The organism is Rhodococcus sp. 15-725-2-2b, from assembly GCF_002259075.1.
GTDB lineage: Bacteria > Actinomycetota > Actinomycetes > Mycobacteriales > Mycobacteriaceae > Rhodococcoides.
In genome coordinates, this window is record NZ_NPFL01000015.1 from 1 (window position 1) to 57,671 (window position 57,671).

General features: G+C 64.7%; 42 protein-coding genes and 2 pseudogenes (1 of these 44 running past the window's edge). 25 read left to right on the plus strand and 19 right to left on the minus strand.

Translation table 11 applies throughout. From position 1 onward, the window contains the following. Nucleotides 1-116: 116 nt before the first annotated feature. Nucleotides 117-368, minus strand: coding sequence for a DUF3253 domain-containing protein (locus CH306_RS29500; RefSeq protein WP_230596286.1), 252 nt, complete (start codon nucleotides 366-368; stop codon nucleotides 117-119). 15 nt (nucleotides 369-383) lie between these two features. Then, nucleotides 384-536, minus strand: a pseudogene (locus CH306_RS29505) (DUF2256 domain-containing protein); the annotation flags it as partial. Between CH306_RS29505 and CH306_RS16225 the strand changes: the two are divergent. Continuing rightward, a pseudogene (locus CH306_RS16225) lies at nucleotides 535-1,100 on the plus strand (peptide deformylase). The pseudogenes CH306_RS29505 and CH306_RS16225 sit on opposite strands and share 2 nt — an antisense overlap. A gap of 13 nt (nucleotides 1,101-1,113) precedes the next feature. Here the strand turns inward: CH306_RS16225 and CH306_RS16230 are convergent. Next, nucleotides 1,114-1,554 carry a hypothetical protein gene (locus tag CH306_RS16230; RefSeq protein WP_094647126.1) on the minus strand — a complete coding sequence of 147 codons (441 nt, stop codon included), beginning with the start codon at nucleotides 1,552-1,554 and terminating at the stop codon, nucleotides 1,114-1,116. Next, entirely contained in the window at nucleotides 1,554-1,886 is a 333-nt protein-coding gene (locus CH306_RS16235) for a hypothetical protein (protein WP_094647348.1), read from the minus strand. The genes CH306_RS16230 and CH306_RS16235 overlap by 1 nt, the downstream gene beginning before the upstream one ends. A gap of 39 nt (nucleotides 1,887-1,925) precedes the next feature. Between CH306_RS16235 and CH306_RS16240 the strand changes: the two genes are divergently transcribed. Both CH306_RS16240 and CH306_RS16245 read left to right on the plus strand, forming a co-directional pair. After that, nucleotides 1,926-2,408 (plus strand): DUF6992 family protein, encoded by a 483-nt coding sequence (locus CH306_RS16240; protein WP_218829219.1) that lies wholly within the window; start codon nucleotides 1,926-1,928, stop codon nucleotides 2,406-2,408. Nucleotides 2,409-2,550: 142 nt separating this feature from the next. Then, nucleotides 2,551-3,819 carry a DUF4185 domain-containing protein gene (locus tag CH306_RS16245; protein ID WP_094630884.1) on the plus strand — a complete coding sequence of 423 codons (1,269 nt, stop codon included), beginning with the start codon at nucleotides 2,551-2,553 and terminating at the stop codon, nucleotides 3,817-3,819. Here the strand turns inward: CH306_RS16245 and CH306_RS16250 are convergent. After that, on the minus strand, nucleotides 3,752-4,414 hold the full coding sequence (locus CH306_RS16250) for a hypothetical protein (protein WP_094647127.1): 663 nt from the start codon (nucleotides 4,412-4,414) through the stop codon (nucleotides 3,752-3,754). The two genes, CH306_RS16245 and CH306_RS16250, sit on opposite strands and share 68 nt — an antisense overlap. Continuing rightward, nucleotides 4,411-5,367, minus strand: a complete 957-nt coding sequence (locus tag CH306_RS29510; RefSeq protein ID WP_256981180.1) for a hypothetical protein — start codon at nucleotides 5,365-5,367, stop codon at nucleotides 4,411-4,413. Before CH306_RS29510 ends, CH306_RS16250 begins: the two co-directional genes overlap by 4 nt. A gap of 320 nt (nucleotides 5,368-5,687) precedes the next feature. Between CH306_RS29510 and CH306_RS16260 the strand changes: the two genes are divergently transcribed. The 6 genes from CH306_RS16260 (at nucleotide 5,688) to CH306_RS16285 (ending at nucleotide 13,352) form a co-directional block, all read left to right on the plus strand. Further along, nucleotides 5,688-6,668: an ABC transporter permease gene (locus tag CH306_RS16260; protein WP_094647128.1), complete on the plus strand. Its 981-nt coding sequence runs from the start codon at nucleotides 5,688-5,690 to the stop codon at nucleotides 6,666-6,668. Nucleotides 6,669-6,699: 31 nt separating this feature from the next. Next, entirely contained in the window at nucleotides 6,700-7,620 is a 921-nt protein-coding gene (locus CH306_RS16265; RefSeq protein WP_045199361.1) for an ABC transporter permease, read from the plus strand. Further along, nucleotides 7,613-9,514 carry a dipeptide ABC transporter ATP-binding protein gene (locus CH306_RS16270; RefSeq protein WP_094647129.1) on the plus strand — a complete coding sequence of 634 codons (1,902 nt, stop codon included), beginning with the start codon at nucleotides 7,613-7,615 and terminating at the stop codon, nucleotides 9,512-9,514. Before CH306_RS16265 ends, CH306_RS16270 begins: the two co-directional genes overlap by 8 nt. 37 nt (nucleotides 9,515-9,551) lie before the next feature. Then, nucleotides 9,552-11,240 carry an ABC transporter family substrate-binding protein gene (locus CH306_RS16275; RefSeq protein ID WP_141214702.1) on the plus strand — a complete coding sequence of 563 codons (1,689 nt, stop codon included), beginning with the start codon at nucleotides 9,552-9,554 and terminating at the stop codon, nucleotides 11,238-11,240. Nucleotides 11,241-11,452: 212 nt separating this feature from the next. Next, a complete protein-coding gene (locus tag CH306_RS16280) occupies nucleotides 11,453-11,893 on the plus strand; it encodes a hypothetical protein (protein ID WP_141214703.1) in 441 nt (146 codons plus the stop codon). 94 nt (nucleotides 11,894-11,987) lie between these two features. Beyond that, a complete protein-coding gene (locus CH306_RS16285) occupies nucleotides 11,988-13,352 on the plus strand; it encodes an acetamidase/formamidase family protein (protein ID WP_094630823.1) in 1,365 nt (454 codons plus the stop codon). 73 nt (nucleotides 13,353-13,425) lie between these two features. Here CH306_RS16285 and CH306_RS16290 read toward each other — a convergent pair whose 3' ends face one another. Then, complete coding sequence (locus CH306_RS16290; protein ID WP_032394963.1) at nucleotides 13,426-14,043, minus strand: TetR/AcrR family transcriptional regulator; 618 nt, start codon at nucleotides 14,041-14,043, stop codon at nucleotides 13,426-13,428. Nucleotides 14,044-14,128: 85 nt separating this feature from the next. Between CH306_RS16290 and CH306_RS16295 the strand changes: the two genes are divergently transcribed. Further along, on the plus strand, nucleotides 14,129-15,481 hold the full coding sequence (locus CH306_RS16295) for a cytochrome P450 (RefSeq protein ID WP_094630822.1): 1,353 nt from the start codon (nucleotides 14,129-14,131) through the stop codon (nucleotides 15,479-15,481). On the opposite strand, the gene CH306_RS16300 is transcribed toward CH306_RS16295, so the two are convergent. The 5 genes from CH306_RS16300 to CH306_RS16320 form a co-directional block, all read right to left on the minus strand. Then, nucleotides 15,478-16,347, minus strand: coding sequence for an alpha/beta fold hydrolase (locus tag CH306_RS16300; protein ID WP_094630820.1), 870 nt, complete (start codon nucleotides 16,345-16,347; stop codon nucleotides 15,478-15,480). The genes CH306_RS16295 and CH306_RS16300 overlap by 4 nt on opposite strands. A 47-nt stretch (nucleotides 16,348-16,394) precedes the next feature. Further along, nucleotides 16,395-16,691 (minus strand): antibiotic biosynthesis monooxygenase family protein, encoded by a 297-nt coding sequence (locus CH306_RS16305; protein ID WP_094647130.1) that lies wholly within the window; start codon nucleotides 16,689-16,691, stop codon nucleotides 16,395-16,397. 51 nt (nucleotides 16,692-16,742) lie between these two features. Further along, nucleotides 16,743-17,390, minus strand: a complete 648-nt coding sequence (locus CH306_RS16310) for a response regulator transcription factor (protein ID WP_032395107.1) — start codon at nucleotides 17,388-17,390, stop codon at nucleotides 16,743-16,745. After that, nucleotides 17,387-18,466, minus strand: coding sequence for a sensor histidine kinase (locus CH306_RS16315; protein ID WP_094630816.1), 1,080 nt, complete (start codon nucleotides 18,464-18,466; stop codon nucleotides 17,387-17,389). Before CH306_RS16315 ends, CH306_RS16310 begins: the two co-directional genes overlap by 4 nt. A 240-nt stretch (nucleotides 18,467-18,706) precedes the next feature. Further along, nucleotides 18,707-19,648, minus strand: coding sequence for a UbiA family prenyltransferase (locus tag CH306_RS16320; protein ID WP_179272870.1), 942 nt, complete (start codon nucleotides 19,646-19,648; stop codon nucleotides 18,707-18,709). A gap of 223 nt (nucleotides 19,649-19,871) precedes the next feature. On the opposite strand from CH306_RS16320, the gene CH306_RS29120 reads away from it, so the two are divergent. The 11 genes from CH306_RS29120 to CH306_RS16370 all read left to right on the plus strand — a co-directional run bounded on the left by CH306_RS29120 (nucleotide 19,872) and on the right by CH306_RS16370 (nucleotide 44,635). After that, nucleotides 19,872-20,036, plus strand: a complete 165-nt coding sequence (locus tag CH306_RS29120) for a hypothetical protein (protein ID WP_155290797.1) — start codon at nucleotides 19,872-19,874, stop codon at nucleotides 20,034-20,036. Nucleotides 20,037-20,133: 97 nt separating this feature from the next. Then, nucleotides 20,134-28,668: a non-ribosomal peptide synthetase gene (locus CH306_RS16325; RefSeq protein WP_094647132.1), complete on the plus strand. Its 8,535-nt coding sequence runs from the start codon at nucleotides 20,134-20,136 to the stop codon at nucleotides 28,666-28,668. Further along, nucleotides 28,665-29,582 (plus strand): TauD/TfdA family dioxygenase, encoded by a 918-nt coding sequence (locus CH306_RS16330; protein WP_052049417.1) that lies wholly within the window; start codon nucleotides 28,665-28,667, stop codon nucleotides 29,580-29,582. Before CH306_RS16325 ends, CH306_RS16330 begins: the two co-directional genes overlap by 4 nt. Further along, nucleotides 29,579-31,672 (plus strand): non-ribosomal peptide synthetase, encoded by a 2,094-nt coding sequence (locus CH306_RS16335; RefSeq protein ID WP_094647133.1) that lies wholly within the window; start codon nucleotides 29,579-29,581, stop codon nucleotides 31,670-31,672. Before CH306_RS16330 ends, CH306_RS16335 begins: the two co-directional genes overlap by 4 nt. Continuing rightward, nucleotides 31,669-36,003 carry a condensation domain-containing protein gene (locus CH306_RS16340; RefSeq protein WP_094647134.1) on the plus strand — a complete coding sequence of 1,445 codons (4,335 nt, stop codon included), beginning with the start codon at nucleotides 31,669-31,671 and terminating at the stop codon, nucleotides 36,001-36,003. The genes CH306_RS16335 and CH306_RS16340 overlap by 4 nt, the downstream gene beginning before the upstream one ends. Then, nucleotides 36,000-37,613, plus strand: coding sequence for a cyclic peptide export ABC transporter (locus CH306_RS16345; RefSeq protein ID WP_094647135.1), 1,614 nt, complete (start codon nucleotides 36,000-36,002; stop codon nucleotides 37,611-37,613). The genes CH306_RS16340 and CH306_RS16345 overlap by 4 nt, the downstream gene beginning before the upstream one ends. 42 nt (nucleotides 37,614-37,655) lie before the next feature. Further along, nucleotides 37,656-37,856, plus strand: a complete 201-nt coding sequence (locus CH306_RS16350) for an MbtH family protein (RefSeq protein ID WP_254924235.1) — start codon at nucleotides 37,656-37,658, stop codon at nucleotides 37,854-37,856. After that, entirely contained in the window at nucleotides 37,856-39,181 is a 1,326-nt protein-coding gene (locus CH306_RS16355) for an aminotransferase class III-fold pyridoxal phosphate-dependent enzyme (protein WP_094630801.1), read from the plus strand. Before CH306_RS16350 ends, CH306_RS16355 begins: the two co-directional genes overlap by 1 nt. Continuing rightward, the gene (locus CH306_RS16360; protein ID WP_179272871.1) at nucleotides 39,178-41,007 is read left to right on the plus strand and encodes a non-ribosomal peptide synthetase; all 1,830 of its coding nucleotides are present in this window, start codon (nucleotides 39,178-39,180) and stop codon (nucleotides 41,005-41,007) included. Before CH306_RS16355 ends, CH306_RS16360 begins: the two co-directional genes overlap by 4 nt. Continuing rightward, nucleotides 41,001-43,151, plus strand: coding sequence for an MMPL family transporter (locus tag CH306_RS16365; protein ID WP_094647137.1), 2,151 nt, complete (start codon nucleotides 41,001-41,003; stop codon nucleotides 43,149-43,151). Before CH306_RS16360 ends, CH306_RS16365 begins: the two co-directional genes overlap by 7 nt. A gap of 44 nt (nucleotides 43,152-43,195) precedes the next feature. After that, entirely contained in the window at nucleotides 43,196-44,635 is a 1,440-nt protein-coding gene (locus CH306_RS16370; RefSeq protein ID WP_256981181.1) for a serine hydrolase domain-containing protein, read from the plus strand. 74 nt (nucleotides 44,636-44,709) lie between these two features. Here the strand turns inward: CH306_RS16370 and CH306_RS16375 are convergent, their stop codons facing one another. The 5 genes from CH306_RS16375 to CH306_RS16395 form a co-directional block, all read right to left on the minus strand. Next, nucleotides 44,710-46,086: an NAD-dependent succinate-semialdehyde dehydrogenase gene (locus tag CH306_RS16375; protein ID WP_094647139.1), complete on the minus strand. Its 1,377-nt coding sequence runs from the start codon at nucleotides 46,084-46,086 to the stop codon at nucleotides 44,710-44,712. A 67-nt stretch (nucleotides 46,087-46,153) separates the two neighbouring features. Continuing rightward, entirely contained in the window at nucleotides 46,154-47,140 is a 987-nt protein-coding gene (locus CH306_RS16380) for a helix-turn-helix domain-containing protein (protein WP_256981182.1), read from the minus strand. Nucleotides 47,141-47,245: 105 nt separating this feature from the next. Further along, a complete protein-coding gene (locus CH306_RS16385) occupies nucleotides 47,246-47,728 on the minus strand; it encodes a hypothetical protein (RefSeq protein WP_094647140.1) in 483 nt (160 codons plus the stop codon). A 22-nt stretch (nucleotides 47,729-47,750) separates the two neighbouring features. After that, nucleotides 47,751-48,281: a flavin reductase family protein gene (locus CH306_RS16390; RefSeq protein ID WP_094647141.1), complete on the minus strand. Its 531-nt coding sequence runs from the start codon at nucleotides 48,279-48,281 to the stop codon at nucleotides 47,751-47,753. A gap of 105 nt (nucleotides 48,282-48,386) precedes the next feature. Further along, complete coding sequence (locus CH306_RS16395; protein ID WP_094647142.1) at nucleotides 48,387-49,811, minus strand: NtaA/DmoA family FMN-dependent monooxygenase; 1,425 nt, start codon at nucleotides 49,809-49,811, stop codon at nucleotides 48,387-48,389. A 607-nt stretch (nucleotides 49,812-50,418) separates the two neighbouring features. Here CH306_RS16395 and CH306_RS16400 point away from each other — a divergent pair. Further along, nucleotides 50,419-52,656 carry an NADP-dependent isocitrate dehydrogenase gene (locus CH306_RS16400; protein ID WP_032394973.1) on the plus strand — a complete coding sequence of 746 codons (2,238 nt, stop codon included), beginning with the start codon at nucleotides 50,419-50,421 and terminating at the stop codon, nucleotides 52,654-52,656. 185 nt (nucleotides 52,657-52,841) lie between these two features. Here CH306_RS16400 and CH306_RS16405 read toward each other — a convergent pair whose 3' ends face one another. Then, complete coding sequence (locus CH306_RS16405) at nucleotides 52,842-53,735, minus strand: LysR family transcriptional regulator (protein ID WP_094647352.1); 894 nt, start codon at nucleotides 53,733-53,735, stop codon at nucleotides 52,842-52,844. 82 nt (nucleotides 53,736-53,817) lie between these two features. On the opposite strand from CH306_RS16405, the gene CH306_RS16410 reads away from it, so the two are divergent. The 3 genes from CH306_RS16410 to CH306_RS16420 are packed head-to-tail and all read left to right on the plus strand — an operon-like array spanning nucleotide 53,818 to nucleotide 56,911. Then, complete coding sequence (locus CH306_RS16410; RefSeq protein ID WP_094647143.1) at nucleotides 53,818-55,251, plus strand: CitMHS family transporter; 1,434 nt, start codon at nucleotides 53,818-53,820, stop codon at nucleotides 55,249-55,251. Next, entirely contained in the window at nucleotides 55,248-56,600 is a 1,353-nt protein-coding gene (locus tag CH306_RS16415; protein WP_094647354.1) for an acyclic terpene utilization AtuA family protein, read from the plus strand. The genes CH306_RS16410 and CH306_RS16415 overlap by 4 nt, the downstream gene beginning before the upstream one ends. Beyond that, nucleotides 56,597-56,911 carry an AtuA-related protein gene (locus CH306_RS16420; RefSeq protein WP_094647144.1) on the plus strand — a complete coding sequence of 105 codons (315 nt, stop codon included), beginning with the start codon at nucleotides 56,597-56,599 and terminating at the stop codon, nucleotides 56,909-56,911. The genes CH306_RS16415 and CH306_RS16420 overlap by 4 nt, the downstream gene beginning before the upstream one ends. Here the strand turns inward: CH306_RS16420 and CH306_RS16425 are convergent. Then, a protein-coding gene (locus CH306_RS16425) for an adenylate/guanylate cyclase domain-containing protein (protein WP_179272872.1) crosses the window boundary here: on the minus strand, nucleotides 56,908-57,671 show its 3' portion. It continues 73 nt past the right edge of the window; only the last 764 of its 837 coding nucleotides appear in the window; its start codon lies off the right edge, out of view; the stop codon is at nucleotides 56,908-56,910. The two genes, CH306_RS16420 and CH306_RS16425, sit on opposite strands and share 4 nt — an antisense overlap.

A 57,671-nucleotide genomic window follows, 5' to 3' on the forward strand; every position in this document is an offset into this window, starting at 1 on the left:
ACGACACGTCGGCGAGCTTGGAGACCAATTCCTGGTCCTTGAGCTCGAACACATCCCCCCATGTCTTCACCCCACGAAAGCTATACCCACCCACCGACACGTTTCTGCGACGCCGGTCAACGCTTCCAACGAATACGGATTGGGCCCTTCGCAGTCGAGGGATCGACCACGGATCCCTTCTGGGTGATCTCGACCTCTCCCGCGTCGACCATCCGGCGGGCGGCGCGGCGGACCGGTTCCATCAACTCCCGCCATCCGTCGTCGGACAGGGCTCGTGCGACGTCGGACGGGCAGATCGTGGAGTCGCGGGACCGGGCGTCGAGCAGAGAACGGATCTTGTCTTCGAGTTCTTTGTCGGTGGTGCTCACCTTGTGCCGCCGGCAAGAGTCGCTGCAGTACTTGATGTCATCCCAGTTCTTCTCCCACTTCCTACGCCACTCGATTCGCCGCCCGCACGATGCGCAGACCTTGTCGGCGGGCTGCGCAGTGGAGGAGCGACGAGAATGAGCCATGCTTCGACAGTAACCTCGTTGCATGGCGATTCGACCCATCTCGTTGCCGGTGACCCGCGGCTGACGACGGTCGCCGAACCCGTCACCGTGTTCGACGCCGAGTTGGCGGCGTTCGTGAAGGACCTGTTCGAGACCAACACCGCGGCGCACGGGGCCGGACTCGCTGCCAACCAGGTCGGCGACCCGCGTGCAGTGTTCGTCTACGACCTCAGGGACGGCGGGGTCCGTCACCGCGGGCACGTGGTCAACCCAGTGCTCGAGACGTCGGCGATCCCGGAGACGATGCCGGACCCCGGAGACGGTGAAGGGTGTCTGTCGGTACCGGGGGAGCGGTACCCGACCGGCCGCGCGGACTGGGCCCGCGTGACCGGTGTCGATGTGGAGAACGCTCCCGTCTCGGTCGAGGGCCACGGTTACCTGGCTCGGTGTCTGCAGCACGAGTCCGACCATCTGGCCGGTCACCTGTACCTCGACCGCCTGATCGGCCGCAATCAGCGTGCTGCGAAGAAGATGATCAAGGCACGAGGATGGGTCCGCCCCGGCAACAGTTGGCTGCCCGGGTCCGATGCGGACCCGTTCGGCTGGTGAATCGAACCGGCGATCAACACGCGCCGGTGAGTGCGCATGCCGCTGCGCGTTCCAGCGTCCAACGGCCCTCGGAGACAACGAAACCGATCGAGGACACTCGCCCGACGGGAGTGCCGCTCGCCTCCACCCGTCCGGGTGCTACGGCGTCGACGCGGTCGAACGTCACGTCCGACATGACCCCGCCGCTGTCGAACAACGCTGCGTTCTCCTCGAGTGTGCCTTCGAGCGCGTCGGCGCGGTCGGACCGCTCTGCGGTCCAGTCGAAAACGGTACGGAAGATGGCGGTCGCTTCCTCCTGGGTAGGGATGGCTGTGGGCGCGACGGAGGGAGGAGGGGGCGGGAACGACGACGGCGCAACGTTTACCGCGGCGTCGATGCCCGGCTCGGGTTTCGTTGCGGTACAACCGGTGAGCATGACCAGAGTCAGTCCGCAGAGCACACGGCCGACGATCATCAGAACGGGTTGTAGACGTAGAGCATCCGGTAGTCCCACTCCGAGGATCCGGCCGGGATTCGGATCTCCGTCAGGACCCGGCCGTTCTGGGAGCACGAACCGCGGGCGTGAAACGACCAACAATCGATCTGCCGACTCGTGCCGAACGGGCTGACGATCAACGATTTTGTGCTCGCCGCACCGTATGCCGCAGGGTCGAAGGCGCTGACGAAACTCGAGGTGGAGTCCTTGGGCCCGAACGGGTTGTCGTCGGGAGCGGCGGAGGCTGTCGGCGCGACGAGCACTGCGCCGCCGATCGCCAGCGCGACTCCGGCGAGGATCTTTTTCGGCATGGTGGCTCCGTTCGTTTCGAGCACGACTACTCAGTGCTCATGGGATCGGCCGCAACCGACCGCGCGTTACGAACCGGCTCCTTCCTCGAACGCGGCACACTGGAGTCCATGACAGCACTCGAAGCGCCCATCGTTGCCCAGCGGCTCGGCCGTCGTCTCGCGATGTGGGGCGGTGGAAGTGTGCTCGTCGGAACGGTGTTGGCGTTGCGCGGGTCGTCGCCTGCCCGGCGGGCGTTCGGTCAGCAGACTGCGGGGTGGGGTGCGATCGATCTGGCGATCGCGGGTGTGGGCGCGCTGAGCTCGAAGCCTCCGACTGCCGCGAGCTTGAGCCGGCTGCTGTGGATCAATGCCGGTCTCGACGTCCTCTACGTCGCGACCGGCGCGCACATCGCCGTCAGAAAGCCTCGGTTCGGCGGCCGGATCACCGCTGACCAGGCGCTGGGCCACGGCTCTGCCGTCGTCGTGCAGGGCGCTGCGCTTCTCGCATTGGACACGACACACGCCCGCATGATTGCCGGCTAATCACACGAGTGTCATTCTCGCCGTTGGCGTTTTGTCAAGTACCGACACGTCTGATTTGTTGCGCGATCAGTAGATTTGCGTAACACTCGTCCCATCAGTCACATCAGTATCGTGGGTCACACGGGAAACGGTGGGTTCGTCCATGCGTGTACGTAGTCGGCAGATTGCTGTCGGGGCTGTCCTGGCACTGGCAGTGAGCGGACTCAGCGCTCTGACCGCGCCCACCGTGTCGGCCGAACCGTGCGGTGGGCTCGGTGGGCCGGGCTCGTCTCCGCTGTTCGGGTCGTCGGGCAGCGCCGGGATGTCGGGCAAGAACCCGCAAGGCCCTCAGGGGCCGCTGCCTCGGATCACCGGCAACACCCAGAGCATCGCCTGGGTCACCGGTCCGCAGAGCGTGAACAACACCTACAACGACCTCGCGATGTCCGGCACCGACCTCGGGATCAGTTGGGACAACGGGGCCGGCCAGATCCTGATGGCGTTCGGTGACACGTTCGGAGACTGCTCCTCCGGAAATGCGCAGTGGCGCAGCAACGCGCTCTTCCGGTCGGACAAGGCGTCGACGAATCTGGCGCAGGGAGTCGAGATCGGTCCAGCCGACCCCGCGGACAACACCTCCGGTGCCGTCGTGCGGGCCGGTAGTCCCAACTATGCAGCCGAGATCATCTCCAGCGCAAAGCTGCCCAGCGTCGAGGACACGACGATTCCCACGGCGGCCATAGCGATCGGCAACACCCAGTACATCAACTACATGTCGGTGCAGAGCTGGGGCAGCCCCGGGCGCTGGATCACGAACTACTCGGCGACGGCGAAATCCACTGACAACGGTCAGAATTGGTCGACCGACCCCAAGACGATCCGCGTCAACAAGGGTGTCACCATTCCGGGCTTCACCAACGTCCACGAAAGCCAGGGCAAGTTCCAGCAGAGCGCGTACGTGCTGGGTCGAGACGGCAAGTACCTGTATCAGTTCGGCACACCCAACGGACGATTCGGCGATGCCTTCGTCTCACGGGTGGCACCGAGCGAGATCGAGAATCTCGACGCGTACGAGTATTCGACGCAGGATCCGGATCCGACGAAGCAGTGGTCGAAGAACATCGGCGACACCGTTGCGATCGTCAAGGGCCCGGTCAGTGAGATGTCGGTTGCATGGAACGACTACCTCGGCCGCTACGTGATGATGTACGGGGACGAGAACACACGCACATTGGTCGCTCGCACTGCCGACAATCCCGAGGGGCCCTGGAGTGCGCCGAGGACCATCCTCGATGCCAATCAGACCGCCGGCGGAATCTACGCGCCGTTCATTCACCCGATGTCGAGCGGAAAAGACCTGTACTTCACTGCTTCTCGGTGGTCGGACTACAACGTGCTGCTGTTGAAGACGAATCTCGACGCGCTGAAGTGATCTCCGCGGAGCGTTCGATCGCCGCCTGCAGGTAGGCATCCACCTCGAGATCTTCCGGGGCGGAAAGTAATCCGCGCCGGATCGTCGAGAGATATCTGCTCGACGGTCCGCCGGGCTCTCGGGCGATCGAACTTGTCAGCGTGAACGCAGGTCGTCCGTCGATGTCCGGAAGTCGGAGTAGTGCATCGTATTTCCCACGGAAGCTCTCACCTTCGCGATCCACTGCCAGCTGCGACCATTGTCCGATGGCAAGTGTCTCCGTCCCCCCGACATCGATGGATGCGACGACGTTCTCGACGGCAGCCAGGTGAGCGAACTGGACGCGGTCGAGTAGATAGCCATGTGCTACAGACCGATTCGCGGCATCTGCCGTCGTCGAGACGAACGCGGACGCTCCGGTCCAGCGCCGCGAGACTCCGGCGAAGTACAGCGGATAGTCGATCCACAGCCATTTTTCCCCGGCAGGCAACGCTGTCGAGGGTGCCGGTGGGTGCGCACCGAATTCGGAGCTTTCCTCGGATCCCGTCAGGTAGCTGAAAAACCTCTCGCGCAGGAGATTCGACCCGTACGAGACGTACCAGAGCCGACCGTTCACTCGGTCTCGAACAGCTGCCGGTATGCCTCGGCGAGCAGGTCGGCCGCGAGGTCGTGGTTGTGTGACGCTGCGCCCGTCGAGTTGCCGGATCGCATCAGCCTGGCGTTGAGGCCGTAGGCGAGGTCGTCGAACGTGTCGTCGTCGATCCCCAGGTCGACGTCCACGTCTTCTTCCAGCAAGGCACCGAGGTCGATCGACCACGACCACACACGTTCGTCCCGGTAGGGGCCGCGCCCGGCGCTGACGGTCTCGTTGGAGACCTCGAGTTGCTCGTCGGTCCGGTCGCGCGGAACGTTGGTGTTGATGCGCAGGTCGAGTTCGATCGTGTCGTCGTCGTGCACGATCTCGTCGACGCGCAGCGTCTCGAAGCCGCCGCACGTCAGCGTCAGCAAGCGCCGAGGCCCGGTGTCGACGTGTTCGTCGGACAGGGCGGCGATCTGCCACAGGTACTTCGCGGTGTTCGCCGGGTCGGGGATCGAAGAGTTGATGTAGTCGGCCACGATGCTGCGGATGGCCGGGTATGCGATGTGGTCGGACAGTTCCCAGAACTGCTTGCGCGCCTTGCCGACGGACGTGTCGAGCAATGTCGCCCGCTTGGCCCTTTCCTTCGGCAGCGCAGATTTCGCGCTCGGAACGTCGCCCAGGGAGGCCGGCTCCGAGGGGCGTTCACGTAGACGGGTCAGGTGCGACACGAGATCTCGCAACTGCTCGAGCTGATCGGCAGTCCCGGCTGCGAAGTCGAGTGCTTCGATATCGGTCCACGCGTCGAGGTCGGCGATGAACTGTGCCGCCACCGAGTCGGAGTACCCGACGTAGGCCTCGTTGTCGGCGAAGTGCAGAACGTACAGCCCGGCTCGGTGTTCCTTGGCCGCGAAGACCGTGGCGATGGATCCGGCGTCGATGACGTCGTATCGCTCGAAGGTGAATCCGTCGGATGTGGAAGCTGTCGGCATGGCTGTGAATCTACCGATGTGCGTCGAAAGCACCTATTTTCGGCCGTGTCCGCAATGTCGGGAATTCGTTCCAGAAACCAATGATTTAGGTGAACCTTCGTAAACTGGATGTTCAGACTTGTTCTGGCACCGCGTGTTCCGCATTGTCCGATGTACCGGAAGTACTTCCGCTACCGTGAACGAAAGTTGAATTCGTGGTGCTATCTTGTGGAATGTCTGTTTCCATCGCTAACGAAACAAGCAGGTAACACGCGGTGTGAACAATGCCGAGAGCAGTGCCATCGGGCACGGCCGTGGTGCTCGATGGAAGGTGGTTGCGCGTGGGCGGTTATCTTGCGCGGAGGTTGCTGAACTACGTCGTCCTGCTGCTCATCGCGACGTTTCTGACCTACCTTCTGGCGTCGCTCACGTTCGATCCGCTGTCCAATCTCCTCAGTCGCAACCCGCCGCCGTCGAGCGCTGTACTCGACGCGAAACGCGCGGCGCTGCATCTCGACGACAACCCCGTGTTGCGCTACCTGAAGTGGCTGTGGGCTGTGCTTCATGGTGACTTCGGTCAGACCATCGCGGCCGGCTCCGTCAACGACGAGTTGTGGCGACGCATTCTCGTCTCGCTGCGTTTGGTGGTGCTCGGCACCGTCCTCGGCGCGGTACTGGGAACACTCGTAGGTGCGTACGGTGCCGTCCGGCAGTACAAGATCTTCGATCACGTCGCCACTGTCGTGACGTTCATCCTCATCAGCACCCCGATCCTGGTTCTGGCACCGGTACTCAAATACCTTGCTGTGCAGGTCAATCAGAGCACCGGTAGCCAGTTCTTCCAATACACCGGTGAGACGTCGACAACGCTCGCTCCCGGTCTGATGAACGAACTCATCGACCGTGCTCAGCATTTGCTGTTGCCGACCGTTGTCCTGATGTTGTTCACCATCGGTGGTTACAGCCGCTACATGCGTAGTTCCATGCTCGACGAACTGAACATGGACTACATCCGTACGGCCCGCGGCAAGGGCCTCACCCGCGGCCGCGCGATATTCAAGCATGGCTTTCGAACTGCATTGATCCCGATGGCGACGCTCTTCGCGTTCGGGATGGGCGCGGTGATCACCGGCGCGACCTTCACCGAGCGAGTTTTCGGGTGGTACGGCATGGGGGACTGGCTGATCTACGGCATCACCAGTCAGGACATCAACATCACGCTCGCGGTCTCGCTGTTCACCGCGCTGTCGGTCCTCGTCTCCGGAATGTTGACCGACATCTTCACGGCCGCATTGGATCCACGCGTTCGCTACGCGGACTGACCCACCACTTCGAGTAAGGAAAGGATCGGCGATGGCGACACCTGTGGTTCCCGAGATCGCTGCGGTCGAGGGCCCGAGCGACTCGACGGCTCCGATCACACGCAGGCGCTTGGTGCTGCGCCGGTTCCTGCGCAACCGGCCTGCGTTGGTGGGCATCGTGGTGCTGCTCGCGATGTTCGTCGGCGCATTCGTACTCCCGCACTTCATTCCCTTCACCTACGAGGAACTCGACGCGTACGCGCTCAACTCGCCCCCGACCACACGACACTGGTTCGGCACCAACCAGATCGGGCAGGATGTTCTGGCTCAGACGCTGCGTGGACTGCAGAAGTCGCTGATCATCGGCATGCTCGTCGCGCTCATTTCCACGGTGCTTGCCGGCGTCGTCGGCGCGGTGGCGGGGTACTTCGGCGGTTGGACCGACCGTGCGCTGATGTGGGTCGCCGATGTTCTGCTCGTCGTCCCGAGCTTCCTGGTCATCGCTATCTGCTCGCCGCTGTTCCGCGACAAGAGCTTCTTCATCCTGGTGTTGCTGCTCGCGGCGTTCGCGTGGATGATCACCTCCCGCATCATCCGTGCGATGACGCGGTCGTTGCGTGAGCGCGAATTCATCCGTGCCGCCAAGTACATGGGTGCGACGCCGACGAGTGTCATCGGGAAGCACGTGCTGCCGTCGATGGCGTCGATCCTCATCGTCGACGTCACGCTCAACGTGGGTATCGCCATCATCGGTGAGGCGTCGCTGAGCTATTTCGGTTTCGGTGTCCAGCGGCCCGACGTCTCGCTCGGAACCCTGATCGCGGACGGTACGTCGTCCGCGTTGACCTATCCGTGGCTGTTCGCGTTCTGCTGTGGCGCACTGGTCTTGATCGTGCTGGCAACGAACTTCGTCGGCGACGGCCTGCGCGACGCATTCGATCCGAACTCGACGAGGGGACAGGCACGTGGCTGAGACTGTGCCGGTGTTGAAGGTCAGCGGACTCGAAGTCAGCTTCCCGAGTGAGGAAGGCCGCGTCACCGCGGTCCGCGGACTGGACTATCAGGTCGACAAGGGCGAGGTCATGGCCATCGTCGGCGAATCCGGCTCCGGTAAGTCGGTGTCGTCCCTGGCCGTTATGGGGTTGCTTCCGCAGACCGCACGGGTCACCGGGTCCATCGAGCTGAACGGCCGTCAGCTACTCGGACTGTCCGACCGTGAGATGTCCCGTGAGCGTGGGCGTTCGGTGGCGATGATCTCGCAGGACCCGTTGACTGCGCTGACGCCCATCTACCGGATCGGTGATCAGATAGCCGAGGCGATCTCGGTACACAATCCGTCACTGAGCAAGGTGAAGGTCCAGGAGCGGACCCTGGAATTGCTCGATCTGGTCGGCATCGCCGATCCGAGAACACGGGCGAAATCGTATCCGCACGAGTTCTCCGGCGGTATGCGGCAACGCGTCGTCATCGCGATGGCCATCGCCAACGATCCCGACCTCATCATCGCCGACGAGCCCACCACTGCCCTCGACGTGACGATCCAGGCGCAGATCCTCGACCTGCTTCGGACCGCACGGGACGTGACCGGAGCCGGCGTCGTGTTCATCACCCACGACCTGGGAGTCGTTGCCGGCGTTGCCGATCGGGCCATGGTCATGTACGCCGGGCGAGCCGTCGAAAGTGCTCCAGTGGACGAGCTGTACGCGCACCCGTCCATGCCCTACACCGTCGGATTGCTCGGCTCGGTCCCTCGCCCGGATCGTCCCGCGCAGGAGCGCCTGGTGCCCATCGAGGGCACGCCGCCCGCTCTGGTGAATCTCCCTACGGGCTGCCCGTTCGGGCCCCGATGCCCGCTGCACACGGAGGCCTGCGACGAAGGCGAACCACCGTTGATTCAGGTTGCCCCGAATCACAGCGCGGCGTGCATCCGTATCGATGCGGCGACGGCCGAGTCGGTGGAGGCGGAGTTCGAGGGTGCTCCACGTTCGGAGGCACCGGCCGAATTGGTGGTGACCGTGCCGAAGGATGCTCCGGTATTGTCGGTGACCGATCTGCACAAGAGCTACCCCATGTTCAAGGGTTCGGTACTGCGTCGACGCGCGGGCGAAGTGCCTGCGGTGCAGGGTATCAGCTTCGATGTCCACGCAGGGTCCACCTTGGCGATCGTCGGCGAATCGGGCTGCGGCAAGTCGACGACCCTGCTCGAGATCATGGAGTTCGTGAAGCCGCAGCAGGGCTCGATCAGAATCAACGGAGTCGAGCCTTACGGCCTGAGCCGAGCCGAGCAACGAAAGCTGCGCGCGCACATCCAGATCGTGTTCCAGGACCCGATGGGCTCGCTCGATCCGCGAATGCCGGTGGGGGAGATCATCGCCGAGCCGTTGAAGATCAACGGCGTGCCGGTCGACGAGCGCACCCGCCGGGTTCGGGAACTGATGGACACCGTCGGAATGCGTCCCGAGCTCGCCGATCGGTATCCCACCCAGTTCTCCGGCGGGCAGCGTCAACGTGTCGGCATTGCACGGGCTTTGGCGCTCAAACCGTCGATCCTGGTGCTCGACGAGCCGGTGTCCGCGCTCGACGTGTCGATCCAGGCGGGCGTGCTGAACCTGCTCCAGGATCTGCAGGAGGAGCTCGGTCTGGCGTATCTGTTCGTCTCGCACGACCTGTCGGTGGTGCGTCATCTTGCCGACGAAGTAGCGGTGATGCGCAACGGGGTGTTCGTGGAGAAGGGCCCGACGGCGCAGATCTTCGACGCACCCGAGGACCCGTACACACGGGCTCTCCTGAAAGCCATCCCCATCCCCGATCCGGTGCTCCAACGAGCCCGAATCGCCGAGGCCGCACAGCTGGCCGACGCCATCTGACCTTGCAGGTTATGTGCACACTGAGAAAGGTGAATTGATGAGAGCCAAGCTATTTCGGGCACTGGTCCCGATCGCGGTGGCCGTGACTACCGTCGGACTGGTGGCGGGGTGCAGCTCCGGCGACACCGGGCCCAACGCCGATGCGCCTGCGTCGTTCGAGAGCGGAGCGCAGATAAACCCGCATCCCATCAGCGATCTCCAGCAGGGCGGAAACATGAACTTCCCGCTCTCGCAGGTGCCGACCAATTACAACTACTACCAAATCGATGGCACGACGGTCGATGCGGCACGGTACTACCTGGCATTGATGCCGAGAGCATTCAATGCTGCAGCCGATGCAAGCCTGACGGTCGCGACGGATTTCTTCACCGACATCACCGAGTCCGAGGTCGACGGCAAGCAGGTCATCACCTACAACATCAACCCAAAGGCGAAGTGGAGCACCGGGCGTCCGTTGGACTACACAGACCTCGTGGCAACGTGGACTGCAAACAACGGTAAGGATCCGGCGTACGAGGCGTCCAGCACCGCTGGCTGGGACAAGGTCGAGTCCGTCGTCCGCGGCGAGAATGACCAGCAGGTCATCCTGACCTTTGCCGAGAAGTTCGGTGACTGGCGATCGTTGTACGAGCCTCTGATGCCAGCTGAGTCCATGGCCAGTGTCGACGCATTCAACACCGGATCTGTGAGCACGATGCCTGCCACCGCAGGCCCGTTCCGGATCCGGACCATCGAGCCCGGTGGCAAGCGCATTGTTGCCGAGCGCAACCCGGACTGGTGGGGCGAAAATCCCGCAGTGCTCGACACCATCACTTACCTCCCACTCGATTCGACAGCGTCCGTCGGCGCATTGCAGAGCGGCGAGATCGACTACTACGAACTGGGGAGCAGCGCAGATGCATTCAAGGTCGCCCGTGGTATCCCGAACGTCGACCTGCGGCAGAGCCTCGGGTCTCAGTACCGCCACTTCGACTTCAACGGTGCTCCCGGGCGCATCACGTCGGACAAGGCGGTCCGGTTGGCTCTGATGAAGGCGATCGACCGCGATTACCTGGCCACCTCGCAGCTCGGCCAGATCACCTCGAACCCGACGGTGCTCAACAGTCACATTTACGTCGACGGACAGAAGGGCTACCAGGCGAACAACGGCGACATCACGTTCGACCCGGAGAAGGCGAAGTCCGAGCTCGAGGCCGCCGGTTGGACGATGAACGGCGAGTTCCGCTCCAAGGACGGTCAGCAGCTCGATCTGCACGACATCATTCCGGCGGACACTCCGAACGCGACGCAGGAAGCGCAGATCATCCAGCAGAACCTCAAGGCTGTCGGTGCCAACCTCATCATCGATGCGGTGCCGTCGGACGACTTCTTCGAGAAGTACATCCTGGTGGGTGCTTTCGACGTCACCCATTTCACCTGGGAGGGAACGCCGTACACGTCCAGCAGTGACGGCATCTTCCGTTTGACGCCCGGAAGTACATTGCAGAACTACGGCCAGGTCGGGTCCGAGGAGATCAACGGGCTGCTCGACAAGGCCGCGGGCGAGCTCGACGACGACGCACGTATCGCCGACTACAACGAAGCGGACAAAGCGATCTGGGCCGAAGGCCACAGCCTGACGATGTTCCAGCGTCCGTTCACCTATGCGACGAAGTCGAATCTCGCCAACTTCGGCGCTCCGGGATTCGGTGACCTCGATATGTCGAAGGTCGGGTTCCTGAAATAGCTCACGGTCTCGGATATCCGGTCGGTGCCGCGGCAGCCACGTTGGTTGTCGCGGCATCGACCGTTGTCGTCATCGCACCGCTGAGTGTCTTCGTTGCGCTCGTCGTTCTCGTCTGGACGGGTTGGTCGGTGGCGTGCGCTCTCCTGTCCGGGCGATCAGCACAGACATCGACCGCCCGAACCACAGTGCGGCGAGTTCGGTTTCAGCACCGCATGCGGTCGCGCGGTTACCTGGAGGTCCACGAGAAAACAGGGCGGGCTTGGTACCCCGTCTACTTCCACACCGGGCTGCTGGCAATCGTTCCCGACGCCGCCGCGACCGTGAGCAGGTCGATCTTCGGTCGGCGTGCTTTCGTCGTGGAACCGGGGATTCTCGCCGTGCCGTCGGGGCGGCATCGCACGTCGTTACCTCCCGGCACACCCCTCGATGCCCCTCGCCTCAACGACGTCGATCTGCATACGCGCAGTGAAAGATTCGGATCGCTACGCCGCCGAATCATGCTCGACGCCCCTGCCGCAGTGGCCGGCCCGTTCATCGGTCTGCTGTGGCTGGTCGTCGACGGCGGGGGATTGGCCGAGTTCGTAGCCGTCACCGTTCTGGCTGCGGTCACTGCGCTCTGGTGGTCGGCGATCGGTGGAAGCGATCCCAGCTGAGCCGTCCTGCCGAGTACTTCGTCCGACGCATGTTCGTAACTGCCGAGAAACACCCTCGGTCTACGTTCGAGATTCGGACAATTCAGGAGGCATCATGGCGCGGTCGATGGCGGAGCAGGCAGCGGAGACGATCACCAAGGGAATCGGTCGACGTGGATTCATCCAGGCGGTGGCGGCATTGGGCGCAGGCGTCGGAATTGCCGGAACGGCAGCGTGTTCGTCGTCGTCGTCGTCCACCACCACCGCCGCCGCGAGTTCGTCGGCACCTGCACCGGTCGGCATTCTTCAGCCCGGATCAGGCGACATCTCCGGCGATCACTATCTGAGTTCCGAAGTCGACAAGGTCCTGTGGGGGTACGTCCCGACGGTCGAGTCCGAGTCGGTGCTGCAGATGAAGTCCGGCGAGACGGTGACTATCGACGCGCTCAGCCACGAAGGAATTCTCGAAGATCAGGGTCGCGATCCCGTCGAATTCTTCGGCAGCAAGGGCGTATCGGAATCCGACGTGCTGCAGGACGCCATCGACATCGCGGGCGGGTACGACCGCACGGTCCGTAACTTCGACGTCGACGGCCCTCATGTGGTGACGGGTCCGGTGTTCGTCGAAGGCGCGCAGCGCGGGGATGTACTCAAGATCGAGACGCTGGAGGCGATCCCCCGCGTTCCGTACGGCGTGGTGTCGAGCAGACACGGCAAGGGCTCGCTGGCGGTCACTGCGTCCGGTGAGGCACCAGCGGGGATCAGCCTGGACGAGGTGATGCCTCCGATCGCGAGCGACGGCAGGACCTCGGGTGACCCGACGCAGTACGGCAATATCTCCACGTTCACCGCCGTCGAGGACGGGCAGGGTGTGATGCGGTACGGCGATGCGGCCGTACGCTTTCCGCTGCGTCCCTTCATGGGCATGATGGGTGTTGCCTTCGCCAGCGACCCGGGCCTGACATCACCGAATGCGAATTCGATTCCCCCGACGCTCGGCGGCGGCAACATCGATGTCGGCCTGCTCGGCGTCGGGTCGACGTTCTACCTCCCGGTGTTCGCAGAGGGTGCGTTGTTCTACGTCGGCGATCCGCACATGGCGATGGGCGACGGGGAGGTCGCACTGACGGCGATGGAGGGTTCCCTGCGCGGCACCTTCCGTCTGACGGTCTGCAAGGCGGGTAGCGGTGATGCCCCGTCCGTCGCATACTCGTATCCCTTTGCCGAGAACGAGGATTCATGGATTCCGATCGGCCTGTCCGATCCGGACGGTGCCGTCGGCGGTCAGAGTTCGGACCTGAACGCAGCCATGCGTCGCGCAGTGGTCAACGCGCTCGACTTCCTCGAGAGCGACCTCGGCATGGACCGGGCGACGGCCTATGCCTACCTTTCCGCGGCCGCGAACTTCACCGTCTCGCAGGTGGTCGACAAGACGGTCGGCGTGCACGGCCAGATCTCGAAGGCGCACTTCGACCGATAGGAGTGCGCCTTCGGCGCAGTGGTGCGAATAAGTGCCTTCCGCGGCACCTGAACACGCCACTGCCGAAGGCACCTCAGCGGTGTGCCGTCGCGATGAAATGACGTGTTGCGGCGTCGACGATGTCGGCAGGGGCGATGTCGATTTCGTCGTTCAACCACGCGATGACCAGTTCGGCGAGTCCGCCGATGAACAGCAGGCCGTTGATCTCGGATTGTGGTTGCGGCCAGGCCTGTTCGCCGAACAGTTCACGTGACTGCTCGGCCACCAGATGGGCGAACGCGCGCATGGACTTTCGTCGATAATCCCGCAGTGAGTCGACGGCCAGTGACTCGATCATCGCGACGCGTCCCTTGCGGCGGTCGTCGGTGAGCACGCCGACGAACGCTGCTATGGCGTTGCGCACCTGTTCCTCGACGGTGGGGGCCGGGGAGTGCAACGCGTCCATAGCCGCTGCCCGGATCTCGTCGGATACCGACTCGACCACCTTCTCGAGCAAATCCTCTTTGCCGGAGAAGCTTTGGTAGAAGTAGCGCTCGGTCAGTTTCGCCTCCGCGCAGATCGCGGTCATGGTCGTGTTCTGGGCACCGGCCGTGGAGAACACTTCGAGTCCGGCTTCGAGCAACCGCGCGCGACGGTCGGCGGTGCGGTCGTCGGCACTCATGCCGTTGTACCTGCGCGTCGGGGAAGCCATGGGTAGATCTTGACAGAGGAAGCGGGTGTGACGCAGACTACATCTCATCTGACAGGACGCTCTGTCAGATTGACGGAGGTCGACAATGGCACGTGCTCTGGCTGCTCCCCCTGCTGATTCAGCGCTCCAACCGGTATACGGTGACGGCGGCATACCCGTCGTGGGGCACACACTCGAATACATCCGAGACCCCCTGAAACTGCTCGGGAGTCGGTGGGAGAAGTACGGCGAGGTGTCGTGGCTGACGATGGCCGGGCAGAAGTGGATCACCGTTCTCGGTCCGGACGCATGCCAAGAGGTGTTGCAGAACGCCGACAAGGCGTTTGCGAACGGTGACGGCTGGTCCCTGCTGATCGGCCCGTTCTTCCACGGTGGGTTGATGCTGCTGGACTCCGACGAGCACCTGAAGCACCGACGAATCATGCAGCAGGCCTTCACGAGGGACCGGCTCACCAAATCCGTCGAGGCGTTGAATCCTGTCACCGCAACCGGTTTGGACGCGTGGCAGGGCGGGCGCGACGTCCAGGTCTACCCGGCGCTCAAAGCGCTGACCCTGGAGGTGGCGACGAGCATCTTCATGGGCGGTGCCGAGGGCAGCACTGAAGCCGAGATAGCCGAGCTCAACTCGAGTTTCGTGGCGTGCGTTCAGGCTGCGACGTCGATCGTGCGCTATCGAGTTCCGGGAACGCGGTGGAAGCGTGGCCTCGATGGCCGCGCCATGCTCGAGCAGTTCTTCCGGCGCTACCTTCCGTCGCGGCGCGCCACCGAAACCGACGACCTGTTCTCGGTCCTGTGCCACATCGAGGGGAACGACGGCGAGCGATTCTCCGACGAGGAAGTGATCGACCACATGATCTTCCTGCTGATGGCTGCGCACGACACGTCGACGATCACGCTGTCGACGATGATGCAGTACCTCGGGCAACACCCCGAGTGGCAGGACAAGTGCCGCGCGGAGTCCGAGGCCCTCGGCACCGATGCGCCGACGCTCGCGCAACTCGACGAACTGCACGGTGTCGATCTGGTGATGAAGGAATGCCTGCGGTTGGTCTCGCCCACTCCGGTGGTGGCGCGACGCGCTGTCAAAGACACCGAGGTGCAGGGGAGGTTCGTACCCGCGGGGACGTACGCGTCGGTCGCGCCGCACTTCACGCACCACATGGAGCAGTACTGGCCGGAACCCGAGAAGTTCGACCCCGGCCGGTTCGCCGACGACCGCCGAGAGGACAAGGTGCACCGCTACGCGTGGGAGCCGTTCGGCGGCGGAGTGCACAAGTGCATCGGCATGTTCTTCGCGGGTGCCGAGATCAAGACGATCATGCACCACCTGCTGCTGCGATTCGATTGGTCGGTCGATCCCGATTACGTTGCGCCGCTGAACTTCACGTCGCTGCCCTTCCCGGAGGACGGGCAGCCCGTGCAGCTACGAAAGCGCTAGATCTTTCCGGCGCGGTCGGTGAGCCAGCCGATGATGTTCGCGGTGACCTCGTCACGGTTCGTCTCGTTGAGAATCTCGTGGCGGGCACCGGGGTACAGAGTGACGGTCACGTCGCTCATGCCGGCCTGGCGGTACCGGGCAGCGAGGGTTTCGATCAACTGTCCGCCGTCGGCGAGCGGGTCGTCGGTTCCCGACGTGATCAGGAGTGGCAGGTCGGAGCGGATCTGCTCGAGGTTGTGTGGATCGGCGAGCTTGTCGGCCTCACCGAACAAGGCAGGGACCGTCGACTCGGGGAGGTCGAAGCCGCACAGCGGGTCGGCGACGTAGGCATCGACTTCGGCCTCGTCGCGCGAGAGCCACTCGTACCCGGTGCGGTGCTCGAAGGCGGCGTTGAAGACACTGAGGTCACCAGCTGGAGCGTCGGCCATGCCGGCGGCGAGGATGTCGAGCGTGGTCGAACCCGACAGCACCACGCCCTCGTAGAGATCCGAGCGCTCGATCAGAACATGCTGCGCGGCAAAGGATCCCATCGAATGTGCGAACAGGAACAGTGGCAGGTCCGGGTATTCGTTCAGCAACGATTCGCCGAGTTGCTCGATGTCGGCCCACAACCCGGCGAACGCGGCAGCCCCGAAGTCGCCCGGTGTGTCGACGATCGACTCTCCGTGGCCGCGATGATCGGAGGCGACGACGTGGAATCCGGCGTCGTTCAGAGCGGCGGCGAAGCGGGCGTAGCGGCTGCCGTGTTCGGCGAGTCCGTGTGCGATCTGTACGACGCCGCGAGCCGGATCGACGGACGTGGTCCAGGTGTAGGTGCTGATCTCGATGTCGTCCTGCTTGGATACGAACGACGAAGCGTTGGCCACGACTATCTCCTCGAAACGGCGATGGGAACGAGACTCGAACCTATCTCCTATGCGTTCTCTATCGGGTCGAAATGCGAGACGACGGGGAACGGCTCGTAGAAGTGATGCAGCAGCGTCTTCCAGTCCTGGTACCGGTCTGACTTCCTGAAGCCCTCGGTGTGGTCTTCGAGGCGTTCCCATTCCACCAGCAGAAGATAGACATCGGGCTGCTCGATGCCCCGCGACAGTGTCAGATTCACGAACCCCGGCATCGAGGAAATGATCGATTTCGCGTCGGCGAAGGCGGCCTCGAAATCGTCGGTTCGGTGGGGAATGACGTGCAGCAGGGCGTGTTCGATGATCATCGAGACAGTATGCGAGGCGGACTCGGGAACCGGTTCGGTGGGTCTGGAGCTCTAGACACCCGGAATTCCGAACGCTGAGGCCTTACGGACGCAGTCCACGCGTGAGACAGCACCGAGCTTTGCATAGATGTTGGTCAGGTGGCGTTTGACGGTGGATTCCGTGATTCCGAGTTCTCGGCCGATCTGATAGTTGGAACGTGCTTCGACCAGTAGGTGGAGAACTTCGAGTTCTCTGGGCGACAACAGGTTCGGCGGTCCGGGCGTCTCGGAGTCGAGCGCGGAGCTGATCGAATCGCGAGACGTGGACAGCAATACGTTGTCCGGACTGCGCTGGACCGAGTGGAGCCCGGCGATCAGCTGATCTCGCGCGACGGTCTTGGACAGAAATGCCGATGCCCCGGCATCGAGGAGGCTGCGCAACAGTTCGGCATCCTGGTGCATCGACAGGACGACGATCGAGACGGTCGGTGCTGCGGCGCGAATTGCCGTGACGACCGCGTGTGCTCCTGGGCCCGGCATTTCGATGTCGACCACGGCGATGTCCGGAACGTCTCGGGTGATGACCTCGATGGCGGTCGTTCCGTCCGGGCACTGCGCGACCACCTTGAATGCGGGGTCGGTCTCGATCAACGCTGCGAGACCGTCTCGAAAGAGTGTGTGGTCGTCGGCGAGGATCACACGGATGGCGTGCCCGGTCACCACCGAGTCCTCCCGAGCGATTCGGCGGTGCGGTCGAGCAACGGCAGCTGAACCTCGACCGTGGTCCCGCATCCTGGATCGGCCGTGATGACAGCGCGCCCCCCGAGCAACTCGGCGCGTTCGCGGATCGACGCCAGTCCGCCCACGATCTTGATCGCGGTGACCGCTCCGACGTCGAAGCCGCATCCGTTGTCGCGGACGACGGCGCGCAGTCTGTCTCGCTGGGTGGCGAGTTCGACGGTGATTGCGTCTGGCTTCCCATGGATGATGGCGTTACGGATCGCCTCTCGGAGTAGCAGGTAGAGCTCCTGAGCAACCTCGTCCGCCAGACCCGGTTCCTCCCCGGCGACCGTCACCTCGGAGACCGTTCCTTCGGGAACGGTCGATTCCAAGTAGGACGCCAACGACTGGCTCAGCGATTCGCCGCCCAACCGGACCCACAGATCCGCCGATACCTGCCGAGTGCTGTCGAAGCTCGACTTGATCGACTCTCGTGCAGTGGAAAGGTGGGCTTCGGCTCGGACCGGATCCCGCGTGCGGTAGTGGTCGTAGAGGTCGAGTTGTTGGAGGGCGGCACCCATTCCGTGCGCAATACGGTCGTGTAGGTCGCGGGCGATCCGGCTGCGCTCGTCCTGCTGCGAGGACAGGAGCTTTGTCAGCAGATAGTTGACGTACGGGATCGATCCGACAGCCAGGCGTTCCTGGATCTCCCGTTGCAGAGCGGTTCCCAGCGCGACGACGGTATCGGTCGAGGTCGGTGGGTCGACCGCCTCGACGAGTACGGGAAACAGGGCCTCGAACATCAATGTGGCCGCTGCCAGCGATTGGGTCGGGTGAATGCCTGATCGGGCGCGCTGCTCACCGATGGCTTCGCTCGGATCGGGCGAGGGCGGCGTCGATGTCGGCGTGCCGACAGCGGTGAACGCTGTAGCGATGACGCGCACCACGGCTTCCGCCTGACGCGTCAGCTGCACTTGCAACGATCGATCGGTCAGCACCGGGCTCCCCGAACCGTCGAGGAGGGCTGTGTACGCCGTGACCGCCCGCTCGACGAGTCGATTCGGTTCGACACTCACTTCGTTCGCCCCCGCCCTGGAGAACCGGACGGATCAGACCCCTGGAAAGCCTGATTCGCTACGCCGATCCCGATCGCGTCATATTAGCGGGACAAACAGCACAACTGGTACCGAGTGCACATGAACACGCACGTCGAGGCCCTTCCGTTCGAGACTTCGTTCGAAGCAGTTCACCTGTGGGTCACCGGTGATTCGATGCGTGGTCGGGTCGGCAATCGAATCGTGTTGTTCGGGCGTCTCTCACAGCAGCATGCACAGAGCGCCCGTGTGCGCACCGTATTGCGAGTACATGAAGGCGGTGTACGGGGTGCGCGCGTGCCTTCGACGTGATGATCCCCCCACCGCAGCGAACGCCGCAATCGCCGCTGCCCCGCAGGCCAATACCAGTGCCGGGACGATGAGTCGTTCCTCGAGTGCCCACGCCGAGACGGCGAATCCGACGCAGATGGCTCCGGCCGCCGACGCGATGACCAGGCAGGTGCCACGTTCGCTCCACATCGCCAGCGTCGACCGTCCGGCGGCCCTGTCGCCGTCGACGTCGGAGACGTCCTTGGCCAGACCGCCAACACCCATCCACGCCGACATCGCGATCGCGAATACGATCACGGCAGGCGTGACCTCGGTGCCGGCCGCACACACTCCGGCAGCGTAAGTTGTGAGCCCGCCTCCGAACACCGCGACCTGGACCCCCCACACTCTGTTCTTCAACGGCGCGGGCCCGACGGAATACAGAAAGCCCAGGGCGAGCATGACGAGCGCCGACATCAGAACCGGCCGGCCGGCCGACAAGCACAGAACCATACCCACGCACGCCAGAACAGTTACGAACCGGCGAGCCACTCCCGCATCGAGTGTGCCCTGCGCAATCGGTCGCATTGATCCGTTCACCCGGTCCTCGATGCGGTCGGCGAGACCGTTGAGCAGGTAGATCGACCACGTGAGGCACAGCCATCCCGCACAGCACAGTGCGGCGGCCGTCCACCGGGGAGCAGCTCCGGCGTCGAGCGACGCCACGGCGACCACCGCGATCAGCCGAAGCTGAAAGATGATCTGCACTGCGGGTCGAGCTTCGGACCAGGCAGATCGAATCGATGACCGCAGTGACCGATCGGGCGCACCGACGGCGACGAGATGACGCGGTGATGCAGTGCGGGGACCGACTGTTCCACTAGCGGTGGCCATGCGTCGATCGTCTACGGCCGGGTGGCTCACGTCCATTGCCCGAGGGTCGTAGTCCACTACGACCTTGGTCGTAGTGGGAGGTGCACCTTCGCGGCGACCCCATTGGCTTTCGGTGTTCTGCCACTTAACTTTCGAGTCGTAACACCGCATTCGACGGAATCGGAACCCGGCGTACGAGAACGACAGTCGCCGACTCTCATCGGCCTACGAAGGTGGAATGCACGTGAACACGGACTACGTCTGGTTGGCTTTGGGATGGATGGCTTTCATCGCGATCATCATCGTGGTGGTCGTGGTTGCACTGGTGGTCCTGGTACGCGGACGCCAGACGGCACCCCGCTCGGCCGATCACCGAACCTTGCCGACAGAGAACGACCCGGCGGAGTAGAACCCCGGATTCGAGCTGTAGCCCGCACTGCACCGTCGGAGCCGATGCGCGTCGCGCATTCGGGGATCGCGACGCCGGCCCATGGGAGATCTGCGAGATGAATCGATTGACCGCCGCTCAGTCGGCGATGCTGTTCGACCAGATCGCCGAACCCACCGATATCGGCAACAACGTCGTGGCGTCCGTGATCGTTGCGAGTGGGGCATCGGCGTCCGACCATCGATCGGCGTGGGAGGACGCGCTGCGACGCCACCCGGTTCTGATGAGCCGAATTGTCTCTCACGACAGTGGTTTCCGGTTCCGGGCAACCGACAGATCGATATCGGTCGACGTTGCTCAGGTGCCCGATGTGCGTGACCGGAGCGTGCGAGAGGATCTCGCGTTTCGTGTGATGCAACCGTTCGATCTGTTCGCTGGGCCCCTCGTCCGCGCGGCAGTCCGCTGTGACGGGCGCCGTGCGGTGGTGTCGCTGGTGGTTCATCACATCTTGATCGACGTTGCGAGCGCACCGTTGATTCTCAACGAGTACTTCGCGAACCTGCGAGCGCTCGAATTCGGTGAGTCGGGTGCGAAAATCGACCCTGGAGCGAACTTCGAGCAGTTCGTCGACGCCGAGCAGGCCTACCTCCGTTCGTCCGAGGCGGAGGCCGATCGCGCGTACTGGTGTGCCACAGTCGAGGGCTACTCGAACGATCCATTGGCCGGTCTGCCGACCTCGACCGATCCTGCCCCCGACCCTCTCGAACCGTTCGTGCGGTTCGAGGCCGAGCCCGACGTCGCCGAAGCTCTTCGTGCACAAGCGAAGTCGGCCGCTGTGTCGCCGGCTGCATTGTTCCTCGCGGCCTTCCAGCGCGCTCTCGCCGCTGTCTCGACCTCCACTGTCGCCGACATAGCAGTCGGAATGCCGGTGCTGCGGCGCGACGAACGACATCTGACGACGCTGGGTAGTTTCACCCAACTCGCAGTGGCACGTTCGCGTGTCGGGCTCTCGTTCGACGACGACCTTCGCGCAGCGGGCGAGGCCATTGCAGGTGCCAGGCGACATGGACGCCTTCCGCTCTCGGAATACGCACAGTACGCAGACGAACCCTCGTGCTTGACTCGAACCACCTTTCTCTACGAACCGTCGCATCTGGCGTTCGGTACTGCCTTCGTTCTCGGTGATCGATGGGACTTCGACCTGTCGGGTTACCGGGCGAACCCGTATCCGGTGCCCTCGCAGACCGGCCAATTCGACTTGAGATTCCAGGTCGGGCTCGTGCGCGGAAGATACGTCTGCGCAGTACATTTCGGACCGCGGTATCACCGTGCTGCGGTCCTGATCGCCGAGCACATTCGAGACGATCTCCAGCGCATTTCAGGACCGGCGTCCTTCGCTTTCGTCGAACCGGGTCGGTCCGGTTCGGGCTGGGTGCATCCGGCCGATCGCGGGCCTACCGACCGACCGGCCGATGTGATCGCACGAATCGGCGACATCGCGCGTTCGCACCCCGACCGTTTCGCCGTGTCGACCGGTTCGGCCAGGTTGACCTACGCCGAACTGTGGCGTTCGGCGAGTCGGGTGGCACGTTCGCTGAGCGGTCGACGGGGCGAGCTCGTGGCCGTGTCGATGCCGAAAGAGCCCGACGCCGTGGCGGCGATACTCGGGGTGATGTTGTCCGGCAACGCGTTCGTTGTCGTGGACCCGATGTATCCCGAGCAGCGTCGCGCCATCATGCTCGCCGGCATCGACGTGGCCGTCGTCGCGACCGGTACGGGGGGTGCGATTCCGAAGACGTTCGCAGGGTCCGTCATCGAATACGGTGGTGCTGATGGGAGTCCCGCGGCCGGCGGGCTTCCCATACCCGACCGCACGCCTCCGCTGCGTGCTGCTTACGCCGTTCACACCTCGGGATCGACCGGACGGCCGAAGCGCGTGCTCGTGGATCGCACAGCTCTGGCGTATTCCACGGCTGCACGCGATGTCGTGTACGGCGAAGAGCCGCAGCGCTTTCTGCACCTGTCGTCACTGTCGTTCGACAGTGCATACGCCGGTCTGTTCTGGACGTTGGTGCGGGGCGGTGAGCTGTTGCTCGTCGATACCGGCGAGCCGCGCTCGACCGCAGAACTGGCCGATGTGGTGGCCCATCGTGGTGTCACCCACGTACTTGCCATCCCGTCGTTGTACGAGGCACTGCTCGACGAGTCCGCCAGCTTGCTCTCTCTGCGACAGGTGATCGTCGCGGGAGAGGAGTGCACCGAGGCTCTGGTCGATCGACATCATGCGAGGCTGCCCGATGTCACGCTGACCAACGAGTACGGCCCGTCCGAAAGTGCGATCTGGTCGACCTCCGATGACGTCGCAGCGAACGAGCAGGTCACGATCGGGCGAGCAGTACCCGGTATCGGTACTCGCGTGGTCGACGAATCCGGTCGCCCGGTCCCGGCAGGAACACCCGGCGAACTTCACCTGACCGGCACGCTGGCATACGGATACGACGGCGACCCGCGGGCCACGGCCGACAAGTTCAGGCCCGATCCGTGGGGGACCGACGGACGGCGGGTGTACGCAACCGGGGATCGAGTGCGAATCGCATCCGACGGTCGGTTGGTGTTCGACGGCCGAGTCGACGAGCAGTTCAAGATCTCCGGATTCCGTATCGAGCCCCGCGAGGTCGAAGCGGTGGTCCGCCGGATCACCGGGCATCAGTGTGTCGCGGGTGTCGCGACGGGGCCCGGTGGGCGCCGTGACCTCGTCATCGCCGTCGACGATGCCGTGTTCGCGAGCGTGGACGTCGAATCGATGCTCACCCGTATTCGCCAGGAGGTTCCCGCGCATCTCGCACCGCGCGCTGTGCAGGTCGTCGAGTCCATCCCACGCAGTGTGAACGGCAAGGTGGACAGGCGTGCGGTTGCGGCATTGTTGTCCGAGGTCGCTGTCCCGACGACCGAGCACAATGCGGCCGATGCACCCTCGGCCGACACCGACGGCCTTCTCCTGGACGCGGTTCGGCATGCGTTGTCGTGTGCCGTCGACGGGAGCCGTACCTTCGTCGAGCACGGCGGTGACTCGATCGCCGCCATGCGGGTCGTGGGCTTCCTGCACAGACGGGACGTTCAGCTCTCACCTCGCCGACTTCTGGCACCGGTACCGCTACGCGAACTCTCCCTCGTCACCGGAGGGGAGGTCGTTCCCTCCGTGCGGCCCATCGGCGCTCGGACGGATACGCTCGCCACCAGCCGTGCTCAACGAGCCATGCTGCTGCAGACCGCGCAGGCGTCGTCACCGGGGGTCTACGTCGAACAGTTGGTGCTCGAACTGTCGGGTGATGTCGACATTGCGCGTCTCGCTGCGGCGTGGCGAACAGTGTTCGAAGCCTTCCCTGTCCTCGGAGCGCACGCCACCGCGGCCCCGTACCTCACCCTCGACACCGGACGAGCAGGCACCGTTCCGATCGACATCCGTCCCGAGGTCGTGAATTGGACCGACATGCTGGCCGAAGATCGTGCGCGTGGGTTCACTCTGCCGGTCGATCCGCTCTCGCGGGTGCTGATCGTGCCGAGCGCCGACGGTGTGCGGGTCCTGTGGACCCATCACCACGCAATCGCCGACGGCTGGTCCCTGCCGGTGATCGTCGCGGGCCTCGCGGCCGCGTACCGCTCGGGCGACGTAGGTGACAGACAAGCCGGATTCGAGTCGTCGGCGGACGAGTCCGTCGCGGAACATCGGTCGAATGCACGCCCTCTGGTGGAGAGATTGTCCTCGCCGACAGAGGTGGAACTCGGTGCGACCCGGACCCACACGATCACTCCACCAGTCGATCTCGATGTCGTGGCCGACAGGCTCGGCATCACGGGGGCCGCACTGGTCAACACGGTGTGGGCACTGGTGCTCGGTAGCGTCTTCGGAGTCCGGACGGTCGAGCACGGCGCGGTCGGCAGCGGCCGTCACATCGGTACACCGGGGATGGATCGCGCGGTGGGCATGTTCGTGCGGATCGACCCGATCACCTCGACGTGGACCGACGTCACGGAACTAGCCGACCTCGGTGCTCGTGTCGCCGATCAGGTGGCCGCCGCGATGGACGGACCTGTTGCCACCGGGTGGGCACCGGAGACCCTCGTCGTCGTCGAGAACTACCCCCTCGATCCGTCGGTTCTCTCCTTCGGACCGGGGATCGAAACGGCATCGGTGGAGCTCGTGGAACAGACCGAGTTCGCACTGGTTCTGCAGTACCGGACATGGCCGACGAGCGCGCTCCATCTGCACGTCGACACCACTACGGTCTCGCCGACAGCCGCAGGTGCCGTGGCTCGACGAATTCGAGCAGTGCTGTCGGGGCTGGCCTCCGCCACGGGTGAAACTCCGGTGACGACGATTCTTGCCGCCCTCGCGAATCGGGCGGTCGATCACGCTGTCGAACAGTCTGTTTCGGTGGTCGAGAGGGTCGCGCAGAACGCGCGAAACCATCCCGCTCGGATCGCCCTGGTCGACGGTTCCGTCCGCTCGACCTACGCCGAGCTGGACGAGCGTCGTCGAGACGGCGCGGCTCGATTGCGCGCGGTCGGTGTCGCGCCAGGGCACGTGGTGGCCGTCCGTGCGTCGGCGTCGGTTTCGCTGGCCAGTACGCTTCTCGCGATCGCAACCGTGGGTGCCACCTGGATGGTCGTCGACGACGATCTTCCGGCCCAGCGAGTCGAGACGATGCTCACCCGATCCGGAGCGCATTGGTCGTTGGTACCGGGCGAGCAGGCCGCGCGATCGACCGTCGCGCTGCCGAGGTCCGAGGCGAACCCAGCCGACCATCTCGCGTACCTGATCTTCACGTCCGGCACCACCGGTGAGCCCAAGGTGATCGCCGTGGAGCACGGCGCGCTTGCTCGCCACCTTTCCGGTACGTGCGCGCGTTTCGACTATCGGCCGACCGACGTCGTGTTGGTGTTCGGGTCGGTGGCGTTCGACGCGTCGCTCGAACAGCTCTTGGGCGCACTGTATGTCGGTGCCACCGCAGTGGGCAGGCCGAAGAACATCGTTGCGCCTACCGAACTCGCGCAGTTCCTGAACGAGTTCGCCGTCACCGTGTTCAACCCGCCCACAGGCTATTGGACCCAATTCAGCTCCGTTGCGCTGCCCCCGACTGTGCGCACCGTCATCGTCGGTGGAGAAGCGTTGCCGGCGTGGGCGACTCGCGTACCGGACGGAGTGACGCTCTGGAATGCGTACGGCCCGACCGAGGCGGTGGTGACGGCCCTCGCCCACCGCATCGAGCGTCGGGCACTCGATCCACTCCCGATAGGCACGTCTTCACCGGGTCGTGGTGCGGCGATCCTCGGCCCCGACCTGCTGCCGGTCGCCGACGGCGTGATCGGCGAGATCTGGCTGACCGGCATTCTGGCAGCAGGCTATTCGGGAGACCCCAGAAGTACGGCCGATGCGTTCCGGCCGAACGTGGCCACCGTTGCATCGGCTGGTGAGCGGATGTATCGCACTGCGGATCTGGGATTCAGGGCTGCCGACGGTTCGATGACGTTCGTCGGCCGGGTCGACCGTCAGGCCAAGGTTCGTGGGTATCGCGTCGATCCGGCCGAGATCGAGACCGCGGCGGTTGCAGTGGACGGCGTTGTTTCGGCCCGCGCACTGCTCGTAGCACCCAGCGACGGTGTGGCGGTACGCATCGAATGCGTCGTCGTGGTTCGAGACAAGGACGCTCGATCCGTTCGCGCCGCAATGGGAGCGATCCTGCCTCCCCATCTGGTTCCGGCGCGTGTGCACGTGGTCTCTGAGTTGCCGTTGACCCGAAACGGGAAAGTCGACGATCTCGCGTTACGGACCCGGATTCTCGCCGGTACGCCGGCCGTGGGTGACCCCGGCGACGCCACCGACATCGACGGCATCGTCACCTCGGCGGTGCGGGAGGTTCTCGGCGTCACCGATCGAAATATCGGATTCGTCTCCGCCGGAGGTGATTCGCTGCGTGCGCTGGAACTGTCGGCGATAGTACGGCGCAGCGGAGTCGTCCTCGACGTACGGGTGGCTCTCGCCGACGGAACCGTCGATGCCCTGGTGGCGACCGCATCCGTCGACCCGTCTGCCGTGGCCGACGGTACCCAGCCCCATCGAAGCCGGCTCCTACCGCCGGCCGTGCACTGGTTCGGAGATCGTGTATCGCCCGAGCCGATCGCGCAGTGGAACATGGCAATTCGGCTGGATCTGGATTTCCTGCCGGACAGCGCCCGCGTGGACGCTGCGGTAGCCGAGGTGCTTCGCGTACACCCCATGCTTCGGGTGCGCCTCGAAGAAACGGACTCGGTTCAGGAGTTCGTTCTCGCCGAGGCATGCCCTGTCCTGTTCTTCTTCGACACGGTCGACCACGAAGTGGCGAACGCGTGCAAGCGGGTGTTCAACATGCTGACCCGTCGAGTCGGCATCGACAACGGCACACCGATCGGTTTCGGCGTCGTCCGAGCGATGGACTCGGGTGCGGCCACGATCATCGTGCTGGCCCATCACCTCGTCATGGACGTCGTGTCGCTGCACATCGTCGCAGGAGACCTGATCGAGGCCGTCTCTCACGGTGACGACGGCGTTCGTCTTCCGTCCGAGCACACCAGTGTTCACGAGTGGGTGCAGTGGCTGGCCTCCGACGCGAGCGCCCCCGGTTCGTCCGAGCGATGCCGCGCCGCCTATCGAGGGCTCGACCTCACGGGCGCAGATTCCGGACGTATCGAGCCGGGCACCGAGGGCGCCGCGGTCTCGGTACAGCGAAGTGTTCCCGCCGCGATGATCGACGCGGCGACGGCCGCCATCGGTGCAAGTGTCGAGGAGATCCTGCAGTCGGCGGCGGTCACAGCGTATGCCGAGACAGCAGACGCATCGCCGGTCGTCATCGAGGTCGAGACGCACGGACGTGAGCTCGACGCGGACGGTATCGATCTGACCCGAACCGTCGGGTGGTTCACCGGACTGTCCGCGGTTCCGGTACACCCCGCGACACCAGGTGAGCAGATCGCCGAGATACGTTCGAGGCGAACGTTTCTCGGTGCAACCGGTCAGCTACCCACGGTCCTGAGGTACATCCTCGGGTCGGACCCGTGTCCGGGATTGCGTCCACACGTCGGCGTGAACTACGTCGGGCGGCTCGACGCCGATCGCACGGGCTCGGCACGTGCGTACGGCCAGGGGCATCTGCGTGCCGCTCATGCCACACGACCGGTCGCTGTCCAGATCGACGCCTGGTTCAGAGGCGGGGAATTCGTCGTAGCAGTCGAACACGTGGACGGTGAGTCGGCGGATCTGGTCGCCGATGCGATGGTCGCGGCGATCACGGCCGCGTCTTCGGCCCGGTCGATCGCGGTGGAGGCGGGACTGTGTGCGATCGATCTGCGCGGCAACACGATCGACGACGTACTCGCTTCCGGGCCTGTCGAGGCCGTCGCACCGCTCACCGAAGTTCAGGAAGCGATGTACCTGCGCAGCGGTTCCGATCCCGGCGCTGCATACATCGAGCAGATCGTCCTGAGACTGCCGGACGGCGTCGAGGTCGGCCGACTGTGCGCAGCCGTCCGATCCGCGGTCACGGTGATGCCCCTGCTTCGCGGCGATATCGTATGGGAGGGGCTTGCCGATCCGATTCTGGTGGTTCGGGCACACGCGGAATCGGTCGTGGTGTCGGACATTCTCGATGCCGGGATCGACGTCGATTCTCTTGCACGAGGTTCAGCGCTGTTTCGGGCCACCGTCTCGAACGGTGCGTTGGCCCTGACCTTCCACCATCTCGTCGCTGACGGCTGGACCGTCCGAATGCTGCTGCAGCACATCGACGATCACTACTTCGGCCGTCCCGTGCCGACGGAAGCCGATCATCGGATGCTCCTGCACATGGTCGTGTCGGCGAATCGGCAACGGCCTGCCTCTCTCGACCGATCTCCGGCCACGCTGCTTCCGCCGCTCGATCCGGACGCACCCGCGGCGGGCCACGGGAACATCGATCTGACCCGCTCGGTCGAACCGGCGGCTGCGCGGCAGGTACGACGGGCCGCCGCCCGACGCGGTGTCACCGTGGCATCTCTCGTCCACGCCGGCTGGGCACTGCTGCTCGGACGGTCCGGTCGGCACGTGCGGTTCGGCAGCGTCGGACAACACCGTCCGGCGGGCCACGACGATTCGCCCGGCATGTACATCGAGACCCGCACGCTCGACGTGCGACTGCCCGCCGATATCGACGTTTTGCTGAAGTCGATGCATCGTGCATTGCGAGCAGAGCCCGAATCCGATGTCCACGAACACGATCCGGACCGTGTCGTCACGGCGGGCGTCGGTGCGATGTACGAGACCGCGGTGATCGTCGACGACGCACGAGGAACCGGCGCAGCCGACGAGTTTCTCGGTCGCCCCGTCGAAGTGATGTCGACCCGTGAACGCACGGGTCTTGCGCTGACCGCGTCGGTGATCGACCTCGGCGGCGCGTCCGGCATCGAGGTGACCCTCAACTGCGATCTGGAGCAGGTGACGGAGCCGGACGGACACCGCATCTTGAGTGATCTCCTCGAGATCCTGGCCGACCTCGCCGAGCCTGCCGATCACATCGACCGACGGGTTCCCGATCTGCCCATCAGCACCACAGCCGACTCTGCACCGAGGAGCACACGTTGACCACCACCAGACAGGCGATCGACGTCGGGGCCGACGCGACCGCATGGATCGATGCTCATCTGATCGAACTTCGCGAGATTCTCGCGACCGAGGGCGTGTTGCGTCTGCGCGGTCTGGGCGGGGCAGTCCGCGAGTTCGACACGATCACCGAAACCGTGACGGGCGCTGCGCCACTCGAGTATCACGGCGGCGCAACGCCGCGCACCCGAATCGATCGAAACGTGTATTCGTCCACGGATTTTCCGTCCGAGTACGCGATAGATCTGCACTCGGAGATGGCGTATTCGCGTACCTGGCCGCTCTACCTTGCATTCTGCTGTGCGAAACCACCACGTTCCGGCGGGGCCACTCCACTTGCATCGACGGTCGAGATCGCCGAGCGCATTCCGGTCGCGCTTGCCGAGCGGCTCCGTCTGTTCGGCATCAGGTACCGGCGCGCCTTCCACCCCCTGCTCGGTACCGACTGGCGCAGTGCGTACGGCGTGAACGACGAGGCGGAGCTCGTCGACTGTGCTGCCCGACGTGGAGAGGACGTTCGGATCGACGGTGACGTCGTCACGTCGTCGTGGACCTTGCCTGCGTACCGAGACTGCGAGGGCGGCATCGAGTCGTGGTTCAACCAGATGGTCGCGTTCAACGTGCGCACGCTGCCGTCCGGGGTGCGCGAGGACCTGCTCGACGTCGTGGGAGAGGACGGAATCCCCAAGAACACCCTGCTCGGTGACGGCTCGCCGTTCCCCGAATCCGACATCGGCGCGGTGCGCGATGCGGTGGACGCGACATCGACCGCCGTGCCCTGGGAGGCGGGGGATCTGACCATCGTCGACAATCGCCGCTTTGCACACGGACGGCAGCCGTACACCGGCTCTCGGGAGGTGCGGGTGTGCATGACCGGAGAGGGGAGTTGGGCATGACCGCCGATACCCTGTTCGCGCGTCTGGCCGGAGCCTGGGTCGTGGACGACGACAGCGCGAGCCACGGGACGAACGGAGTGCCGGCACACGTGGCCGATGCCTCCGTCGATACCGTCGAGTCCGCCGTCCGTGCGGCGCTGACGCCGTTTCTGTTGGGGGAAGGCACTATCGGTTCGCTGCGCACGATACGCACCGGTGCCGGTTGGGTCGTGGATGCCGGTGACGTCATCGTCAGGGCGACACCCGAACGGGTCGAGGTCTCGGGGCAGGTGGCCGGGTGGACACTCGATTCGTTGGTCGCGTCCTCCATAGCGACCGAAACGGCTCGGCGACTCGATGCGGGGATCGCCGGTGACGCGCCGGTGCCCGAGGCGAGAAAGTTCGAGAACGTCGATGTCGTCGAGCGCATCCGCACACACGCCCGACTCACACCCGACCGCACTGCAATTCGTTCCCTAGCCGCGACGCTCGACTACGCGGACCTGGTCCGTGCCGCCGAGGTGGCGGCCGACGGACTCGATGCGTCCCGAGCCGGAAACGTCGTTGCGGTGCGATTCGATCGGTCGATCGGCTCGGTGGTGACACTGCTCGGAGCCCTGATCTCGGGGCGCGCCTATCTGATGGTGTCCTCGGACGACGAATCCGATTATGCCCGCACCGCATCGACCATCGCCTCGAGCCGGGAATCGGCCTCAGGAGGGTTCGATCGAGCGTCGGCCTCTGCCGCCGCGTACGTGCAATTCACGTCGGGAACATCCGGTGAGCCCAAGGCGATCGTCGTCGAACGGGCCCAATTGTCTGCTTACTGTGCATTTCTCGAGGCCGAGAAACTCTGCGGCCCGACAGTGACCATGCCGGTCCTCAGCGCCCCCGAATTCGACGCCATCGTCAAGCAGATCTGGGGGCAGCTCACCGCAGGGGGAACGGTGGTGCTACCCGAGTCGGGCGACGTACTACGAGAGATCGACCGGGCCACTGCGATCGACAACGTGTCGATCAATACGGTGCCGGCCGTGTGGAATCAGTTCCTGGACGTAGCGACGCACCGTCCGATCACGACGCGGGGAACTCTGCTGCTCGGTGGTGAGGCCCTCGATCCGATTCTGGTCGAGCGCACTCGGTCCCTGTGGCCCGGTGTACGGGTGGTCAACCTGTACGGACCATCCGAATGCACCTCCAACGCAACATGGTTGCGAGAGGTCACCGGCCGCCGCGATCGCACCCCCATCGGCAGCGCGATCCGTGGTTCGGTCGCAGTCGTACTCGATGACCGGCTCACCGCCGTTCCCGTCGGTGCCGTCGGGACCCTGCACATCTCGGGCGACAGCGTTTCGCGGGGTTACCACGGCGACACGCGTCGCACCGCGGCCTCGTTCCTGCCGATGGCAGTGGACTGCGGAACCGGATCGGGCACCAGGATGTACGCGACCGGCGACCGCGTGCGAGCCACGTCCGACGGGCTGGTCTATCTCGGCCGTACCGATGCCGAAGTGAAGATCAACGGAGTCCGCACCGACCTCGAGGCTCTGCGCAACGACATCGCCGTCGTCCCAGGGGTCACGAGCGCCGCCGTGGTCGTGGTGCACGGCGGCATCGAGGTCGTCGTCGAATGCCCACTGCAACAACGGGACGACGTGCTCGGATCGGTGCGAGACCGAGTCGAAACCAGCTGGCGACGCGAACTGCGCACCAGCCGGGTGCGCTGGGTGGCCGAGATTCCCCGTACCGAGGTGGGCAAGGTCGACGTCTCGACCCTCGCCCGGCACGTGGACCGACAGGCTGCCTCGGAAGGCCTCGACACGGCGGCGGCCGCATCGCCTGCACCACCGCACCGCGTGCTCGAGACGATCTGGACGTCCGTGCTCGGATCCGAGCCGACTCGGTCGTCGTCCATCGTTGCGCTCGGCGGCGATTCGATGAAGCAGCTCAAGATCGTCGCGCTGTACCGGCGCATTCTCAAAGTGGATGTGTCGCTTCACGATTTCAAGCAACGAGACACCCTGGGTGAACACGAGGATCTACTCCTCGAGCGCGTCGACGTCGCCCACCTCGATCGAATGGCTGCATCGTTGGACGGGGCGAAACGGTGAGCGACATCGACGTTCTTCTCGCTGCCGCGGACACGGGAATCGAGGCCGAGGGTGCCGTGGATCTGCGGGCACCGAGCCCGTATCAAGAACGGCTCTGGAGAGCGCACTGCGCTGCACCCTCGACCGCATATTCGGTGCCGTGTGTGTTCGATCTGGACGGCGGAGACAGCGCACGGGTGCTCGCGGCGATCGTCGAGGTCCTGGCATCACACGAGGTGTTCGCCACGCGCATCGTCGACGCCGACGGCTCGAGCTTCGCGCTCGAACCCGTCGGTCCGATCGTTCCCGAGATCGCTGTCGTGGACGACATGGACGCCGCGACCGAGGAGCTGCTTGCACGTGGGTGGGCGAGCGGACCGTTGGTGCGAGTCGCCCTGTTTCGCAGAGAGGGACGCTCGGACCGCATCGCCATGGTGTTCCACCATGCCGTGATCGACGGCCATTCGGTGTCGCTCCTGATCACCGACATCTCTCGCGAGCTCGCGGAACCGGGTGCCTCCTCGATTCGGCCTCGTCCCCGCTATCGCGATGTCGCTCGGGTACGGCTTTCGTCGAGGTCGTGGTGGACAGACCACCTGGCCACGGTGCCGTATCGCCGCGCCTGGCGACCGTCCGAGCCCGGCGCAGCCGTCGTCAGCCGTGCCTCGGTGAGGGCCGGTCGCGAGGATGCCACGAGCTGGTTCACCGCAGTGGCCGTCACGCTGTCCAGGCTTCTCGGCTCGGAGGTCGTGTGCATGTCGATACCACTGGCCAACCGTCGGGAGGTCGAGGAATTCGACGTGGTCGGCCCACTCGTGAGCACCGTGCCGCTGGTCGTGGAGGTGTGCGAGAGCGACACTCTCTGCGAGGTTCGTGGCCGCATCGAAGCTTCGGTGGAGGCTGCGAGCGCGCATGCCGACGTGGATCTGGCCGGCGTGGTCGCCGACCTACGCCGCGATGACCCCGATTTCTTTCTGCCTACCGAGGTGTTCGTCAACGTCCAGAGCGCCGACCGATCCTGTTTCGCACTGGGCGGCGCGACAGCTCGGCCGGTCGCAGTACACACAGGGGAGATGAAAGCCGCACTGACGGTGAGTATCTCGGCGACCGATTCGCCGGAGGTGCAGATCGAGTCGGCGCTGCCGGGGTGGTCGGCAGTGACCCACGACGGCATCCGAGACGTTCTGCTCACCGTTCTCGCTGCGGATCCGTCGGTATCGGTCGCGGAACTCTCGGTCGGACTCACCGGCACCACGGCGTCTCGATCGAGGCTCGATGCCTCGATCCTCGCGCCGCTGCTGTCCGCGGCCGACGATTCGCGAGTCGCACTGGTGGCACCCGATCGCACCCTCACGCGTGCGGAACTGGTTCGGGAAATTCGAGCGCGTGCGGGAGTTCTGACGCAGCACGGCGTGGTCAGCGGGGACGCAGTCCTGTTGTCGGTCGAGCGAGACCACGAGTTCGTGGTGTGGGCTGCGGCGATCATGGCACTCGGAGCGGCGTATGTTCCGGTGGACACTCGGCACGGAGCAGTCCGCATCGCTTCCATTGCAGCACAGTCGAATGCCAAGTCCGGTGTGTTCTCGGACGTCGCCGAGGCTCCGCCCGGTCTCCACACGATCGACCGCGCAGCTGTGGTTTCCGACGTCGATGCGGTCGAGTTGCCGACCGTCGCTTCGGGCCTGCCCGCGTACATCATCTTCACCTCGGGCACCACCGGCGCTCCCAAGGGTGTCCCGGTCACTCACGCCAACCTGCTGGCGTTGCGCGATGCCACCGCCTCGATCATCGAGCCGGGCGACATCGTCTCCGCCGTGCACGCGTTCACCTTCGACTTCAGTGTCTGGGAGATATGGACAGCGCTCTCTCGCGGGGCGCGCGTCGTGATCTACGAGGAGGGCGTTGTCCGCGACCCCTTCGAGTTGGCCGTACGGCTGAACGAGGACAGTGTGAGCGTTGTATCGCTGACGAACTCGGCGTTCGGGTCGCTGATCGCGGCGCAGCCGGTTCTCCCGTCGTTGCGACGCGTGGTGCTCGGCGGGGAGCAGGTCTCGTCCGGCTACGTGCGGCAGTGGCTCGATGCAGTCCAACACCCGACGGGGGGTGTCGAAGTCGTCAACATGCTCGGTGCCACCGAGACCACGGTGCACACCACTCGGCGGGTGGTCACCCGGACCGATCTCGAGGCCCCCGCCGTCCAGGTGGGGGAACCGCTCGAGCATCTCGACGTCGTCGTGATCGACGCGGCCGGGCGGGCACTGCCGAGAGGCTTCGAGGGCCAGATCACCGTTCGCGGTGCAGGTCTGGCTCTCGGCTATCTCGGGCGCGGTCGGTTGACAGCGTCGCGCTTCGTTCCCGATCCGTTTCCCGATGCTCTGCCCGGTTCCAGGCTCTACCTCACCGGCGACAAGGGGCGGTGGCTCGCACCACGCGAACTGTACGTCGACGGTCGAATCGACTCCCAGGTGAAGGTTCGCGGACACCGTATCGAAACGGCCGGGGTCGAGGCCGTACTCGAGCAACTCCCCGGTGTTCGGCGGGCCTGCGTCGTTGCACACGAGAATCGTCTGCTCGCGTTCGTCGACGCCGCCGACGACTGCGTCGATCTGTACGCCGGTGCTGCCACCGGACTGGCAGCCTACGAGGTACCCGACCGAATTCATCGCGTGCACGAGTTCCCGGTGACGGTCAACGGCAAGCTCGATCGGCGAGTGGAGTCACTGACCGCTGTGGCACTCCCGTCGGAGGTGAGGCCGCATGACGAACCGGATACTGCCCCGGGGTGGTTCGAGCGTGCACTCGCCGATGCGCTGGGGTTCGAGGAGCCCGACGAAGACCGCTCGTTCCTGGCCAACGGAGGCGATTCGATCCTCGCAGTCCGCCTCGTGAGCGATGTCCGCTCGCGTGGAACAGAGCTCGGAATCGGTGATGTACTCGGCGCATCGAGCCTGAGAGAACTTGCCGCACTCGTGGCCGATCGTGGGGTCAGGGCCGAGCCCGAAGACGAAGAGCTGCAGCCGTTCTCGCTGATCGACGCCGGCGTTCGTGATGGCCTGCCCTACGACGTGGCCGATGCGTACCCGTTGTCGGCAGCGCAAGAGGGCATGTTGTTCCACATCCGCTCCGATTCGGTCGTTGGGGTGTACCACAACACGGTCAGCCTGCGCATTCGTGGTGGGCTCGATCCGTTGGCGTTCCGGGTGGCACTCGCCGACACCGTGCGCAGACACGAGGTGTTGCGCACCTCCGTCGACGAGTGGAGTGCAGCCGAGCCTCTGCAACTGGTGCATCGGCACGTGGCCACACCCCTGTCGGTGGTCTCGGTGCCCCTGGGTTCGGACGCCGATGCAGTGATCGACGAGATCGTCTCCGCGGAACGGGTGCGCCCGTTCGACCTCGACCGGGCACCGCTGTTTCGTCTGACACTGGTTCGCGTCGCACCGGGGGAGGACCAGCTGATCATCAGCGACAGCCACCTCGTACTCGACGGGTGGAGTTGGACCTCGACACTGGCCGAGGTCGTCGACCGGCACAATGCTCTGCTCCGACGAGATCAGGCGTACGACACCCTCTACCCACCCGTACCCGTCAAGTTCGTCGATTTCGTGGCAGCAGAACGACGTGCGCAATCGTCCGCAGCGACATCGCAGGCCTGGGCCGAGCACCTGCGCGGCGTCCGGCCGCGCCGAGTGGCCGATGTTCGCAGCATCGGTGGCAGAGACGTCCGACGCACCGAGATCGACGCCGATGCTCTCCGTGAACGTGCCGCGGCTGCAGGTATTTCGGTTCGTCACCTCGCGATGGCCGTGCACGTTCATGCGCTGGCCGAGGTCTTCGGCGATCGCGAACTGGTCACCGGTACAACTGCCAACGGTCGGCTGGAGCGCGAGGGTGGTGTCGATGCCCGCGGGATGTTTCTGAACATGCTGCCGCTGCAGTTGCGTGCCCTGTCCGACCCGATCGCGACGGCGGAGGAATGCGCTCGCACGGAGGCTGCATTGATGCCGCATCGACGGCTGCCGAATGTGGACATCACGACGGCGGTCGGCAGGGGACCGTTGTTCGACTACGGATTCAATTTCGTTCGCTTCCATCGTCTTTCGGGCATCGAGAAGACTCACACCTTCGGCTCGAAGGACGACGATTCCCACTTCTCGCAGGAGGACACCGACTTCGCCTTGATGGCGACGTTCTCGATACACCCACCCGAGCATCGGCTCGCGTTGATGCTCGTCGTCGACACAGCCCGTGTGTCACCGCCGCGGCACCGAGTGATCGTCCAGGCGTACCGCGCAGCACTGGCCGACGCGGCGACAGCGGTCGACGCCACCGAAGGAGACACCCCGTCATGACAACTCTGCTTGCAGTTCTACTTCGAGGCGGTCGCGGTATCTCGGCCCTGGCCGTGGTCGCAGGAATCGTCACCGGTGTTGCGACCATCGCCATGGTTGCGACCATCACCAGCGCGGTGACCTCCGACACCGGACTCGACGCGCTGGCACCGTTCGGGGCGGCGGCCGTGGCGGTACTGCTGTCCGGTGCGTTGGCCTCGAACGCACTGGTGCGGGTGACACAGAAGTCCGTCGACCGACTGCGTACGAGGCTCGTCGACGACCTTCTGTCGGTGCCACTGCGCGGATTCGAATCGCTGCGTACTTCTCGCGCGATGGCGGTGCTCACCGACGACCTCGCCGCCGTGGGGCAGGCAGTGCAGTCTCTGCCGTTGCTGCTCATCAACTCGGTGATCGTCGTCTGTGCACTGGGGTACGTGGGCATACTCTCGCCCGTGGCGCTGGGAGTGTTGGTGCTGGTCATCGTCGTCGGCGGCGGTGCGTACGCGTTCGCGAACGGCAGAGCCGGAGCGCACATGTACCGAGCCCGTCAGGCTCAGGACGGACTCCACGAGACCTACCAGGCCATCACGCACGGCTTCAAGGACGTCAAGCTCAGCTCCCGGCTGCGGGCATCCCTGGTGGAACAGGACCTGCGTCGGCACTCGGGCGACTACGCGCGCAGCGTCGTCAGGGGTTCCACCGTCAGCCTCGTCACGGGGTACTGGGGGCAGATGCTCTTCCTGGCGTGCGTCGGTGCGGTCGCCTTCGGTGGGGACGCCCTCGGCATTCCGGCACAGGATCGAGTCGGTGTCGCACTGGCGGTTCTCTACCTCAATACCCCGCTGGTCACCGTGCTCAACATCGGACCGGTTCTGTCGCGTGCGGTCGTGGCACTGCGCCGAATCGGCGAGGTCGCGACACTGCGCGAGGACAGCGAAGTCGTCGTCGACGTCGGGCGGCCCGCCGTTGTCGACGAGATCGGCGTCGAGGGTGTGACATTCGCGTACGACGCTCCTTCACCAGGAGAGGCCTTCGCGATCGGACCGGTGACACAGCGCTTCTCCCGCGGCACGATCACCTTCCTCGTAGGCGGAAATGGCAGCGGCAAAAGCACATTGGGTCGTGTGCTGGCGGGGTTGTACACCCCGGACGGGGGATCGCTCGAGGTCGACGGCAGCGCACTCTCACCGAACGAGATCGTCGCCTATCGGGAAAACGTCTCGGCGTGTTTCGCCGACTCGTACGTCTTCGGTAGGTTGCGGTCGGCCGATCCCGAGGTCGCTGCGCGTGCCCGCTACTGGCTGCACGAGCTGGGGCTCGACGCGGTCGTCGAACTCGACGGGGAACGTCTGATCTTCGAGGGACTCTCGAGCGGACAACGCAAGCGGCTGGCTCTGGTGGAAGCGCTGGCGGATCCGCGCGATGTCGTGGTGCTCGACGAGTGGGCCGCAGAGCAGGACCCGGAGAACCGACACCGCTTCTATACCGACATCCTTCCGCGCATCCGCGACGAAGGCCGCATCGTGATCGTCGTGACCCACGACGATCGCTACTTCGACCTGTGCGATCACCTCGTCAAACTCGAGCGGGGCGCGCAGGTGTTCGTCGATCAGCCCGTACACAACTGACGCAAGCCATCACTCGACCAGTCGAAGGAACAGGGGATCACAGTGCAGGACTACATTTCCGAATGGACCGTCGTACGAAACGACGAGGAGCAGCATTCGATCTGGCCGGCGAAGCGACCACTGCCGCTGGGGTGGTACGAGGTCGGATTCACCGGCGACCGTGAGGCGTGCCTGGACCACATCGAATCGGTGTGGACCGACATTCGCCCACTGTCGCTACGTCGCGCGCTGGGGGTGGCGTGATGACCGTCGTCGACACCGCGTCGGGAGTCCCCGCATCACTGGCCCGGACTCTCGTGGGCGACTTCCTGCCGATGACCATCGACATCGAGCGTTCGTCCGGTTCCTACCTCTGGGACGAGGCTGCCGGACGACCGGTCCTGGACATGGGGATGTTCTTCTCGTCGTCCCCGCTCGGCCACAACCCCACACCGCTCGCGCATATCGAAGCCGAGCGAAAATTGTTGGCAGCAGCCAAGATGAAGCCCTCGAACCCGGATTTCGCGTCTCGAGTCCTGGCCGATTCGGTCTCGACCTTTCGTCGTCTGCTCATGCCGGAGGACATGCCGCACCTGTTCCTCATAGACGGTGGTGCGGCTGCAGTCGAGAACGCACTCAAGGTCGCCTTCGACTGGAAATCCCAGCGAGCAGGCACCGACGAAACGAATCTTCAAGCGCTGCATCTTCGTTGGGCCTTCCATGGCCGCAGCGGCTACACCATGTCTCTGACCAACACCGATCCGGCCAAGACGGCGCGATTCCCCAAATTCGACTGGCCCAGAATCGACGCCCCGGCTCGCGGTGAGGATGGCGGTGACGACGCCGACCGAGCCGGTCTCAGTGAGGCCGAACGTCGGGCACTCGCGGAGATCGAAGCGACCCTCGTCGCCGACGGTGACAGGATCGCGTGCTTCGTCTACGAGCCGATTCAAGGGGAAGGCGGCGACCGACACCTGGGTGCTGCATTCCTCAGGGCCGTGCAGTCGCTGTGCATCGAGCACGACGTCCTCACCGTCGCGGACGAGGTCCAGACCGGAGGCGGCACGGTCGGCGCTCGGTGGGCGCACGAGGCACTGGGATTGCGTCCCGACTTGGTGGCATTCGGTAAGCGCCTGCAGGTGTGCGGGGTCATCGGGGGCCGTCGCGTCGACGATCTCGACACCAATGCGTTCGCCGTACCGGGACGGATCAGCTCGACCTGGGGTGGTTCGTTGGTCGATCTGGTGCGCTTCGCACTGCTCTACGAGTACATCGCGCGAGAGAACGTGATCGCGCGAGCGGCGGCGATGGGTCCCTTCGTGCGCGCCGGACTCGACGCGATGGTCGGTTCCTCGGATGGTCACGTGACGTCGGCTCGGTCACGGGGCCTGTGGGGGGCCGTCACAGTGTCATCGCGCGAACTGCGTGACGCGGTGCTCGGCATCGCATTGGACGAGTACGACACGGTGCTTCTGCCGTGCGGGACGAGGTCGATCCGTTGGCGTCCGTCCCTGTTGGTCACCGAACAAGAGTTGGCGCTCTCGTTCGACGCAGTGACTCGGTCACTGACCGCGGCGGTTCGCTCGTGACAGCCTTCGTCGACGATCTCGCGTTCACCGGGCTCTCGGAGCGCTTCGGCGATCGGCCCGTGCAGCTGTGCGTGGACGGTGAATTGGGTGTCACCGCACTCGAAGAGCGGAGCGCGCAGGTCCGCGAGGCCTTGACGCGCGCCGGGGTCGGCCGCGGGCACGTCGTCGCAGTGAAGGGCCGCCGCGACTCCTGGTTGTTCCCGACCTTGCTGGGCATTCTCGGTGCAGGCGCGGCGTACACGGTCATTCCGTACAACAGTCCCCAGGCAGTCGAGGCGCAGTTGCTCGAGACCATCGAGCCGGCCGCCATCGTGGTGTGGGAGGACCTGCACCCGGCGTCCTGGCACGGACGGCCTTCGATTGCCCTCGGCGACGCCGTCTTCTTTCTGTTCGGTTCGTTCGAGCCGACTTCCCCCTCACCGCGCAGCGTCGACGATCCCGCCTACATCATCAGCACGTCCGGGACGTCGGGTAGGCCGAAAGCCGTTCTGGTACCGCACCGAGCGGTGCTTGCTTTTCTCGACGCGGCCCGCGGGGTCGTCGCCCTGTCGAAATGCGATGTCGTGGCGGCGCGGTCGTCGGCTGCCTTCGATCTGTCGGTGTGGGAGTTGTTCGCATCGGTGGGGGCGGGTGCCACCGCTGTACTCGTCGTGGAGGCTGTTGCGGCCGATACTGCCCGGCTGCACGAGTTGCTCGAGCAGACAGGTGCGTCCGTGCTCTCGACCACGCCGTCCGCGGCATATCAACTCGGTGCGTACGACGAGACGGTCGGTGGCGGGCTGGCGCTGCGATCTCTGCTCGTGGGCGGCGAAGCCTCCGACGGCGGCAGGCTTGCCGACGTCATGGCCGCACCGTCCTTCGGCCGGTGTCGACTGGTCAATTGGTACGGTCCGACCGAGGTCACTGTGTCCTGCACCGGCGGCGAACTCGTCGAACAGGATCTCGCCGAGCCGAGGACGCCCATCGGGCCCGCACTGTCGGGCGTGAGAGCGGCGGTACTACCGGCCGCTGACGGTGTCGGTTCCGCCGACGGCCTCGGACAGCTGGCAGTGGGCGGCGACCAGCTCGCACACGGATACCTCGGGAACCCGCGTGCGACCGCAGCAGCGTTCGTCCCGGACCCTGAAGGCCACGGTGATCGGTTGTATCTCACCGGGGACATCGTCGGTACAGACGCAGGCGACCGTTTCGTGTATCACGGCCGCGCCGACGACCAGGTGCAGTTGCGGGGGTACCGGCTCGAGCTCGGCGAGGTGGAACGAGCGATCGCGAAGCACCCGGCAATCCGGTGGTCCTATGCCACGGTCGGCGGCACCGACCTCGATGTTCTCGTCGCGTATTTCGCGACCTTCGACGATGGCGATCTCGATCGTGCGGAGCTGTGGTCCCACCTCTACCGCACGCTCCCGCGCCACGCAGTACCTGCCGCTCTGGTGAAGGTGGTCGAGGTTCCCGTGACCGTGGGGCAGAAGTTGGACGTTGTGAAGTTGCCGGCGCCGGTGATCACCGACTTCGTTGCCGGTTCGACCGCGGGCCGGGCGGCGGAGACCGAAACCGAGGAGAGGCTGTTGACGCTGTGGCGACGGCTGTTGGGAATCGAGGAGATCGGTACCGATCACCACTTCTTCGCGCTGGGCGGCCACTCCTTGTTGGTCGCGCGTTTGGTCAACGGCATCGCCCGTGAGTTCGGGGTGCGGTTGCAGTTGGCGGACGTAGTGGAGGGACTGACCGTGCGCGAGATCGCGTCGGTCGTGGACAGAGAAACGAATCGTCTGTCGGTCGGCGCATCGGCGTCGAACCGTGGACAGGAGGAGATGTCATGGTGACCACGAGTGAGAGGCCCCCGATCGAGGACGCGACGGCGGATGGCTCCATTCTGGAGCGTTTCGCGGCGGTGGCCAGGTGGAGTTACCGTCATCGTCTCGCAGTGCTTGCGGGATGGCTTGTGGCGCTGGTGTTGTCGGCCGGTGCATACGTCGGACTCGGCATGTCCGAGTTGTCTCCGGCGGACGGGTTCGTCGGCGAGTCCGGCGCGGCGGAGCAACTGGAAACGGGCTCGGACTTCCTGTCCTCGCGAACCGAAACCATTCTGGTGCAGGGTAGCTCGGCGGAGGACTCCGATCGCATCGCAGACGAGTTGTCGGCTGCGCTGATGGGGACGGCGCAGGAGCCTCCGGAGAAGTTGACGGCCGCTACCGGCGATCAGCGAGTTCTGCAGGTGCTGTTGCCCGACGAGCAGGCATCGCCGTCCGAGCGTGTGCAGGGGATCGATTCTGCGATCGAGAGCGCCCGCGAAGCCAACCCGGGTGCTGCCATATCTGCTACCGGGCCCATCTCGGTGCAAGCCGACGTCACCACCAGTTACGGTGAGCGACTTGTGTTGCTGGAAATGCTCAGCCTCCCCGTCACGGCCGTCGTGCTGTTTCTCGTGTTCGCCGGTCTGATCGCCACCTTGATTCCGCTTGTCACCGGCCTCGCCGTGGTGGCACTGGCCATCCTCTGGAGCGGGCCGACGTCATTGTTGGTGCCCATGGAGAGCAACCAGATGAGTGTCATTCTGCTGATGGGTCTCGCTCTTGGCGTGGACTATTCGTTGTTCTTCGTCAGGCGGGCCCGCGAGGAGTTCGCCCGGTCCGGTGACGCCGACGCAGCCGCAACGATCGCGGTGTCGATGACGGTGCGCTCTGTTCTGGTGGCGGGGCTGGTGACCGGTGTTTCGGTGATCGCAGCCTTCCTGACCGAATCGCCGATTTTCCACTCGCTCACACTCGGCATCATTCTCGTCGTCATCGCCGCGATGCTTGCATCGATCACGTTGCTGCCTGCGCTGCTGGCATTGGGACGTCGACGAGTGGTTCGGCAGCTGTTCGGCAAGACTCCGGACGACGCAGCGGAGGAGACAGGGTTCTGGGGTCGTCTGTCGGGCAATGTCGTTCGGCGCCCCATGCCTGCGCTGCTCGCCGGACTGGCCGTGATGGTCTTGTTGGCCGCACCGGTCGCAACCATGAAGCTGCAGTTCCCGGGAACGGACAGCATGCCGCGCACCTTCGAGACGCTGCGCACGCTGGACGACGTCTCCGAACAGTTCCCTCTGTACGGCGTCAGCCACACCGTGGTCACCGAGACCGGCGGTGACGTCGCCGGTGCCTCGGCCGTACTCACCGACATCGCCGAGGCCGCGGCCGGCTTGCCCGGATTCGACGGGCAGGTACGTGACGTTCAGATCTCCACGGACAGGTCGGTGGCGCGCATCGAGATCGGCACCGACTCGGACGGTATCGATGCACAGGCGGCGAAGGATTCTCTGAACGAGTTGCGAAGCAACGTTGTTCCGGAGTTCGCGGGCGGTCGTGACATTCTCGTCGGTGGTGAGACCGCGGTCAGCGTCGACGTTTCGCAGTCGACCTCGCGTGATCTTCTGATCGTCATACCGATCGTCCTCCTGGTCGCCTTCGCGCTGATCTACCTCGCCTTCCGCAGTGTGGGGCTCGCCGCGCTGAGCGTGGGTCTGAACCTGCTGTCCGTCCTCGCGTCCTACGGCATCCTGGTGCTGTTGTTCCAGTACGGCTGGGGTGCAACGGTGTTCGGTTCGGAGTACGTCGGTCCGGTGGTGACTCTGCTGCCGGTGATGATGCTGGTGATCCTCATCGGGTTGTCGATGGACTACCACGTCTTCATCCTCACTCGGGTGCGAGAGGCGTTCGGTCGCGGCCTCGGCGTCGAGGATGCCGTCCGGCAGGGTGTGGTCCGGTCTGCACCGCCGGTCACCGCGGCTGCGGCCGTGATGGTGGTGATCTTCGCGATGTTCACGCTGTTGCCGACGCCGGAGATGAAGCAGCTCGGTGTCGGGCTCGCCGCGGCAATCGCTCTCGACGCGACCGTTGTTCGCGGCGTTCTCGTCCCTGCTGCCCTACGCCTGCTGGGGGCGAGCGTGTGGAAGCGCTCACTCGAAGGCGCGGGCCATCACTGATCGCGAAACCGGCCGATCGCACCACGGACAGGAGCTCGACAAGGATGGCGACCCTAGCGGCAGGCACCCGACGACTCGCCGTGGGACTGCTTATGACTCTGACCTTCCTCCTCGGGCTCACGCCCGGTCCTGCTGCGGCAGTAACCCTCTCGAACACCGATCTGCAGAATGCAGTGGACGAGTGGGCGGCCGAGATCGGAGCCCCGGGAATGTCGGTCCAGGTTCTGGACTCGGACACGGTGGTGGGGGAAGCATCGAACGGTGTCGACGGCAACGGCGAGCCCGTCGATGCCTCGACACCGTTCGTGTGGGGCTCGGTGTCAAAACAATTCACGGCGGCCACCGTCCTCGGGCTGGAACGGCAGGGCGTACTCGACGAGTCGACGCCCGTCGTGGACATCGTCCCGGGAGCACGGAACATGCTGGGCGACCCGGCAACGTCAGTCGGCGACCTGATGCACCACACCAGTGGCTTGCCGCACGACATCACCGTCACCGACGATTGGTCCCGGCGTGGCTCGGCCGTCGACGCAATTGCGACCATCCCGCAGCCGGTGGGGACGACCGAACGTGGATCGTTCCGCTATTCGAGCCTGAACTACATGCTCCTGCAGGCAGTGGTCGAGACCGTGACCGGTGAGTCGTTCGCCGATGCACTCGACGCCCAGGTCCTCTCGCCCGCAGACACCTCCGCCATCACCGATCCGGAACAGTTCACCGACGACGTTCCACTGGGCCATGTGCCGTTTTTCGGCTCGGCGCGACCAATCGACGTAGGAGTGGATTCGGCGGGTCTGGGCTACGGCTACCTCGCGGGCTCCACGGGCGATCTCGGACGGTACGCATCATGGCGACTGAGTCGGCTGCAGGGCGGCGAGGACACGGCTCCCGAGGTCGACACCGGCGAGGGCACCGAGTACGGCGACGGTCTGTTTCACGAGAAGATCGCAGGCCAGGACGTGTGGTGGCATTCCGGAGCCGTCCCCGGCTACTACGCCTACGTTGCATTCGTACCCGCCCTGGACAGAGCAATGGTGTTGGCCACCAATCGATACGGTGAGATCGAAGCAGAACATATCGCTGCGGTAGGAAGAAATCTCACCACGCTCGTCATCGACGGGTCGACCACAGGACTACCGTCGTCGTCGGCTCCGATGGTGCTGGGCACCATTTTCGCGGCCGTGGCTGTCCTGCTCGCCATCGTCGTCTGGGTAACCGTTCGGCTGTTCACGGGGCAGGTGCGACAGCGTTCGCTCGGTGGTGCAGCACTTCGGATCGCGATCACCACGGTGTTGGGCGGGTCGGTGCTGATCGGTGCCTACATCGGGGTGCCGACGATCGTCGGTGCGTCACTGTCCGTCATGGCGCTGTGGGCACCCGACGTCACCCTGGCGTTCTGGATTCTGCTCGGCACGGTGTTTCTCGCATCTGCACTGGTGGTGACCGATCAGGTGGTCAACTACGGTCGAATTCGGCAGACCTGATCGGTCGGACGAACCCACACGGACGAACTGCTCCCCGGCCGCAGGGCCGGGGAGCAGCGTCGGTCGAGGTGGTCCTACTTCGCGGAGACGCGGACCAGTTTCTTGTTCACGAACTCGTCCATGCCCCACGGTCCCAGCTCACGGCCGACGCCGGAGCGCTTGACGCCGCCGAACGGCAGGCCCGGCAGGGTGGTGCCGTGCTCGTTGACGAAGGCCATACCGACCTCGAGCTGCTCGGCCACGTCGCGGGCCTTGTCCAGATCGGCGCTCCACACCGAGCCGCTCAGGCCGTAGGCGGAGGAGTTCGCCAATTCGATTGCCTGCTGCGGGCTTTCGACCTTGTAGATCACTGCGGCCGGTCCGAACAGCTCTTCGCTGTACGCACGCATGTCGGGGGTGACGTCGGTCAGTAGCGTGGGCTGCACGAATGCGCCCGGTCCGTCGATCTTCTTGCCGCCGGTGAGCAGTGTCGCGCCCTTGGCGACGGCATCGTCGATCTGCTCGATCAACGTGTCGGCCGCTGTCTGTGACGACAGTGGGCCGAGCGTGGTGTTCGCGTCCAGCGGGTCGCCGGTCTGCACGGCCTCGAACGAGGCGGTGAGCTTGGTGACGAAGTCGTCGTAGTGCTCCTCGGCGACGAGGATGCGCTTGGCGGCGTTGCAGGCCTGACCTGCGTTGGAGAGTCGCGCCCTGGTCGCGGACTCGACTGTTGCATCCATGTCGTCGGAGTCGAGCATGATGAACACGTCCGATCCGCCCAGTTCCAGGACGACCTTCTTGAGGTTGCGTCCTGCTGTTTCGGCGACGGACGTTCCGGCTCGCTCGCTACCGGTGAGCGAGACGCCCTGCACGCGTGGATCGGCGATCATGTCGGCGATCTGCTCGTTGGTCGCGAAGATGTTGATGTACGCGTCCTGGGGGAGTCCGGCCTGCTGGAAGATCTCCTCCATCAGCAGCGCCGACTGCGGGCAGTTGGGTGCGTGCTTGAGCAGAATCGTGTTGCCCACCACCAGGTTCGGGCCGGCGAACCGAGCCACCTGGTAGTAGGGGAAGTTCCACGGCATCACGCCGACGAGCGCGCCGACCGGCTTGCGCTGCAGCACAGTGTCTTCCGCACCGGGTACGTCGAGCTTCTCGTCCTCGAGCAGAGCGGGGCCGTTGTCGGCGTAGTAGCGGTAGATGTTCGACGACAGCTCCACCTCACCCTGGGATTCGGTGAGTGGCTTGCCCATTTCGAGTGAGATGGTCCTGGCCAGTTCGTCGGAGCGTTCGGTGTAGAGGTCGGCGACCTGGTGCAGAATTTCGGCGCGATGCTTCGGTGAGGTCTTGCGCCACGTCCGGAATCCGGCGTGTGCGTCGGCGAGCGCGCGCTCGACACCGGCCGAGTCGAGGGTTTCGAATTCCTTGACGGTTGTGCCGTCGGCGGGATTGACAGTCTTGTAGGTCGTCATGATTCGTTCAACGGTCGGGGAGGGGTCTGTTGTTCCAATTCGGGCAAATCGGATGCTCCGACGGTGGTCAGGGAGATGTTCGATGCCCGCGGTCGCGGTGACGCGTCCGGTACTCCATCGGTGTGCAGTCGAATTGGCGGCGGAAGGTACGTGTCAGATGCGAGCTGTCGTAGAAGCCCCACCGCGCAGCGATCTCACCGAGCGTGACCGCGGGATCGCCGGCGAGGATATCGCGTATCGCGCCGTTCATCCGTTCGTGGCGCACGCATTCGGAGAAGGTGGTGCCGGCCGCGTTCAGAAGACGGTGCATCGTGCGCGTCGAGATCATGGCCTCGCGCGCTGCGGCGTCGGCACTGACGCGGCCCGAGGGTAGGGCGGAGCGGATGTAGTGGCGCAGCATCATTCGGGTGGCCTCGTCGCGTGTCTCCGACTCGCGCGTGGTCGTCGTCGATCCGGCCACCGCGGTGAGCACATCGACGAACGATCGGTCGAGGCTCGCGAGAGCGATCGGGTCGAGCGCCGAGCTCTCCTTCCACAGAACCGACATCATCGTCCCCACCAGCGCGCCCGCACCCGTGGTGGTGTCGATGCTGCTTCCCGTCACTCGCTCGGGGTTCCACAGTTCGCGCGGAATGCGGAACGACAGCACCTTCCACAGTGCGTTGCCCTCCGGTTCGCGGTATTCCATCCGGTAGGGGCGGGTGGTGTCGAACACGGTGATCGAGCCGGGAGTGATCAGTGAGCGACGGTCGTCCTGCTCGGCCAGGCAGGTTCCTTCCAACTGCAGGTTGACGAATACGGCGTCCAAAGGCGCTCGCGCGACTTCTCGTCGACCGTGTGCGAGAACCTGTGTCACCGATGATATTTCGGCGCAGTTGATCACCGCCAGTTCCTGCGAGTCGACCCAGCCAGGGACGCCGTCGGGCACGGAACTGCGGTCTCGTTGCGAACGGCCTCGGTGGGGAGTCAACGGTGTGAAGGCCTCGCACACCACGTCACCCCAGTAGCTCACCTGTTCCTGGGGGCTCAGCCCGGACGTGGACCAATGCGGCACGTGGGTCCTCCTCCCGGTGTCGGCGATCCGACTGCTCGACGGTAGATCGAGTGATTGACGGCTGTATTTCCCCGGCGTAACAACCTCGGCCCGGAGGTCGGAGTGTCAGGCCGTTCTGCGATACGACGATTCGAGTCGCGTCCCGGCGGTGCCTAGTAACGGCATCACCTCGTCGAGCACACGGCGTTCCAGTTCGACTCGATGGGCGTCGAGCATGGGAACGATCGTCACGCCGTCTGCCACGTGTGCTGCCTCGATGTCGGCGATGAGGCCGGCCAGTCCCGACGGTGTGCCGATGTAGCAGACGGTCCTGGGGACGTGGACTTCTGCGGTGGCCAGCTCCGCGCGCGCTGTTCTCGCGTCGTGCGCAATATGAACTGCGATGTCGAGGACGACCGACGGCGCATCTGTGCAGCACCCGCGGTCGGTGTGCGACGTTCGCAGGCGAGCTCGGGCGAGCTGAGCGGCGGCGAGATCGTCTGCCCGGATGTGGACGGTGTCGGCGATCGGTGGGTCGGTCAGCCACCGGGGATCCGACCCGTCGGTAGATGAGAGGGCCAGTGCAACAACGATATTCGTGGTGAGCATGAGAGGTCCGTTCGTGTCGAGGTCAGTGAGTGGGTTCGGGTGGGGTCAGGGACCGCAGGGTGGATCCGTGCCACACGAGAGGTTCGGTGCTCGGGTCGCTGCCCATTCGGTGGACCTCCATCAGCACGACGTCGTGGTCGCCGGCTCGAATCTCCGCATGGATGCTGCATTCGAGGTGCGCTGCGGCACCGCCGACGAAATGTGCTCCGGTCTCGGAGGTGAACGTGTCGATTCCGGCGAATCGATCTCCGGACTTCGCGGACATCCGACCCACCGCGGATCGGTGAAGTCCACCGAGCACCGACACGCCGAGGCGTGGGGCTCGGCGCAGTGTCGGCCAGGTGGTCGAGGTGTGCTGCACTGCGAACAGCACGAGGGGCGGGTCGGCGGAGATCCCGACTTGAAAGGAGGAGGCGACGAGGCCGACCGGCACGTCGTCGATCAGTGCCGAGAGCATGACGATGCCCGACGGAAACAGTGCGAAGGTCGTGCGAAGCAGGCTCGCGTCGTCGGAAACGTCGACGAGTGCGGGTGACATTGTCGTTCGGGTCATGTGGGTGCCGTTCCGAGTGCTGGATGCGTGTGGGCGGAGGGGGATGGACGCCGAGTGCGACCATCCCCGTCCTGCAGGGCGATGCGTGAGGGTCGTGGTGGCGTGTCAGACGCCCGCGGTGACCCAGTCGACGTGGGTGCCGCCGGCGCCACTGACTTCGGCGTCGCGCACGAAGGCTCCGCGATATTTGGCAGCGGCGTGCCGATCGGGGAGCTGAGGCCCGATCTCCGGGAACATCCGTTCACGCAACGTGCCGGATCCGTATTCCTTCTGCGCCAGTCCACGCTCCTGCAGCACCGGGATGACGTAGTCGACGAAATCCTCGGCCGACTGGGGGAAGTACTGGATGATCTGGTTGACGCCGTCCACACCCGCGTCCTGCCACTGCTCGAGCTGATCGGCGATCTGCTCGGGGGTACCCACCATGCGGCTGGCGTAGGACAGGGCCCCGACGAGATCGGAGACCTTGGCCTTCTGTCCGTTGTTGGAGTCCTCGAACATGCGCGCGTACCCCTGCACTCCCGACATCGAGGTCTGCTCGATCGGCATGTCCGGGTCCAGGCCGGATACGTCGATGCCCATGTCGCGGCCGATGTGTGCGGCCAGTCCCCGGTAGCTGATGTCCTCGTCGATCTCGGCGGACTTGCGCCAGGCCTCCTCCTCGGTGGAGCCGACGACGAACGAGAAGCCCTGGATGAACTTGAGGTCGCCGGCGTTGCGGCCGGCAGCCACCGTTTCCTTGCGCTGCTCGGCAATTCCCTTGCGGGCTCCCTCGATCGTCGGATAGACCACGAACGTGGCCTCGGCATGACGAGATGCGAACTCGCGTCCTACCTTCGACGATCCCGCTTGGTACATGACCGGTGTGCGCTGCGGGGACGGGGATGCCATGTGTGGGCCGAGGACCTTGTAGCGCTCTCCCTCGTGGTAGATCCGGTGGATCTTGTCGGCATCGGCGTAGACGCCGGCTTCGCGATCGGCGAGCACCGCGCTGTCGTCCCAGGACCCTTCCCACAGCTTGTAGACGACCTTCATGTACTCGTCCGCCCAGCGGTATCGCTCGTCGTGCTCGACGATCTTGTCGAAGCCGAAGTTCTGTGCGGCCGAGTGGGTGGCGCTGGTGACGATGTTCCACCCGATGCGTCCCTTGCTCAGGTGGTCCATCGTCGACATCTTGCGGGCGAAGCTGAAGGGGTGCTCGGTGAGGATCGAGCTGGTGAACGTCAGACCGAGATTGTCGGTTGCCCCGATGAGGGCGGCGCAGAGAGCAGCCGGGTCGTGGCAGGGCATGTGCAGCCCCTCCTCGATGTACGCGTTCCACTTGCCTTCGTACGCGGGATCGATCCCGACGACGTCCGCCAGGAACAGGGCGTCGTACTTGCCGCGCTCGAGTGTCTTGGCGAGGTCGACCCACGTGTCGAGGGTGTCGAAGTGCACCTGGGTGGTCTTCGGATTACGCCACAGGCCGTGGTAGGTGTGCGAGACGGTATTCATCTGAAAGGCATTGAAGATCATTCGCTTTCTTGTCATGGACGGAAATCTAAACTCGATGTGTGTCGCGTCCATTAAACGCTGAATCAGTTGCGTTTCCATCGCCTCACCGCGAAGGTGATTTCTCCGTGAGGAAGAATGTGCCGTCCAAATATCATGTACTAGAACAAGTTTGAGGGATTCTGGCCCAATGTTTTCATCGCGAAAAAGGCATGGAAAAGCCGCACTCTGCGAGTGGTTTCGGCAGATATGCGGCGGAGTCACGGGAAATGGAGTTCCCGAATTGTGGAATTACGAGGCAATGAGCAAATCGAATATCGGTTGTGTGCCCGGCAGGGTTCTCTCTCGTGAATTCGCCTGCGCCGGGGGAGCGGAGACGGTCGTCGGGGTGTGCGGTCCATGTTGCCCGTGCCGTGCGGTGTCCCGCTTGTACAAATCGGCCATCTTTTTGTACGGGTGCGCCACGGTCGATCCGGAACGGGCATCCGGGGAGCACAGCGCGGACCAGCAGATTCGTTACCGGCCGGTAACTTCGAGGCGCAGATGGAGTGATACCCCACTGCCCGGCACAGCGGCCGGTTCAAAGATTAAAGTCGACGGTGGACGCATCCAAAAGACGACGTTGAAACTGAGGCAAAGGCGAAACATGACAGCGAAGAAGCCGACCATCATCTATACCCTGACCGACGAGGCGCCGATGTTGGCGACTCACGCGTTTCTGCCGGTCATACGTTCTTTCGCCAGCGCGGCCGAGATCAACGTCGAGTCGAGTGACATCTCCGTTGCCAACCGCATCCTCGCCGAGTTCCCCGATTACCTGAACGAAGACCAGCGAGTGACCGACAACCTCGCCGAGCTGGGCAAGCTGACTCAGCTGCCCGAGACCAACATCATCAAGCTGCCGAACATCAGCGCATCGGTGCCGCAGTTGCTCGCTGCCGTCAAGGAACTGCAGGACAAGGGCTACGCGATCCCCGACTTCCCCGGCAACCCGAAGACCGACGAAGAGCGCGAGATCCGCGACCGGTACACCAAGTGCCTCGGCAGCGCGGTCAATCCTGTTCTGCGTGAGGGTAACTCGGACCGCCGTGCACCCAAGGCGGTCAAGGAATTCGCCCGCAAGCACCCGCACTCCATGACCGAATGGTCGATGGCGTCACGCACCCACGTCGCGCACATGCGCGAGGGCGATTTCTACCACGGAGAGAAGTCGACGGTCGTCGACGGAGACCGTGAGATCAAGATGGAACTGCTGCCCGCGGACGGCGAGCCGATCGTGCTCAAGGAGAAGGTCTCGCTCACCGACGGTGACGTGATCGACTCGATGTTCATGAGCAAGAAGGCGCTCCTCGACTTCTACGAGGAGCAGATGCAGGACGCCTACGAGACCGGCGTCATGCTGTCCCTCCACGTGAAGGCCACGATGATGCGGGTATCGCACCCCATCGTGTTCGGCCACGCCGTTCGCGTGTTCTACAAGGACGCGTTCGCCAAGCACAACGAGATCTTCGAAGAGCTGGGCGTCAACGTCAACAACGGCCTGTCGGACCTGTACGCCAAGATCGAGACACTCCCGGCGTCCAAGCGTGACGAAATCATCGAAGACCTGCACAAGTGTCACGAGACCCGCCCGGAGCTGGCGATGGTCGACTCCGCGCGCGGTATCTCGAACTTCCACTCGCCCAGCGACGTGATCGTCGATGCCTCGATGCCCGCGATGATTCGCGCCGGCGGCAAGATGTGGGGAGCCGACGGTCGTCCCAAGGACACCAAGGCCGTCAACCCCGAGTCGACGTTCTCCCGGATCTACCAGGAGATGGTGAACTTCTGCAAGACCAACGGACAGTTCGATCCGACGACGATGGGCACCGTCCCCAACGTCGGCCTGATGGCGCAGAAGGCCGAAGAGTACGGCTCGCACGACAAGACCTTCGAGGTACCGAAGGCAGGCGTCGCCAACATCACCGATATCGCCACCGGCGAGGTACTGCTCACGCAGACCGTCGAAGAGGGCGACATCTGGCGTCTGTGCATCGTCAAGGACGCGCCGATCCAGGACTGGGTCAAGCTCGCCGTGACGCGCGCCCGTGAGTCCGGAATGCCGGTCGTCTTCTGGCTCGACCCGTACCGCCCGCACGAGAACGAGCTCATCGGCAAGGTGCGCACGTACCTGAAGGATCACGACACCGAGGGCCTCGACATCCAGATCATGTCGCAGGTTCGCGCGATCCGGTACACGATGGAGCGTCTGGTCCGCGGACTCGACACCATCTCCGCGACCGGCAACATTCTGCGCGACTACCTCACCGACCTGTTCCCGATCCTCGAGCTCGGCACCAGTGCCAAGATGCTCTCCATCGTTCCTCTGATGGCCGGCGGCGGACTGTACGAGACGGGTGCGGGTGGCTCGGCTCCCAAGCACGTCAAGCAGCTGATCGAGGAGAACCACCTGCGTTGGGACTCGCTCGGCGAGTTCCTGGCTCTGGCAGTGAGCCTCGAAGACCTCGGCACCAAGACCGGCGACGTCAAGGCGACCATCCTCGCCAAGGCACTCGACGCCGCCACCGGCAAGCTGCTCGAGAACAGCAAGGGCCCGTCGCGCTCGACCGGTGAACTCGACAACCGCGGCAGCCAGTTCTACCTCGCTCTCTACTGGGCCGAGGAGTTGGCCGCACAGACCGAGGACACCGAACTGGCGAAGCACTTCGCCGCACTGGCGAAGACGCTGTCGGAGAACGAAGACAAGATCGTCTCCGAGCTCAACGAGGTCCAGGGCAAGGCAGTCGACATCGGCGGCTACTACTACCCGGACCCCGAAGCCACTGCTGCAGTGATGCGTCCGTCCAAGACCTTCAACGAGGCTCTGGAGTCGTTCAAGCTGTAGTTTCTCTGGCTCACCCCCATCGAATGAATGGTCCATTCACGCGCTCAGACGTTGTGAATGGGCCATTCATTCGTATTGGGGTGCACCAGAATTCGGTCCACCACCCACCCCGTTCGGAGCCGGCCCCGCCCACCCCGTTCGGATCAATGTGACTTTCACGCGCTCAGACGTACTGAATGGACCATTCATGCGTTACGGGGCGGCACCAAGATGTCGAGAAACGCCGTACAGCTCGCACTGTGGCGACGCCCTGGCAGTTGGACAACGGAGATCGTGCGATGGATCGTCGGCTCGATGGGCAGGTAGACGAGGCTCGCGAACGACATCATCGGCACCACCAATTCCGGGATGACGGTGATGCCGAGTCCCGCCGCGGTCAGGCCCGCCACCGCGGCCACGTTGTGTGCCTGAACCGACGGTCCGACGTCGACTCCGGCGTTTTCCAGTGCCAGTCGCACGTGCGACGCGATGCTCGATTCCGGGCCGAAGGCTATGAACGGCTCGTCGGCGAGGTCGGTCCATCTCAGGCTCTTGCGCTGCGCCAGAGCGTGATTCGACGGTAGTGCGCACACGAATGCGTCGGTGCTGACTGTCGTACGCATCAAATCGTTCGCTCGCCCCGAGGCAGCAACCACCGCGAAATCCACGGAACCGTCACGTACGGAGACCACTACGTCGTCGCGCAGGCCGTCCCTGATGTGCACTGAGACATCGGGATGGCTGTCGCGGAATCCGACGATGTACGGCGGGAGGAACGTCGCCGCGATCGACGGTAGGCACGCGATGGTGACGGTTCCGCGGTCGCCCGAGACGAAGCGCCCGATCTGCTCCAGGCCGTCATCGAACTCGAGCAAGACCCGACGGGCATAGGCCGTCACGTCGTGTCCATCACCGGTGAGGTCGACGCTGCGGGTGGTGCGTACGAACAGTCGCACGCCCAGGCGGCGCTCCGCCTCGGCGACCGTGCGACTGAGGTTTGGTTGTGAAACCCCGAGGGACGCGGCCGCCGAGGTGAAGCTCGCGAGATCGGCCAGCGCCACGATGGCCCGTAGGTGTGCGATGCCGAGATTGATGCTCACAGCGAATGAATCTATACCCAACTGATGTTGGACTGCGTAAGTGATCTGCACAACACTCGACGTATTCGATGAAGGAGATCACATGCTGTCGCTGCTCGGCTTCGGGACGATTGCCGTCATCCTGCTGCTGTTGTTCACCCAACGCGTCGCGGCCATCGTTGCGCTCGCGGGTGTCCCACTCGCTGCTGCGTTCCTGGCCGGCAACTCACCGTCCGAGGTGGCAGGGTTCGTCAAGGACGGGCTGGGTGGCGTGGTGGGCGTCGCGGCCATGTTCCTGTTCGCGATTGTCTTCTTCGGGATCATGCGCGACGCAGGTCTGTTCGATCCCATCATCGCCCGCATCGTGCGCTGGGCAGGTAGCGCCCCGCCGACCGTCGCAGTCGCGACCACTGCCCTCGCCGTGGTGGCTCACCTCGACGGTGCCGGCGCAACCACGTTCCTGATCGCAGTCCCCGCCATGCTGCCGATCTACGAACGTCTCGGTATGAGCAGACTCGTTCTGGCCACCTGCGTCGGTCTCGGTGCCGGAGTGATGAACATGGTCCCCTGGGGTGGTCCGACTGCTCGCGCTGCAGCAACTGTGGGTGTCGACGCCAACGAACTGTGGGTCCCGCTGATTCCTACTCAGATCGCCGGGGTCGTGTTGGCACTGGGTGCTGCCTACTACCTGGGTCGGCGTGAGCGGACCCGTCTGGCCAAGGTTGCCGCGGGCGATGCGTCGGCCGTCGTGGAGGAGTCGACGGCGCGAGTCGCCGAACGCGTATCCGTGGGATCCGGGGATACCGGATCCGCGGTCGGTGACGCGAACGAGGACCCCGGCAGCCCGTCGACCGGCGCGGACGATTCGGACGTTCCGGCAACCGCGTCGAGTGACCGAGCGCTGCTGCGGCCGAAGTTGTTCTGGGTCAACGCCTTCCTGGTAGTCGCGACGTTGGCTGCGTTGATCGCCGCCGTCGCCCCTCCGGAAACCTGCTTCATCATCGCCACTATCGTGGCGCTCCTCGTCAACTACCGCGGAATGAAAGCACAGTCCGCCCGCATCGAGGCCCACGCTGTCGGCGCGATGCTGATGGTCGGCACGTTGTTGGCTGCAGGGGTACTACTCGGTGTGCTCGACGGCAGCGGCATGATCGAGTCGATGGCGGTCAGCGCAGCGAATGCCATTCCGGACGCTATGGCCCCCGCCTTGCCGCTCATCGTCGGCGTGTTCGCCGTCCCGATGAGCCTGATCTTCGGACCGGACGCCTACTACTTCGGCGTGCTGCCGGTCCTCATCGAGGTGGGTGACCAGTTCGGCGTCAGCGCAATCGATCTGGCGCAAGCCTCGATCATCGGTGAGGAAACGGTCGGATTTCCGATCAGCCCGATGACCGGCGCGTTCTACCTTCTGGTGGGTCTCGCGAAAGTCGACATCGGCAGGCACATTCGGCACACGCTGGGGTGGGCGTGGCTGATCAGTCTCGGCATGCTCGGCGTTGCCATGGCCACCGGCGCGATCCCCCTGTGGTCGTCATGAGTCGCGACGGAACGATCCGGCTCGGGGCCGGAGCAGGCTTCGCCGGCGACCGCATCGACCCGGCACAGGTCTTGGCTGAGCGCGGTGAGCTCGACTATCTCATCTTCGAGTGCCTCGGTGAGCGGACGGTTGCAACCGGGCAAGCCCGAAAATTGCTCGATCCCAAAGCGGGCTACGACCCTTTGTTGGCAGCGCGGATGCGTGCAGTTCTCGGGGCGACGACGGAGCAGGGCATCACCGTCGTCACCAACTCCGGAGCCGCGAATCCTGTTGCGGCAGCCGCGGTCGTCGCGCAGGTGGCGGAGCAGGTGTGCTCGCGTTCGGTGCGCGTCGCTGCCGTCACCGGCGACGACGTGCTCGACGCGGTGCGTCGCATCGATCCGGTGGTGTGGGAGACCGGCCGGCCGCTGTCGGAGCATTCCGAGGAGCTGGTATCGGCCAACGCCTATATCGGGGCCGATGCGGTACTGCCCGCACTCGACGTCGGTGCGGATGTGATCGTCACCGGCCGTCTCGCCGATCCGGCGCTGTATCTCGCACCCTTGATGCACGAATTCGGTTGGGCCGGGCAGGATTGGGAGACACTCGGTGCGGGGACGGCCGTCGGACATCTTCTCGAATGCGCGGGTCAACTGACCGGTGGTTACTTCGCCGACCCGGTCACCAAACCGGTGCAGGGTCTGGCACATCTGGGCTTCCCGTTCGGGGACGTACGTGCCGATGGCACAGCCGAATTCGGCAAAGTCGACGGCACCGGTGGGGAACTGACGCGGCGAACGTGCGCCGAGCAGCTGCTCTACGAGGTGGGCAATCCCGCCAGGTATCTGACGCCGGACGTGACCGCCGATTTCACCGGAGTCTCCTTCGAGACCGTCGGACCCGATCGGGTGGCGGTGTCGGGGGCGACGGGCAGCATGCGGCCCGAGGAGCTGAAAGTGACCCTCGGATTCCGCGGCGGTTGGCTCGGTGAGGGGCAACTCAGCTACGCCGGGCCACGCGCACTGCAGCGTACGGAGCTCGCCGGAGAGATTGTGCAGCAACGACTGTGGGAGGTGCACGGCATTCCGGCCGAGAATGTGGGGATCGAGTACATCGGGGCGGGTGCGGCATTCCGCGGACTTGCTGCCCCAACCGATGTCCCAGAAGTGCGATTGCGCGTCACGGCAAAGGTGCCCAACGCGGAGACAGCCTCGTTGGTGGGGTGGGAAGTCGAAAGTCTGTACACCAACGGCCCGGCCGGGGGAGGTGGCGCACGGAGCAGCAGCGCCGAGGTTCTTGCCATCAGATCGTGTCTCATTCCACGTGCACAGGTAACGACCGCTGTACACACCACGGAGGTGACGGTATGACGACTGTCGACGATCTCGCCGACGTGCGAACCGGGGACAAGGGCGACACCCTGATCCTCGCTGTCTTCCCGCGGACAGACCAACACTACGAGCTACTGGCCCGCGAACTGACTGTAGATGCCGTCGCTACGCATTTCGCACCGCTGGTCACCGGAGACGTGCGCCGCACTGCAATGCCTCTGGTCTCCGGGTTGGTGTTCGAGCTACCCGGCGTGCTCGGTGGGGGAGTGACGGGTAGCCCGGTGCTCGACGGACACGGCAAGTGTCTGAGCTATCACCTGCTGAGTATGACTGTGGGCGAGCAGATCTAGCCGAGTTGCTCGACCTCGGCGTCGGGCAGCACCGGTAGCGCCACCGGATACAACTGGAAACTTCCGCTCATTCCTTTGAGTTCGACGTCTCGGGGCGTCCCGAGAGTCAGATCATGCGCGGTTCCGATGGCATTGCGCACCGGTTCGCTGACCAGAATTTCACCGCCGTCGGCCTGTCCGGCGACGCGTGCGGCCATAGCGACGTTGAGTCCGAAGAGGTCGTCGCCGCGGCGCACGGAACTGCCCACGTGTACGCCCATGCGTACGCGGATGCGGTCCCAGCGATCGGGGTTCTTCAGCAACGCCTCTTGGACTTTCACCCCGCAGCGCACCGCTTGGGCAGGGTCGGAGAAGGCGATCATGTAGCCGTCGCCTTGGCTCTTGACCACGTGACCTCCGTGGTCGTCGACGTGTTTGCGGATCAGCTTGTTGTGCTTCTCGAGCAGCTTCACCCAGCCGCGGTCGCCGAGTTCCTCGTTGCGTGCGGTGGACCCCTCGATGTCGGAGAACATCACCACGATGTCGCCGTCGGCCGTCATGCGTGCCAAGTCGGGTCGTTCCACCTTGGCCCAGCCGGCGAGGTCTTCGACGGAGTTGCGGACCGTTGCGCCGAAACCCTTGTTGATGAGTAAGTCCGTCGTGTGAAAGGCGGTTCTGATCGCGAAGGGGACCAGGCCTCGTCGCTTACGCCGTTGTTGCGATTCGGCAAGCGCACGGTCCAGGGCACGGCGTGTGCTGCCGAGCTTTCGACGCGAGACGA

Coding starts and splice junctions, on each gene's coding strand:
- CH306_RS16230 (WP_094647126.1), bottom strand. CDS start 1,554: ATGATCGTCGGCCGTGTGCTCTGCGGACTGACTCTGGTCATGCTCACC.
- CH306_RS16235 (WP_094647348.1), bottom strand. CDS start 1,886: ATGCCGAAAAAGATCCTCGCCGGAGTCGCGCTGGCGATCGGCGGCGCA.
- CH306_RS16240 (WP_218829219.1), top strand. CDS start 1,926: ATGGGATCGGCCGCAACCGACCGCGCGTTACGAACCGGCTCCTTCCTC.
- CH306_RS16245 (WP_094630884.1), top strand. CDS start 2,551: ATGCGTGTACGTAGTCGGCAGATTGCTGTCGGGGCTGTCCTGGCACTG.
- CH306_RS29510 (WP_256981180.1), bottom strand. CDS start 5,367: ATGCCGACAGCTTCCACATCCGACGGATTCACCTTCGAGCGATACGAC.
- CH306_RS16265 (WP_045199361.1), top strand. CDS start 6,700: ATGGCGACACCTGTGGTTCCCGAGATCGCTGCGGTCGAGGGCCCGAGC.
- CH306_RS16275 (WP_141214702.1), top strand. CDS start 9,552: ATGAGAGCCAAGCTATTTCGGGCACTGGTCCCGATCGCGGTGGCCGTG.
- CH306_RS16280 (WP_141214703.1), top strand. CDS start 11,453: ATGCGGTCGCGCGGTTACCTGGAGGTCCACGAGAAAACAGGGCGGGCT.
- CH306_RS16285 (WP_094630823.1), top strand. CDS start 11,988: ATGGCGCGGTCGATGGCGGAGCAGGCAGCGGAGACGATCACCAAGGGA.
- CH306_RS16290 (WP_032394963.1), bottom strand. CDS start 14,043: ATGGCTTCCCCGACGCGCAGGTACAACGGCATGAGTGCCGACGACCGC.
- CH306_RS16295 (WP_094630822.1), top strand. CDS start 14,129: ATGGCACGTGCTCTGGCTGCTCCCCCTGCTGATTCAGCGCTCCAACCG.
- CH306_RS16305 (WP_094647130.1), bottom strand. CDS start 16,691: ATGATCATCGAACACGCCCTGCTGCACGTCATTCCCCACCGAACCGAC.
- CH306_RS16320 (WP_179272870.1), bottom strand. CDS start 19,648: ATGGCCACCGCTAGTGGAACAGTCGGTCCCCGCACTGCATCACCGCGT.
- CH306_RS16325 (WP_094647132.1), top strand. CDS start 20,134: ATGAATCGATTGACCGCCGCTCAGTCGGCGATGCTGTTCGACCAGATC.
- CH306_RS16335 (WP_094647133.1), top strand. CDS start 29,579: ATGACCGCCGATACCCTGTTCGCGCGTCTGGCCGGAGCCTGGGTCGTG.
- CH306_RS16345 (WP_094647135.1), top strand. CDS start 36,000: ATGACAACTCTGCTTGCAGTTCTACTTCGAGGCGGTCGCGGTATCTCG.
- CH306_RS16355 (WP_094630801.1), top strand. CDS start 37,856: ATGACCGTCGTCGACACCGCGTCGGGAGTCCCCGCATCACTGGCCCGG.
- CH306_RS16365 (WP_094647137.1), top strand. CDS start 41,001: ATGGTGACCACGAGTGAGAGGCCCCCGATCGAGGACGCGACGGCGGAT.
- CH306_RS16370 (WP_256981181.1), top strand. CDS start 43,196: ATGGCGACCCTAGCGGCAGGCACCCGACGACTCGCCGTGGGACTGCTT.
- CH306_RS16375 (WP_094647139.1), bottom strand. CDS start 46,086: ATGACGACCTACAAGACTGTCAATCCCGCCGACGGCACAACCGTCAAG.
- CH306_RS16385 (WP_094647140.1), bottom strand. CDS start 47,728: ATGCTCACCACGAATATCGTTGTTGCACTGGCCCTCTCATCTACCGAC.
- CH306_RS16390 (WP_094647141.1), bottom strand. CDS start 48,281: ATGACCCGAACGACAATGTCACCCGCACTCGTCGACGTTTCCGACGAC.
- CH306_RS16395 (WP_094647142.1), bottom strand. CDS start 49,811: ATGACAAGAAAGCGAATGATCTTCAATGCCTTTCAGATGAATACCGTC.
- CH306_RS16400 (WP_032394973.1), top strand. CDS start 50,419: ATGACAGCGAAGAAGCCGACCATCATCTATACCCTGACCGACGAGGCG.
- CH306_RS16410 (WP_094647143.1), top strand. CDS start 53,818: ATGCTGTCGCTGCTCGGCTTCGGGACGATTGCCGTCATCCTGCTGCTG.
- CH306_RS16415 (WP_094647354.1), top strand. CDS start 55,248: ATGAGTCGCGACGGAACGATCCGGCTCGGGGCCGGAGCAGGCTTCGCC.
- CH306_RS16420 (WP_094647144.1), top strand. CDS start 56,597: ATGACGACTGTCGACGATCTCGCCGACGTGCGAACCGGGGACAAGGGC.